Here is a 56648-nt window from a genome sequence, read left to right on the forward strand (position 1 = left end):
ACCCGGTTACATTCCGAACCCGGAAGTTAAGCTTCCCAGCGCCGATGGTACTGCACTCGGGAGGGTGTGGGAGAGTAGGTCACCGCCGCACAAAACATGCAAGAGGAGAAGGGGTCCGACCGGCTGGTCGGGCCCCTTCTTCGCGTTCCGAAGGGGCTGTCCCGCCGTCGTGGGGTGGCCCCTTTTTCTGCGTTCCCCCGGAGGCGCTGGGTTTCCCCGAGGCATCGGCGACGGTTCACCGCCCCCACCCTGCACCGGCGGGCGCGCTTACCGCCTCCCACCCTGCACCGGGAAGGGCTTGCAGCCCCTCCCCGCCCGCCTCGCCTCCCACCCGCCTCCCATCCGCGTCGCCCTCCTCCACGCTTGTCAAGCGCCGGTGCGGCGAGCACCCTCTGCGGACGTGAACGGCGCAACGCGCACGGCGCCCGCCCGCAAGGGCTCGCCACCCTCCCGGCCACCTCGCCCTCCCACCCGCGGCGCCCTCCCCGACGCTTGTCAAGCGCCGGTGCGGCGAGCACCCCGCGCGGGCGTGTTCGACGCAACGCGGACGGTCGTCAACGCTTCTGGGTGCGCCGGGCTCTTCGCGTGCTCGTTGCCGCTTGGCTGGGCGGGGTGGCGGGGGCCCGGGGTGGTTGGCTGGTCAGTGGTCTGGGGGGTGGAGGTGGTCAGTAGGGTTGGGGGGTGGACTATCGTGCGGTTGAACGTGCGATCTTGGAGCGGGGCGTCGAGTGGAAGTTCGAGCCGACCCTGGACCGGATCGCGGCTCTCTTGGATCTGCTCGGCTCGCCCCAGCGGGCGTACCCTGTCGTGCATATTGCCGGCACCAACGGTAAGACCAGTACGGCGAGGATGGTTGAGGCGCTGCTGCGGGAGCGGAATCTTCGGGTGGGGAGGTTCACGAGTCCGCACCTGGTGTCGATGCGTGAGCGGATCTGCGTGGATGGCGAGCCGTTGAGTGAGGAGCGGTTCGCTGAGGTGTATGAGGAGATCGCGCCTTATGTGGAGTTGAATGACACCACGGGGCGGCGGATCCAGTTCTTTGAGTTGTTGACGGCCATGGCGTTCGCGGCGTTCGCGGATACTCCGGTGGATGTGGCGGTTGTCGAGACGGGGATGGGTGGCACATGGGATGCCACCAACGTCGTCGACGGGCAGGTGAACATCATCACGCCCATCTCGCTGGACCATACCGAGCGGCTGGGGCCGGATGTCGCGTCCATCGCGGGGGAGAAGGCGGGCATCATCAAGGCCGGCTCCACCACTGTGCTTGCGCAGCAGGAGCTTGAGGCCGCTGAGGTGTTGATGCGGCGGGCTGCTGACGTTGGAGCGGTTGTCGCGCGGGAGGGGCTCGAGTTCGGGGTGCTCAACCGGGAGATCGCCATGGGCGGGCAGCTGCTCACCCTGCGCGGGCTCAAGGGGGTGTACGAGGATGTGTATCTTCCGCTGTACGGGGCTCATCAGGCTGGGAATGCCGTCACCTCGCTGGCGGCTGTCGAGGCGCTGACGGCGGGGGACGATCCGCTTGGCATCGAGCTGGTACGGCAGGCGTTCGCCCAGGTGACGTCCCCCGGACGGCTCGAAGTGGTGCGGCGGGATCCGACGGTCGTCATCGACGCGGCGCACAATCCTGGTGGCATGCAGGCCACGCTTGACGGGCTGCACGAGGCGTTTGACTTCGCCAAGGTGATCGGGGTCGTCGCGGTCATGCGGGACAAGGACGTCGCCACGATCCTGGACCTCCTGGAGCCCGTGCTGGAGGAGATCATCGTGACCCGCAACTCCTCGCCGCGCTCCATGGCGCCGGAGGAGCTGGGGGCGCTGGCCGAGGGGTACTTCGGTGCGGATCGGGTGCATGTGGTGGACCGTCTCGACGAGGCCATCGACCGCGGCATCGGGATCGCGGACGCGGAGGGCGAGTTCAGCGGGACCGGGGTGCTGATCACCGGTTCGGTGATCACGGCCGGTGACGCGCGATACCTGCTGAAGGTGGACGGTCAGTGACCCGCCCCACCTGTGCCGCCGGGTTGACCGGCGGCGCGAGCCGTACCCTGTGGTGGGGCGGTTGTGCCGGTGAGAGGGGTGTGAGGTGAGTTTCGTCGTCACGCCGGGCATGCGCAGGCTGGGTGCCAGTGTGCTCGGGATGGAAGCGATCATGGCCGGGCTGATTACGCCCGTGGCGATTACGGTGAGTGGTGTCGCGCCGGCGCTGGCCATGGTGGCGGGACTGGGGCTGGCGGTGCTGTGCATCGTGGCGATCGGGCTGCTCAAGCGGCCTGTCGGGTACGTGGTCGGCAGCCTGGTGCAGGTCTTGGCGATCGCCACGGGGTTCCTTGTGTCCATGATGTTCTTCCTCGGCGCGATCTTCGCGGCGCTGTGGATCACCGCGATATTCGTCGCTCGCCGTGTCGAGGGCGTGACTTCCCGCTAAAGTCGGCCTACATGGCCGTCCCCCCAATCCAGCGGTCCCCGAACGCGGCTGCCGCCGGGCCCACCGCAGGCGCGAAGTTCCCGTGGTTGCTCGACCTCGTGCTCGGGCTGCTCATCGTGGCGGCTCTGCCGCTGGCGATCATCGCGATCCCCAACACCGTCTCCGTCGTCGCCGATCTGCTGCCGGCGGAGATCGACCGGGTCGGGCTGATGCGCGCGCACGGGCTCGCCCTTCCGGCGATGATGCTGACCGTCCCGCTGGCCGCCGTGGCGCTGCGCCGCCTGCGGGTCACGTACGTGCTTGTCGCCGGGCTCGCCCTGCTGGCCGTGGCCGACGCGGCCGGCGGCTACGCGGGCACCTCGTTCATGGTGGGCGTGCTGCGCGTGCTCCACGGTGTCGGCGCCGGCGTGCTGATCCCCGCCACGCTGGTGGCCGCCTGGGGACGTCCGCCCGTGGTACGCGCCGTGTGGGCAGGCATGCTGGCCGTCAGCCTCCTGGCCGCCCAGGCGCTCGCGCTGTGGCCGCTTCACCAGGTCGATCGCTGGCAGGTCACGCTCCAGCCGTACCCGCTGCTGACCGGGATCGCGCTGGGTCTCGCGGCGGCGTACCTGCTGGTCTGGTTGCTGCAGGGTGAGGGCGCGTCGCCGACGCCCCGGGCCAGGGAACGTAGCCGGTTGCTGCTGGCGGCCGTTCCCGCCGCGGGCATCGCGGTTCTCGCCATCAGTACGGCCAGCCAGGACTGGAAGGCCGGGCTGGTGGTGCTGGTCGCCGTGTTGTCCATCGCGGCGCTGCTGGCCCTGGCCACGATCGGGACCGGTGAGAGCCGGACGCTGGCCTACACGTTCGTCGCGATCGGGGTCGTACTGCTGCCGACCGTGGCGCAGGTGACGTATGTGGAGATGGGCGGGCTTGGCGGGCCTGGGCTGAAGGGGTTGTGGCTGCCGTTCGTGGTGGCCGCGGTGCTGGCGGTCGCGGCCGGGGCCGGGGTGGCGTTGTTCGGCGGGTCCGCGCTGCGGTGGCTGGCGCCCGCCGGGTTGCTGCTGGTCGTGCTGGGGCTGGCCACGGTGCGGCTCATGGTGCCGGCGCCGGAGGGGACGGTGCTGGTGGTGCCGTTCACCCTCATGGCCGTCGGGGCCGCGGTGGCGCTCACCGCGGCGCTGCGGCAGACGAGTGTGGGCGTGGCGCTGTTCGGGCTGGCGTTGTGCTTTCCCGGGGTGCTGTCCGGGTACCTGCTCGGGACCGGGGTCCAGGTCATGATGCTGCGCGGGCAGCGGTCGGCCCAGGGGATCGTGGACGCGTTCGTCGAGGCGTTGCACACGTGGGCGCTGATCGGCGGGTTCCTGACGGTGGCGGTGATCGTGCTGGGGGCGTTGCTGGCTCGGCGGTCGGGCGGGGCCGTTGAAGAGGGTGACGGGTCTGCTGCGGGCGGTGCCGTACCGGATGGGGCTTCTGACGGCGAGGACTCAAGTCTGGAGGAGCGGCCGGGCGTCAAGGCCTTCGTGGTGGCGGACGCTCGAAATGAGATGGATGCCGTGGAGACGGACTCGGAAGACGCTGGGGCGGAGCGGGACGACGCGGGCGGCGTCGGGGCCGCGCCGGCCGACGAGGTGGCGGAGCTGGATGAGGAGGACCGGCCCACGGGGGAGATTCCTCGTGTCGTGCTGCCCACGCCGGTCAACGGGGACTCGCCGGAGACGGCCGATCCCGCCCGGGTGGCCGATGAGCGCGACGGGCCGTCGCCCGCGGTGCCGCCGCCCGCTCAGTCGCCCGAGGACAATGAGCGGCCCTGAGTGCCGCGAGAGCAGGGGAACCGTCGCGGGACGGTAAGCTGTGCCGCGTCGCCGCTACGCGAGGACGGAGACCGTCTCGTGGTGCGGACTCGCGGAGCGAATGCTGATGCTCGCCCCCACAAATCCGTTCAAAGGAGAACCTCACGTGTCCGAGCGCACTCTTGTCCTGATCAAGCCTGACGGGGTGAAGCGTGGCCTCATCGGTGACGTGATCGCCCGCGTGGAGCGCAAGGGCCTCAAGGTCGTCGCCATGGACCTGCGCACGCTCGACGTCGACACCGCCAAGGCCCACTACGCCGAGCACTCCGAGCGGCCGTTCTTCGGCGAGCTGGTGGAGTTCATCACCTCGGCGCCGCTGGTGGCGCTGGTGCTGGAGGGGCCGCGTGCGGTCGAGGCGTTCCGGGCGCTGGCGGGGCTGACCGACCCGGTCAAGTCCGCTCCTGGCACGATCCGCGGCGACCACGCGCTGGAGATCGGCGAGAACGTCGTCCACGGGTCCGACTCGCCGGAGTCGGCCGCCCGGGAGATCAAGATCTTCTTCCCGGACCGCTTCTAGTCCCCGGCGCCCCGGTCCCGGCCCGGGCGCCCTGCCCGTCTGCGCCCGCACAGCTCCGTCTGTGCGGGCGTTTTCGTCTTCTCTGGGGTTTTTGGGGTTCTTTGGGGTTACGGCAAGCCCCCCATACCGCCGACCGCCGTCGTGGGCCGGCGGCCTCTTCCGTGCGGCTGGCAGTCGGACGGGGTGCTCGCCACTACAAAGCACGTCTGGCCGGACGCCGTGGCCTGGCTGAGCGCCGTAGAGGGGCGCCGGGCTCCACCGCGCCACGTCCCGCCGTGCGGCGCCTGAAAGAGCTCCTGGGGCCGTGGGGGTGGGTAGAGCTGAGCGAGGTGGTCCCGGGGGAGGTGCGGAGCAGGTGTGGAATGCGCATGTGCCGGGCGGAGCGGTGCAGCTGGAGCGGCACGGGTGGGGTGGTGGCGGGCCGGGTGGTGGCGGGCGGCGCGCATGGGGCGGAGGGTGCCGGGTGGGGCTCGTGCAGTGGGGTGCCGGAAGGTGCGCATCGGGCGGCAGATGGCGGGTGGGTTTGGGGCGGTGGGGTGTGTCCGGAGGCGGGATACGGCGTGCGGTGGGTGTTCTTGGGTTTGGCCTTGGAGGGGGTGGGTGTTGGGGCTGGAGTTGGTGGGCGGGGGTGGGTGTCAAAAGGGGGTGATGGCTGGCTATATCGGGCTTGGTGTGGGGGCTATCGAGGGCTGATGGGGTAAAGAGGGCGATACCGGAGGTACGCAAGATTTTTCTGGGACGGTGGTGCTCATTGTGCTCACTGGTGGGTACGTCACGTTACGATTCGAATGCGATCCGTAGTCATCAGTGAAGGACGTTACGGAAGGCTCCGTTCCCCATGGGCAGCAAGCTCGCCTTTCTCGGCCGCGACATGGCGGTCGACCTCGGCACCGCCAACACGTTGGTCTACGTGCGCGGCCGAGGCATCGTGCTCAACGAGCCGTCCGTCGTGGCCATCAACACGGCGACCGGCAAGATCGTCGCGGTGGGCATCGAGGCCAAGCGCATGATCGGGAGGACGCCCGGCAACATCGTCGCCGTGCGCCCGCTCAAGGATGGCGTGATCGCCGACTTCGACGTCACCGAGCGTATGTTGCGGTACTTCATCCAGCGTGTCCACAAGCGCCGCCACTTCGCCAAGCCGCGCATCATCATCGCGGTGCCCAGCGGCATCACCGGGGTTGAGCAGCGGGCGGTGAAAGAGGCGGGGTATCAGGCGGGGGCCAGGAAGGTCTACATCGTCGAGGAGCCCATGGCGGCGGCGATCGGCGCCGGGCTGCCGGTTCACGAGCCGACCGGGAACATGGTCGTCGACATCGGCGGCGGCACGACCGAGGTGGCCATCATCTCGATGGGCGGGGTCGTGACCAGCCAGTCGATCAGGGTGGGCGGTGACGAGCTCGACCAGGCGGTGATCACCTTCGCCAAGAAGGAGTTCTCGCTGATGCTCGGTGAGCGCACCGCCGAGGAGATCAAGATGGCGATCGGGTCGGCGTGCCCGACCTCCGACGAGTGCCACGCCGAGATCCGGGGGCGCGATCTGGTCAGCGGGTTGCCGAAGACGATCGTGGTGTCCGCCGAGGAGATCAGGAAGGCCACCGAGGAGCCGGTCAACGCCATCGTCGACGCGGTGAAGACGACGCTCGACAAGTGCCCGCCGGAGCTGTCCGGCGATCTCATGGATCGTGGCATCGCTCTCACCGGTGGCGGGGCCCTGCTCAAGGGGATGGACGAGCGCATCAAGGCCGAGACCGGCATGCCCGTCCATCTCGTGGAGAACGCGCTCGACTCGGTCGCGCTCGGCTCCGGCAAGTGTGTCGAGGAGTTCGAGGCGCTGCAGCAGGTGCTCGTTCCGGAGTCGCGGCACTGATGAAGGACACGCGCCGCGCCCGGCTCATCCTAGGACTGCTGCTGACGGCGGCGCTCGTGCTCGTGACGGTCGACCACCGCACCGGCGACGGCTCGCCGTTCACGGCGCTCAGGTCGGTGGGCTCCTGGGCCTTCGGCACCGCTGAACAGGGCGCTACCACGCTGGCCAGCCCGGTGACGGGGTTCTTCGGGGCTCTGGCCAACGCCCCGAGTGCCCAGGCGGACATCGAGCGTCTCAAGGCGGACAACGCGCGCCTGCGCGCCCAGATCGCGGCCGGGCGGCTCGACGCCTCGCGCTCGGCGGAGCTCCGGCGGCTGCTCGGGCTGGCCGGGACGGGCGGCTACAAGGTGGTGACGGCCAACGTCGTGGCCAGGCGCGGGCAGCCGGGGTTCGAGGAGGCCGTGGAGATCGACGCCGGCACCGACGACGGCGTACGCGCCGAGATGACCGTGCTCAACGCCGACGGGCTGGTCGGCCGGGTGATCAGGGCGGCGGCGACCACCTCCACGGTGGTGCTGCTCAGCGATCCCGCCTCGGCCACGGGCGCCCGGATGGAAGGCGGCAACGAGATCGGCGTCGTGCACGGTGTGGGGGAGAACGGGCGGCTGGTGCGGTTCCGGCTGCTCGACTCGACCGCGCCGATCAACCGGGGCGCCCGGCTGGTCAGCTTCGGGTCGCAGCGCGGCATGCCGTACGTGCCGGGGGTGCCCGTCGGGGTGATCGAGCGGGTCGAGGCGACACCGGGTGAGCTGACCCGCATCGCGTACGCGCGTCCGTATGCCGATCTGACCGCGCTGGACGTGGTCGGGGTGGTGGTCCAGGCGCCCAAGCGGGATCCGCGCGACGCGGTCCTGCCGGCGAGGGCGAGCGCGCGATGATTCCGGCCCTGGTCGTCGTGGTGGCGGTGCTGTTGCAGCTCATCGTGGTCAACCGGCTGCCGCTGCCCGGCGGCGGGATGCCCGACCTGGTGCTGCTCGCGGTGGTCGGGGTGGCCATGATGCGCGGGCCCGCGATGGGGGCGGCGATCGGGTTCTGCTCGGGGCTGCTGGTGGACGTGGTGCCGCCGACGGCGCACGTGGCGGGGGAGTACGCGTTCGTGCTCACGGTCGTCGGGTTCCTGGCGGGGCGCGGGCTGGGCGGCGTGGTGCCGACGGTGGTGGCCTGCATCCTGGCCGCGCCGCTGCTCGCGGCGGTGGTCGGCGGGCTGGTCGGCGAGCAGGGGGTGACGCTGGCGGCGGTGGCCGTCAAAGCGCCGGTCACGGTGGTCTACACGCTGGTCGCGGCGCCGGTGGTGATCTGGGCGGTGACCCGGGGGAAGCAGCCGAGGTATGCGGTATGAGCAGGATGAGAACCCGGCTGGTCGTGCTGAACGTGCTGGTCGTCACGCTGATCGCGGTGCTGGCCGTGCGCCTGTGGCAGGTCCAGGTGGTACGCGGGATCGAGTACGTCTCGGCGGCGGCCGAGACCAGGACACGCGGCGTGGTGGTGCCGTCGGTGCGAGGGCAGATTCTGGACGCCGCGGGCCGGCCGCTGGTGCGTAACCGGACCGCGCTGGTCGTTTCCGTGGACCGGACCTCGCTGACGCGCATGCCGCGCGGCGGCCAGGAGGTGCTGGAGAAGCTCGCCGCCGTGCTGGGCCGGCCGGTCAAGCTGCTGGAGAAGCGGATCCGGTCGTGCGGGCCGGGGGTGACCAGGCCGTGCTGGCCGGGCTCGCCGTACCAGCCGATTCCGATCGACGAGACGGTCAGCACGCGTGAGGCGCTGCAGATTCTGGAGCGGCAGGAGGAGTTCCCGGGGGTGACCGCGGAGGTGCAGGCGGTCAGGGAGTATCCGCACGGCAAGGCGGCTGCGCAGCTCGTCGGGTATCTGCAGCCGGTCACGCAGGAGGAGCTGGAGAAGCGCGACGGGCTCAAGGCGGCCTTCTCGGGTGTCGACCTGGTGGGGCGGGACGGGCTGGAGTCCGTCTATGACGAGGCGCTGCGGGGCAAGCCGGGGCTGCGCCGGGTCCAGGTGGACAGGCTCGGCAAGGTCATCGGGGTGGAGCAGCAGGTGGCGCCGGTCTCCGGGGACACGTTGATCACCAGCATCGACGGGCGTGTGCAGGCGATCGTGGAGAAGGCGCTCGACGGGGCCATGAAGCGGGCGCCCAAGGCGGACGGCGCGGCCGGGGTGGTGCTCGACGCGCGTACCGGGCGGGTGGTGGCGCTGGCCAGCGCGCCCGGCTACAACCCGGCGATCTGGACCGGCGGGATCTCCGAGAAGGAGTACCAGGATCTGCTGTCGGACAAGGCGGGGCGGCCGCTGGTGTCGCGGGCGATCAAGGGGACGTTCGCGCCCGGCTCGACGTTCAAGGTCTCCTCGGTGGCGGCCATGCTGCGCTCCGGCTACCCGCTGAACGGGACCTACGGCTGCCCGGGGTCGTTCATGGTGGGCGACCGGCCGTTCAACAACTTCCGGGGCATCGGTCTGGGCACGCTGAGCCTGCACACCGCGCTGGTCAAGTCCTGCGACACGATCTTCTACAAGTCCTCCTACGAGCAGTGGATCAAGGACGGCGGGCTGCATCCGAAGAAGCCGCCCCGCCAGCCCTTCGAGAACACCGCCAGGGCCTTCGGCTTCGGCCGGCCCACCGGGATCGACCTGCCGGGCGAGTCGGCCGGGCGCATCCCCGACCGCGACTGGAAGAAGGACCTCTGGGGCCAGACCAGCGCCGACAACTGCAAGCGCTCGCGCACCGGCTACCCCGAGGTGAAGAGCGCCTCGCGGGCCGCCTTCCTCAAGCGCCTGGCCTACGAGAACTGCGTCGAGGGCTACCTGCTGCGTCCCGGCGACGCCGCCAACTTCTCCATCGGGCAGGGCGACGTGCTGGTCACGCCGTTGCAGCTCGCCGCCGCCTACGCCGCGCTGGTCAGCGACGGCAGGCTGCGCAGTCCGCGCGTGGCCTGGGCGAGGGTACGGCCGGACGGCACGCTGGTCCAGCGCATCGACCCGCCGGTCACCGGCAAGCTGCCGATCAGCGAGAAGGAACGCGCGTACATCAAGAACGCGCTCAGCCAGGTCGCCTCCGACGGCACCGCGGCCGGGGCCTTCAGCGGGTTCCCCATGGACCAGGTGCGCATCGGCGGCAAGACCGGCACCGCGGAGGTGTGGGGCAAGGAGGACACCTCCTGGTTCGCCTCGTTCGCGCCCACCGAGAAGCCGCGGTTCGTGGTGGTCGCCATGGTCTCGCAGGGCGGGATGGGCGGGTCCACGGCGGCGCCGGCCGTACGGGAGATCTATGAGGGCATCTACGGGATCAAACAGCCGGCCGCGCTGCCGGACGGAAAACCCGTCTCCAAGCTGCCGATGATCGCGCGGGACGGGACGGTCACCCGATGACGGACCGCACGCTGCTGGCCAGGCGCCGCTCGTTCACCACCCGCGCCGTGGGCGCGCAGTCGACCGTGTGGCGGCTCGACGGCGTGCTGCTGGTCTCGGTCGCGGCGTTGTGCGTGATCGGCACGCTGCTGGTGTGGTCGTCCACGCGTACGTGGGCGCCGGGCTCGACGGGGCTGGTCAAGAAGCACGTGCTGAACCTGGCCATCGGGGCGGCGCTGTGCGGGGCGGTGGCGATGATCGACCACCGGCTGCTGCGCGCGTACGCGCCCGTGGTCTACCTGGTGACGCTCGTCGGGCTGGCCCTCGTGGTCACGCCGCTCGGCACCACGGTCAACGGGTCGCACTCGTGGATCATGCTGGGTGGCGGGTTCGCGGTGCAGCCGTCGGAGTTCGCCAAGCTCGGGCTCGTGCTGATGTTGTCGATGCTGCTGGCCCAACCGGCCGAGGGCACGGATCGGCCGCGCGGGCTGGACATGATGTTCGTGGTGGTCATGGCGGCGATCTCGATGGGGCTCGTCATGCTCCAGCCGGACCTCGGCACCACGCTGGTGCTGGCGGTGATCACCGTGGGCGGGCTGGTGATCGCAGGGGTGCGCAAGCGGTGGATGATCCTGCTCGTGCTCACCTCGGTGGCGGGCGCGGTGGCGGTGTGGATGCTGGATCTGCTGGAGCCGTACCAGGTGGCGCGGTTCACGGCCTTCATCGACCCGAGCGTGGACCCGCGCGGCGTCGGCTACAACTCCACGCAGTCGCTGATCGCGATCGGCTCCGGCCAGTTGTTCGGCAAGGGACTGCTGGACGGCGGGCAGACGACCGGGCGCTTCGTGCCCGAGCAGCACACCGACTTCATCTTCACCGTCGCCGGCGAGGAGTTCGGCTTCCTCGGCTCGGTGACCGTGGTGGCATTGCTCGGCGTGGTGCTGATCCGCGGGCTGAAGATCGCCCGGCAGTGCGAGGACCGATTCGGGACGCTGGTCGCCGGCACGATCGTGTGCTGGCTGGCCTTCCAGACCTTCGTCAACATCGGGATGACCGTCGGCATCATGCCCATCACCGGGCTCCCGCTGCCCTTCGTCTCCTACGGCGGCACCGCGACCTTCGCGAATCTCATCGCAATTGGGCTGCTACAGGCGATAAGGATCAGGGAACAGGCGTTTAATTAGAAGCATGTTCGTGGCCTACTGCGACGAGTGCGGGGACCGCTTCCTGCTTCCCGCCAGCCACGTCGTCGCCGTGCACAATCTCGCCAGCGGCGTCATCGTTGTCGAGCTGACCTGTTACGAGAACCACCGCGTCCTCGTCATGAGCGGAAACGACATCGACATCCAGGGACCTGCCACCGTCTGAGCGCGGATAGGCTTGGACCCATGTCTGTCGAGTCGATTTTCCCACGCCTGGAAGCGCTGCTGCCCAGAGTGCAGAAGCCGATTCAGTATGTCGGCGGTGAGCTCAACTCGACGGTCAAGGACTGGGACGAGGCGGACGTGCGCTGGGCGCTGATGTACCCGGACGCCTACGAGGTGGGGCTGCCCAACCAGGGCGTGGCGATCCTCTACGAGATCCTCAACGAGCTGCCCGAGACCCTGGCCGAGCGCACGTACTCGGTCTGGCCCGACCTCGAGGCGCTGATGCGTGAGCACGGCGTGCCGCAGTTCACCGTCGACGGCCACCGCCCGGTGCGCGCCTTCGACGTGCTCGGCGTCTCCTTCTCCACCGAGCTCGGCTACACCAACATGCTGACCGCGCTCGACCTGGCCGACATCCCGCTGCTGGCGGCCGAGCGTGGCGAGGACGACCCGATCGTGCTGGCCGGCGGGCACGCCGCCTTCAACCCCGAGCCGATCGCCGACTTCCTCGACGCGGCCGTGCTGGGTGACGGCGAGCAGATCGCCATCGCCATCAGCGAGGTCATCCGCGAGTGGAAGCACGAGGGCAGCCCCGGCGGCCGCGACGAGCTGCTGATGCGCCTGGCCGAGTCCGGCGGCGTGTACGTGCCCAGGTTCTACGACGTGGACTACCACCCCGACGGCCGCATCAAGCGCGTGGCGCCCAACCGGCCCGAGGTGCCCTGGCGCGTCCACAAGCACACCGTCATGGACCTCGACGAGTGGCCCTACCCGAAGAAGCCGCTGGTCCCGCTGGCCGAGACGGTCCACGAGCGCTTCAGCGTGGAGATCTTCCGCGGTTGCACGCGCGGCTGCCGCTTCTGCCAGGCCGGCATGATCACCCGTCCGGTCCGCGAGCGCTCGATCACCACGATCGGCGCCATGGTCGACAACGGCATCAAGGAGTCCGGCTTCAACGAGGTCGGCCTGCTGTCGCTGTCGTCGGCCGACCACTCCGAGATCGGCGCGGTCGCCAAGGGCCTGGCCGACCGCTACGAGGGCACCAACACCTCGCTGTCGCTGCCCTCCACCCGCGTCGACGCCTTCAACATCGACCTGGCCAACGAGTTCTCCCGCAACGGCCGCCGCTCCGGGCTGACCTTCGCCCCGGAAGGCGGCTCCGAGCGCATGCGCAAGGTGATCAACAAGATGGTCACCGAGGAAGACCTCATCCGCACCGTCACCACCGCCTACTCCCAGGGCTGGCGGCAGGTCAAGCTCTACTTCATGTGCGGGCTGCCCACCGAGCGCGACGAGGACGTGCTCGGCATCGCCGACCTGGCCAAGAAGGTGATCCAGGCCGGTCGCGAGGCCACCGGCTCGCGCGACATCCGCTGCACCGTCTCCATCGGCGGCTTCGTGCCCAAGCCGCACACGCCGTTCCAGTGGGCCGCCCAGGCCGACCACGAGACCGTCGACCGGCGGCTCAAGGAGCTGCGCGACGTCGTCAGGAACGACCGCCAGTACGGGCGGGCCATCGGCTTCCGCTACCACGACGGCAAGCCGTCCATCGTCGAGGGCCTGCTCTCGCGCGGCGACCGCCGGGTCGGGGCCGTCATCAGGGCCGTCTGGGAGGACGGCGGTCGCTTCGACGGGTGGAGCGAGCACTTCTCCTACGACCGGTGGATGGCCGGCGCCGCGAAGGCGGGCGTGGACGTGAGCTGGTACACCACCCGCGAGCGCGAGGAGAACGAGGTCCTGCCGTGGGACCACCTCGACGCCGGGCTCGACCGCGAGTGGCTGTGGCAGGACTGGCAGGAGGCGGTCAACGAGACCGAGGTCGAGGACTGCCGCTGGACGCCGTGCTACGACTGCGGCGTCTGCCCGACGATGGGAACCGAGATCCAGATCGGGCCGACCGGGAAGAAGCTTCTGCCGCTCACCGTGGTGTGACGCGACACGCGCGGGCGACCGGACGGGCCACGGAATTGGGTCAAGGTTTCGCCGTGACGGCGGGCTGTATGTCCGGCGTGGGAAGCGATCCCCATGATCGGCGCCCGCCCACGTCGGCGGGTGGCGTGGGGATGGCTTCGCCGTAACTCCGGACGAAAGCCATAACGGAGAGCTACCAACATCGGCGCGCATAGAGAACAGCGCGTACAGTCTCCGCGCGAGGCGGCTTATCCTGTGAGGAGGAAACTCTGACACGGGAAGGACGCAACGCTCTGAAACCTGTTCCCGACGGGCCACCGCCCGCGCCCACGGTGCAGCGGCTTCGCGTCCGCTACGCCAAGCGCGGCCGCCTGCGCTTCACCAGCCACCGCGACATCTCGCGGGCCGTCGAGAGGGCGGTCCGCCGTGCCGGTATTCCGGTTGCCTTCAGCGCGGGCTTCTCGCCCCACCCCAAGATCTCCTACGCGGGCGCGGCGCCGACCGGCGTCGCCAGCGAGGCCGAATACCTTGAGATCGGTGTCACGGAGCCGTGTGATCCCGGACGGATCCGCGCCGACCTGGACGCTTCCCTGCCACCCGGTCTCGACGTGCTCGAAGTGGTCGAAGCGCGCTCCGGTGGCCTGGCCGATCGCCTGGAGGTCTCCACGTGGGAGCTGCGGTTGCCCGGCGCGGATCGCGAGCTGGCCGGCGTGGCGGTGGAGAAGTTCCTCGCCGCCGGCACCGTCGAGGTTGAGCGCCTCACGAAGAAAGGCCCCCGCCGCTTCGACGCGCGGGAGGCGGTGCGGATGCTTGAGATCTCCGAGGGAACGGAGAGAACCGCAGCTCAGGTGCCCGGACAGTCGTGTGTCATACTGCGCATGGTTGTTCGGCACGTGACTCCTGCCGTTCGACCCGACGACGTGCTCACAGGATTGCGCCTTGTGGCCGACTTCGCGCCGCCGGTTCCCCCCGAGGTAACCAGGCTGGCGCAGGGGCCGCTGGACGCGTCCGGTGGGCCTGCCGACCCGTTCGACCTTGACCGCGACATCACGCGCGGCGGCGAAGCGGGACCGGCGGGCGAGCACGCCGCCGGATAGGAACCGCCTGGCGGCCCGCCAGGCGTATCCGCTGACAGGACTTGGCGCCAACACCCCATACGGGGCGGGGGCGGACAACGAGACACGAGGGCTCCTGCGCGGCGCGGCGACGCGCCCGGGAGCTGACGGGAGAGCGCCCGCATGCTCGAGAACGAGCCCAACGGCGGGGCCAACGGCCCCGACGGGGAGACAACTGAAGATCAGCCCACAACCAAGCCGCGCCGGGCCGCCCGGCCGGCCGGGCCGCCTCCGGAACTGCCGGAGGAGGCCGCGCCATCCGTGCTGACGGTGCCCGCCGGTCAGGTGACCAGCCCGGCCGAGGAGGCCGTGGCCGAGGCCGTCGAGCCGCCCAAGCGGGCTGCCAGGAGCCGGTCCACGGCGACGACGACGCGCCGCCGTACCAAGAAGGCCGAGGAAGGCGAGGAGCCGGCCGCGGACGAGAAGCCCAAGCGGGTTTCGCGCCGTGCCGCCGGTCCGCCGCCCGAGGTCGAGGATCTTCCCGCGAGTACGGCTGCCGCCCTCGGGAGCGCTCCCGCGGAGGAGGCGCCGGTCAAGCGGACGCGGCGCACTGCCAAGGCCAAGGCCGAGCCGGTCGAGGAGGAGGCCGCCGCACCGGTCAAGCGGACGCGGCGTACGCGCAAGAAGGCCGAGGAGGAGCCGGAGAGCCCGGTCGAGACCGCGGTCGAGACGGTCGTGGCAGAGGCCGCGCCCGTCGTCGAGACCGCGGCCGAGGTGCTGGACGAGCTGCCCGAGGTCGAGCCGCTCGACGACGAGCCCGCCGGCGAGGACCTCGACGAGGACCAGCCCAACCTGCTGGCCGACCCGTTCGGGCTGACCGCGCGGCGCATGGAGCAGGGCGGCGCGTCCTTCGAACGGCCGGCGGCGATCTTCGCCCCGCTGTTCCAGGCGCCCGACCCGAGTCAGGCGCAGCCGGTGGCGCCCCGCCGTCCCGAGCCTGAGCCCGTCGTGGCCGAGGTGGTCGAGGAGAGCGCCGACACCGACACCGACGCGGAGCTCGACACCGACACCGACGGCGATGCCGACAACGAGGACGAGAGCGGCGGGCGCCGCCGCCGGCGCCGTCGTGGCGGCCGCGGACGGGGCAAGTCCCGCGAGCGTGACGACGCCGACGACTCCGACGACGAGCAGGACGACGACGAGGAGCAGGGCGAGGACGACTCCCAGGAAGAGGAGGCCTCCAGCTCGCGCCGCCGTCGCCGGCGCCGCCGCCGCGGCTCCGACGAGCAGCCCGAGGCGGCCAGCGACGACCCGCCGAACACCGTGGTGCGCATCCGCGCGCCGCGCTCCGGACGGGCCGCCGCGCTCGACACCTCCAGCGACGGCGTGCAGAGCGTGCGCGGCTCCACCCGCCTCGAGGCCAAGAAGCAGCGCCGCCGCGAGGGCCGCGAGCTCGGCCGCCGGCGCCCGCCGATCATCACCGAGTCCGAGTTCCTCGCCAGGCGCGAGTCCGTCGACCGGATGATGGTGGTGCGCCGCCAGGGCGACCGCACCCAGATCGCCGTGCTGGAAGACGGCATCCTGGTCGAGCACTACGTCAACCGCGAGGCCAGCCAGTCCTACGTCGGCAACGTCTACCTGGGCAAGGTCCAGAACGTGCTGCCGTCGATGGAGGCGGCCTTCGTCGACATCGGCAAGGGCCGCAACGCCGTCCTGTACGCCGGCGAGGTCAACTTCGACACCGCCGGGCTGGAGGGCCAGCCCAAGCGCATCGAGGCGGCGCTGAAGTCCGGCCAGTCGGTGCTGGTGCAGGTCACCAAGGACCCGATCGGTCACAAGGGCGCCCGGCTGACGTCGCAGATCAGCCTTCCCGGCCGTTACCTCGTGTACGTCCCGGACGGTTCGATGACCGGCATCAGCCGCAAGCTGCCCGACAAGGAGCGCACGCGGCTCAAGAGCATCCTCAAGAAGGTCATGCCGGAGAACGCCGGCGTCATCGTGCGCACGGCCGCCGAAGGCGCCTCGGAGGACGAGCTCGCCCGCGACGTGTCCCGGCTGTCGGCGCAGTGGGAGGCCATCCAGAAGAAGGCCAAGTCCGCGAGCCCGCCGGAGCTGCTGTCGGCCGAGCCCGACCTGACGATCCGCGTCGTGCGCGACGTCTTCAACGAGGACTTCACCTCGCTCGTGGTCCAGGGCGAGGAGGCGTGGGAGACGGTCGACGAGTACGTCAAGTACGTCGCTCCGCACCTGGCCGACCGCCTGAACCGGTGGGAGGAGGAGACCGACGTCTTCGAGTCCTACCGGATCGACGAGCAGCTCGGCAAGGCGCTGGAGCGCAAGGTGTGGCTGCCCAGCGGCGGCTCCCTGGTCATCGACCGCACCGAGGCGATGACCGTCGTCGACGTCAACACCGGCAAGTTCACCGGCCAGGGCGGCAACCTGGAGGAGACGGTCACCAGGAACAACCTGGAGGCGGCCGAGGAGATCGTGCGCCAGCTACGGCTGCGCGACATCGGCGGCATCATCGTGATCGACTTCATCGACATGGTGCTGGAGTCCAACCGCGACCTGGTGCTGCGCCGGCTGCTGGAGTGCCTGGCCCGCGACCGTACCAAGCACCAGGTGGCCGAGGTCACCTCGCTGGGTCTGGTCCAGATGACGCGTAAGCGGGTCGGCCAGGGGCTGCTGGAGGCGTTCTCGACGCCGTGTGACTGCTGCAACGGCCGCGGCCTGATCGTCTCCACGGAGCCGGTCGAGTCCAAGCCGGAGCCGCGGGGCACGCAGGGCAAGATGGCGGTCGAGAAGGCCGTCGCGGACAAGGTCTCCGCGGCTTCCGGAGCCGGGAACCGTGATACTGTGACCGGTGCGCTTGACGACGTCCCATCCGAGGATGACCAGGCGAACCAGACTTCTGGCAGGGGGCGGCGACGCTCCCGCCGAGCCAAGTCGGCCGAGTAGCCAGGCGCTCCCGCCAGGGAGCGCTCCTCGGTTGACAGTCCGTCGATCCGTCCGGTTCGACCAGGGCACCGCTCATCCGGTACCCTAGTCAATCGGTGCGTCCAGCGGCGCGCCCTGTTCGCGCGCCTCTCGGATCGTCGGTTTTCCCGACAGGTTCCGAGTGCTGGGCGCAGCATTCGGTGGTGGCCGATGTGATCGGTGACCACAAGCAGACAGTAGAAGGGTTCCGCGGTGTACGCGATCGTTCGTTGCGGCGGCAGGCAGCAGAAGGTCTCCGTCGGTGACGTCCTCGAGGTGGACAAGGTCGCCGGCGAGGTCGGCTCTTCGGTTTCGCTGCCGACGGTGCTCGTCGTCAACGACGGCGATGTGACCACGGAGGCGGGCAAGTTCCTGGTGAGCGCCGAGATTCTCGGCGAGACCAAGGGTCCCAAGATCCGCATCCTCAAGTACAAGAACAAGACCGGTTACAAGAAGCGCCAGGGTCACCGTCAGCGGTACACCCAGGTGAAGATCACCGGCATCAACCAGGCCTGAGTCACGGGAGTTTTGCGAGATGGCACACAAGAAGGGCGCGTCGTCCACCCGGAACGGCCGTGACTCCAACGCACAGCGGCTCGGCGTCAAGCGGTTCGGCGGCCAGCTGGTCAACGCGGGCGAGATCATCGTCCGCCAGCGCGGCACCCACTTCCACCCTGGCGACAACGTCGGGCGTGGGGGCGATGACACGCTGTTCGCGCTGGCTGCGGGGCATGTGCAGTTCGGGCGCAAGCGCGGGCGTCGCGCGGTGAGCATCGTTCCGGTCGCGGAGTAAATCAACGCCGACTGACGTTCCTAAGGGGTGGGTCACTTGACCCGCCCCTTTAGGCGTTCCAGGGGGTTTTGTTCCTCTGGAGCTGTTGGGTGTTTGGGTTTTTTTGGCTGCGGTGCTGTTGGTTTGGGTGCTTTGGTCTTCGGGCTTTTGGTCTTCGGGCTTTGGGGTTACGGCAGGCCAGCCCTCCGCCACCCGCCGTCGTGGGCTCGCGCCGATCGTGGGGATCGCTTCTCACGTCGGACGTGGTGCCCGCCGTAACGGCGGTGTGTTGGGCGGGTACCGTGGCTCGGCTGAGCGCCGTACCTGCGGCGCCGGGTTCCGCCGCACGGCCCCTCGCCGCGCGGCGCCGGACAAGCACCCGCAGCCACGGCACCGGATGCCAAGGCGCTCGCAGTCACGGACCCAATGGCACGGCGCTGGATGCCGCGGCACCGGGTGCCACGGCGTCTGGTGCGACCGGTCCCTAAGGGGCTGTTGGCCCTTGCGTCTCAAGTGCCGGGGTGGGGGTTTCGCGTCGTAAGGGTGTGGCTGGGCGTTGTGGGTTTTGGGTTGGGCCTCTCGGGTTGTGCCGCTTTCAGGGTGATGAGGGGTTGGTCTGTCTGGTGCTGGGCGGGCTGGGTGTGGGATTGAGCTGGGAAGATGGACTTGTGTTCCGTTCGGGAGCACGTGGGAGTAAGGGGCGGTAATGCCGGACTTCGTGGACCAGGTGGTTCTGCATGTCAGGGCCGGTGACGGAGGGAACGGCTGCGCCTCCATCCACCGGGAGAAGTTCAAGCCGCTCGGCGGCCCCGACGGGGGCAACGGCGGGCGGGGTGGGGATGTGATCCTGGAGGTCGATCCCAACACCGCCACCCTGCTCGAATATCACCGTCGGCCGCATCGCAAGGCGGACAACGGCAAGCAGGGGCAGGGGTCCAACCGGGACGGGGCCAACGGCGGTGACGTGGTGCTCACGGTGCCCAACGGGACCGTGGTCAAGGACGCCGACACCGGTGAGGTGCTGGTCGACCTGGTGGGGGCCGGGACCCGGTACGTGATCGCCGAGGGCGGGCATGGCGGGCTTGGGAACGCGGCGCTGGCCAGCACCAAGCGGAAGGCGCCCGGGTTCGCGCTGCTCGGGGAGCCCGGTGACGGGCTGGACGTGATGCTGGAGCTCAAGAGTGTCGCGGATGTGGCGCTTGTCGGGTTCCCCAGCGCGGGGAAGTCGTCGCTGATCGCGGCGTTGTCCGCCGCCCGGCCCAAGATCGCGGACTATCCGTTCACGACGCTGATCCCCAACCTCGGCGTGGTCACGGCGGGGGAGAACATCTTCACCGTCGCCGACGTACCTGGGCTCATTCCTGGGGCCTCGCAGGGCAAGGGGCTTGGGCACGAGTTCTTGCGGCACGTGGAGCGGTGCGACATGCTCGTCCACGTCATCGACTGCGCCACCCTTGAGCCGGGACGCGACCCGATCACCGACTACGAGGTCATCGAGGCCGAACTGGCTGCCTACGGCAAGCTGGAGGACCGGCCCCGCATGGTCGTCCTCAACAAGGCCGACGTGCCTGACGCGCGCGAACTGGCCGAGATGGTACGCGCCGAGTTCGAAGCCAAGGGCTTGCGCGTCTTCGTCATCTCGGCGGCCACACATGACGGCCTGCGCGAGCTGACGTTCGCGATGGGCGAGTGGGTCGCCGCGGCCCGCGCCCAGAAGCCGGTCGAGGAGCCCACCCGGCTGGTCATCCGGCCCAAGCAGCTCGGCGAGACCGGGTTCAGCGTGCGTAAGGTCAGCGAGAACCAGTTCCAGGTCACCGGCGAGAAGCCGGAGCGCTGGATCCGCCAGACCGACTTCACCAACGACGAGGCCGTCGGCTACCTGGCCGACCGCCTGGAGCGGCTCGGCGTCGAGGAAGCCCTGGCCAAGGCGGGAGCGGTCACGGGCGCCGAGGTGATCATCGGCTCCATGGAGGGCGGCTACATCTTCGACTGGCAGCCGACCCTTTCCGCGGAATCCGCCCGCCAGGGGCCCCGTGGGTCAGATTCCCGCTTCGCCTGAGTGATCCTTCTGTCCGGCTCTTTCCGTCCGTTGCGGGCGCTTTCTATCCGTTGCGGGCGCTTTCTATCCGTTACGGGCTCTTTCTATCCGTTACGGCAAGCCGCCCCCACCCCCGCCCGCCGACGCGGGCCGGGGTGTCGGGGCGGCGCCCGACAGCCGGACGTGGCACCCACCGCAACAAGCCCCGGTAACCCGGCCGACGGGGGCTGCCGCCCGCGCGACGAGCCCGGTTGCCCGTAGGGCTACCACCCGCAGAGCCGGCCCGCTTGCCGGGCGGCTGTCGCCCGTCGGAGGCGATGCTTGGCCAGCGGCCAGCGGCCAGCGGCCAGTGGCCAGTGGCAAGGGGCCAGCGGCCAGTGGCAAGGGGCCAGCGGCCAGTGGCCAGTGGCCAGTGGCCAGTGGCCAGTGGCCAGTGGCAAGGGGCAAGGGGCCGATGGGCGGGCCAGTGGGTCATTTGACCGGTGGGTCGGTAGACCGTGTGGCGTCGGGGTGTTCCATGCCAGGACTTGCCAGGACAAGCCGGGTAGGCCTGGGGCGACCAGGCCGGTGGGTGGCCGGGCGGGTGGTCTGCCGGGTGGCAGGGGGTTGGGGGCTGTTGGTCGGGCTGCCTGTTCTGTTGCTGGGGTGGTTGGTACTGGCGGGCGGCGAGTTGGGTGGCTCGGATAGGGTCGTTGGGTGCGAGATCGGATCAGTTCCGCGTCCAAAGTCGTCGTCAAGGTCGGCTCTTCGTCGCTGACCACCCCCCAAGGCACCATCGACGTCGACCGGGTCGACGCGCTCGTTGACGTCCTGGCCGCGCGGCGTGGGGTCGGGGCGCAGATCGTGCTGGTGTCGTCGGGGGCCATCGCCGCCGGGCTCGGGCCGCTCGGGCTGGCCGTACGACCGCGGGATCTCGCCACCCAGCAGGCCGCCGCGTCCGTGGGGCAAGGAGTGCTGGTGGCTCGCTACACCTCGTCTTTCGCGCGTTATGGGTTGCGGGTGGGGCAGGTGCTGCTGACCGCCGATGACATGATGCGGCGCTCTCACCACGTCAACGCCCAGCGCACCCTGAACCGCCTGCTGGAGCTGGGCATCATGCCGGTGGTCAACGAGAACGACACCGTGGCCACCGACGAGATCCGGTTCGGGGACAACGACCGGCTGGCCGCCCTCGTGGCCCATCTGACCAGGGCGGACGCGCTGGTGCTGCTGTCCGATGTGGACGCGCTCTATGACGGGCCGCCGAGCCGGGCGGGTTCGCGGCGGCTGGCGGAGGTCCGCGGGCCGGAGGATCTGGTGGGCGTCGAACTGGGCAGGAACGGCGCGGCCGTCGGGACCGGCGGGATGATCACCAAGGTTCAGGCCGCCAAGATCGCGACCGGGGCGGGGATTCCCGTCGTGCTGACCGCCGCCGCCCACGCCGCGCAGGCGCTGGCCGGGGCCGACGTGGGCACGTACTTTCACCCGGGCGGACGGCATCCCGGCACCCGGCTGCTGTGGCTGGCCCACGCCACGACCGGTCGCGGGCGGCTGCACCTGGACGACGGCGCCGTCGAGGCGATCGTCACGCGGCGCAAGTCGCTGCTGCCCGCGGGCGTGACCTCCGTGGAGGGCGACTTCTCCGCGGGTGATCCGGTCGACCTGTGCGGGCCGCGCGGGCGGGTGGTGGCCCGGGGGCTGGTGAACTTCGACGCCGTGGAGATTCCCGGGCTGCTGGGGCGTTCGACGCGGGAGCTGGGCAGCGAGCTCGGTCCGGAATATGAACGCGAGCTGATTCACCGCGACGACATCGTCATACTGGAGGCTCACCAGTAGCGAATGGAGCGTGCGATGTCCGATGAGTTCCTGAAGGTGGCCCATGCGGCACGAGAGGCCGCCGCCGAGCTGGCCCCGCTGCCGCGGGCGCCGAAGGACCGGGCGTTGCGCGCGATCGCCGACGCGCTGGCCGAGCAGGCCGCGCAGATCGTCGAGGCCAATGCCAAGGACGTGGAGCGGGCCCGCGAGCAGGGCACCTCCGAGGCGATGATCGACCGGCTGCGGCTGGACGTGAAGCGGGTGGAGGCCATCGCCGAGGCCGTCCGGCAGGTGGCCGACCTGCCCGATCCGGTCGGCGAGGTGCTGCGCGGCAGCACGCTGCCCAACGGACTCGAACTGCGCCAGGTCCGGGTGCCGCTGGGCGTGATCGGCATCATCTACGAGGGCCGTCCCAACGTGACCGTGGACGCCGCCGCGCTCTGCCTCAAGAGCGGCAACGCCGTACTGCTGCGCGGCTCGTCGAGCGCTTATGACTCCAACACGGCGCTGGTGCGGATCATGCAGGAGGCGCTGGAGGCCACCGAGGTGCCGTCGGGCGCGGTGCAGCTGGTCCCGGGCCAGACACGCGAGTCGGTCAAGGAGCTCATGCGGGCGCGCGGGCTGGTCGACGTGCTGATCCCGCGGGGCGGCGCGTCCCTGATCAACTCGGTGGTCGAGGAGTCGACGGTGCCGGTGATCGAGACCGGGGTCGGCAACTGCCACGTGTATGTCGACGCCGAGGCCGATCTGGACCTGGCGCTCGACATCCTGGTCAACTCCAAGGCGCAGCGGCCGTCGGTCTGCAACGCGGCCGAGACGTTCCTCGTGCACGCCGACGTGGCGGCGGAGTTCCTGCCCAAGGCGCTGGCACGGCTGGCGGAGGAGGGCGTGACCGTCCACGGAGACGAGCGGGTGGCCGCCCATCCCGGCGTGGTGGCCGCGACCGAGGACGACTTCTACGCCGAGTACCTCTCGCTGGACATCGCCGCCGCCGTCGTCGGCTCGCTGGAGGACGCGGTGGCGCACATCAGGAAGTACGGCTCCGGCCACACCGACGCGATCGTCACCCGGTCGCAGCGGGCGGCCCGCCGGTTCGTGGCGCTCGTCGACTCGGCGGCCGTGGCGGTCAACGCCTCGACCAGGTTCACCGACGGGGGCGAGTTCGGGTTCGGCGCCGAGATCGGGATCTCCACCCAGAAGCTGCACGCGCGCGGCCCGATGGGGCTGCCGGAATTGACGTCAACTAAGTGGATTTACACGGGCGAAGGACATCTGCGCACGTCAGAAGGCACGGTTATCTCAGCGTGTCAAGGTGGCAACTGAGAGTGACGTTGACTTGACTGGGGCGCATGGAGATTGTGATCGCCCTGGTCTTCGCCGGTGCCGTGCTGTTCGGCGCCGACCGGCTGCTGCTGTGGCTGGAGAGCCGCGGGCACGTCAACTGGCGCCGCAAGGGGCGCAGGGACCTGTCGAAGGAGCAACGGACGGAACTCGACGACATCTTCGGTGACGAGAGCTTCCGCGACGAGAGCTTCCGCGGCAGGAGCTTCCGCGGCAGGAGCTTCCGCGACAAGACCAAGCGATAAACGTACGGCGCGCCTCGGGCGCTATCGGGGCACACCCCGCTAGGGTTGTGCCCCTTATGGGTGCGCCGAGCGGGGAGGGACGGTGAGCAAGCTCGGCAAGGTCGGGCCGTACACCCTTCTCGAACGGCTCGGCAGGGGCGGCATGGGTGAGGTGTACCTCGCCGGCACCCGCCGTGGCGAACGGGTCGCGATCAAGGTTCTCCGGGATCTGGTCGAGGATGAGTCCGCCCGCATTCGCCTGGAACGTGAGGTGCGTGCGCTGCGCCGGGTCGAGAGCCCCTATGTGGCCAAGGTGTTCGACGCCGATCTCGACTGCGCGCGGCCGTACCTCGTGATGGAGCACATCGAGGGCGCGACCCTCCTTGAGCTGGTACGGCGGAGCGGCCCCCTCGACGTGGGCGGCCTGGTCGAGCTGGCGCACGGCATAGCCACCGCGCTGGCGATCACGCACGCGGCCGGGGTGATCCACCGCGATCTCAAGCCGGCCAACATCCTCATGAGCGAGCGCGGGCCGGTGCTCATCGACTTCGGCATCGCGCAGGTGCTCGACGCGACGCGGCTGACCATGACCGGCACCTTCCTCGGTACGCCCGGCTACACCGCGCCCGAGATCTTCGCCGACGAGCAGGTCGAGTCGCCTGCGGACGTGCACGCGTGGGCGGCGACGGTGGCGTTCGCGGCGACCGGGCGGCCGACGTTCGGGCGGGGGACGGCCGAGGCGCAGATGTACGCGGTGCTGAACGGGCAGGCCGATCTCAAGGGCGTGCCGGTGGAGTTGCTGCCGCTGGTGCGGGCGGCGTTGCATCGCGAGCCCGCCAAGCGGCCGACCGCCGCGCTGCTGACCGACCGGCTCTCCCGCCTGGCGCGGGCGACCGCCGCGGACGCGCCGCCGGTCGAGCGGGAGGACGGGCGCAAGATCACGCCGGAGGTGCCGCCGCCCAGGGGACGGGTGCGGGCCAAGGCCAAGGAGGAGGCCGCGCGCGGGCGGGTGGGCGAGGACGTCGCGACGCCGCCACCGCGTACGCGGCAGCCGCGGGGCAGGGGCAAGGACGAGCCGAACACGCCGGTGCCCAGGGGGCGCGGCAAGGACGACCCCGGCACACCGGTGCCGCGCGGCCGCGCCGCCAAGGACGAGGCGGCGCGGGCACGGGCGGCCAAGGACGAGCCGGCGCGGGGCCGGGCGGTCAAGGACGAGGCCGTGCGGAGCCGGGCGCCGAAGGAGGATCGGGGCCGCACCTCCAAGGAGGATCTCGCGCGCGGGCGGGCCAAGGAGGAGCTGGTCCGGGCGCGGTCCAAGGAGGAGGCGCCGCCGCGTACCCGGGCCAAGACCGGTGACAACCCCAAGACGCCGGTGCCGCGGGTCCGGGCGAAGACCGGCGAGCGGCGCACGCGCGGCCGGGAGGCGACCACGCTGCCCGCCGGCAACACCGCGCTGCTGCTGCTCGCGGTGCTGGCGGTGCCGTGCGTGGTGGTGTCGGTGGTCTATCCGATCGCCTCGATCGGGATCACGACGGCGCTCGTGGTGCTGACCAGGACGTTGTGGATGAGCCACTGGATGGTACGGAACCGGGCCGGCAAGCGGATCCGGGTACTGCTGCGGACGGTGCTGTTCCCGTTCGCGCTGGCCGGGTCGGCCGTCACCGCGGTGGTGTGGCCGGGCGCCCCGGTCGCCGTCGCGGCCGGGGGCGCGCTCTGGGTGACCGGCGGTGGCGAGATCGCCTCCGACTGGTGGCAGCAGGCGGCGCCGGTGACGGTCGCGGCCGTGGTGTTCGGGGTGTTGTGCGGCGGGATCACCGGGCGCGAGATCGAGCGGATCGGCGCCCGGCTGCCGAACCTGCGCAGGGAAGGCCTACGCGCCCTGGCGGTGCTGGGCGGGTTCGTGGCGTTGTGCGCGGCCGCGGTCAAAGCGATCGAACTGCTGCTTTGAGATGCGGCGGGGTACCTCTGTCACGGTGCACGAATCGCCGTGACGGCGGGTACCCCGTCCGACGTGAGAAGCGACCCCCACGATCGGCGCCCGCCGGCGGCGGCGGGTGGCGTGAGGGTGGCTGCGCCGTAAGGGAGGAAAAGCCCTTTGATTCAGTTGTCCCTGCGGGAGAAGCGGTTGAAGATGCGCTCTCCGGCGTTGACGGCGCCCTCGGCGACGTCGCGCAGGACGCCGATGAACGGGTCCTGGGACTCTGACCAGGAACGGCGGTAGGACTCCGCCGCGGCCTTGATCTCGTCGGTGACGCGGGCGTCGGCGTCGTCCTCGCGGCGCGGGTAGTCGCCGCCGATGATGCGGTCGTACTCGCCGCTGCGCTGCCACTTGTCCAGTTCGGCCACGCGCACCACGGCGAACGGGTGGGTGGTGCCGAGCAGGTTGAGCACCTTCAGGAAGCCGTCGCGCAGGTCGCCCGCGGTGTCGTACTCCTGGTACTGGGCGAGGAAGGCCTCGATGTTCATCTCGTGGGTGTAGTCGCCGCCGGCGAGCTTCATCAGCGCGCGCTTGGCGGCGTCGGGGTTCTGGCCGGTGAGCAGGCCGCCGCGGTCGGAGGACAGCTCCGACTTGCGGTACCACTCCTCGAGCCCCGCGACGATCGCGCGCAGGCCGATGTAGCCGAGCGGGATCCAGGCCACGCGCGTGGCGAGCGTGGTGAGGATGTCGAGCATGGTGCGGTAGACCGCGTGGCCCGACAGGATGTGCGAGGTCTCGTGGCCGATGACGAAGCGCTGCTCCTCCTCGTTCATGAGGTTGAGCAGGCCGGTCGTCACGACGATGAACGGGTCGTCGAAGCCGATGGCCTTGGCGTTGACGGCGGGGTCCTGCTGCACGTAGATCTCGGGGATGCGGTGCAGATCCAGGATGTACGCCGCGTCGCGCCCCATGTCGTGCAGGGAGCGGAACTGGGTCTCGCTCACCCGAACGGCCGAGGCGAGGTACATGAGGCGGAGCCGCCGCTCGCTTACGAGGCCGGACATCTGCTTGAGAACGGTGTCGAACCCACTCAGCTTACGCAGAGCGACCAGAGCGGACCGGTCTGCGGGGTGTTCGTAGGCACGAGACGAGATGCCGGGTAGTTGGATGCGGTTGCGATCCGGGGTGGTCGTCATGCCCGGCATGCTACGTCGGCTGCGGGAGTGATGCGCGGTTCCTTGGTAAGGGGGTGGCTATGAGGCGGTGTACGGCTGGCGCGTAAGGTCCCAATCATGATGAATGCGCCCATGGTGCAGGGGAAGCGCCGTGTGGGGGTGATGGGCGGGACGTTCGATCCCATCCACCACGGCCACCTGGTCGCCGCGAGCGAGGTGGCCCACCATTTCGACCTCGACGAGGTGGTGTTCGTGCCTACGGGCCGGCCGTACCAGAAGTCCACGCGCGAGGTGAGCGCGCCCGAGGACCGCTATCTCATGACGGTCATCGCGACGGCGTCGAACCCCCGCTTTTCGGTCTCGCGGGTGGACGTGGATCGGCCGGGGCCGACCTACACTATCGACACCCTGCGTGACATCTCGGAGATCTACGGGCCGGACTCCGACCTGTTCTTCATCACCGGCGCCGACGCGCTTGAGGCGATCCTCGGCTGGCAGGACGCCGACGAGCTGTTCGACCTCGCGCACTTCGTCGGCTGTACGCGGCCGGGGCACACGCTGCACGACCCGGGGCTGCCCGCGGGCAAGGTGACGTTGCTGGAGATCCCGGCGCTGGCGATCTCCTCCTCGGAGTGCAGGCAGCGCGTGGAGAAGGGCGAGCCGATCTGGTACCTGGTGCCGGACGGGATCGTGCAGTACATCGGCAAGCGAAACCTCTATAGCGCGGGATAGCTCCATTTATGGCGATCATGGGGTTATGGCTGACGATTCCCTCGACGGACTGGAGCTGAAAGAGGAAGCCTGGTGGGCGCACGACGCGGAGGTCACCGCGTCAGGGCTGTTCACCATGCTGCGGCGGCTGCCCGCGCTGATCCGCGACGTGCTGGTGCTCAGCTGGCGTACCAGCCGGGCGGACACCGTCGTCATGATGGGCTCCACGCTCGTGTCGGAGGTCTTCACCGCGATCGGCCTGCTGGCCACGACGGACGTGCTCATGCAGTTGTTCTCCGCCGTGCCCACGCCGGAGCGGCTGGTCGCCGCGGTGCCGGGCATCGTGGCGGTGGTCGGCGCGGCGGTGCTGCGCGCCGCCTTCCGTGAGGCCGGTCAGTGGGCGCGGGACCGGCTCGATCCGCTGCTCATGCAGACCGTCCACAACCGGATGGTCAGGCTGACCACCGGCGTGGAGCTGGTCGCCTTCGACGACCCGGTCTTCCATGACCAGGTGCAGCGCACCTCGATGACGGCGGTGCGCGGGCCGTCGATGTTGTTGTGGGCGGTGATGTCCACGCTTTCGGGCTTCATCGGCCTCGCGGCGGTCTCGGGCGCCTTGGGAGTCCTCCATCCGGTACTGCTGCCGCTCATCCTGCTCTCGGCGGTGCCAAGCACGTGGGCATCGGTCCGCGTCGCCCGGGTCAACTACCAGGTCACCGCCGGGATCGCCGCCGCCAGGCGCAGGCAGGGCACGCTGCAGGACCTCATGACCGAGCGGCCCGCCGCCGCCGAGATCCGCTCCTACACGATGCGCTCGTACCTGCTGGCCGAGTTCGCCCGCATCTACCGGTGGGTCACCCGCTACGAGCTGCGCGCCGTACGCCGCCAGCAGGTCGCCGGGATCTGGGGCAGCCTGTTCGGCGGGTTGGCCACCGGGCTCGTGTACGGGGCGCTCGGCCTGCTGTTGTGGACCGGGCAGGTGCACCTGGCCGTGGCGGCGACCGCCGTACTGGCCATCCAGCGCGCGGGCAGCGCCACCTCGCAGGCGCTCCACGGCGTCAACCGGGCCTACGAGGCGGGCCTGTTCTACGAGGACTACGTCCACTTCTGCGCCGACGCCGAAGCCCGCGCGGAGGTCTGCGGCAGTACGGCCCCGCCCGCCGACCCCGACCGCGTTCGCGTCGAGGGCATCGACTTCACCTACCCGGCCGCCGACACGCCCGCGCTGGCCGGGGTCTCCATCAGGATCGAGCCCGGTGAGATCGTCGCGCTGGTCGGGGAGAACGGCTCGGGCAAGACCACGCTGGCCAAGATCATCGGCGGGCTCTACCTGCCCGACGCGGGAACCGTCACCTGGGGCGGCGTCGACGAGCGCCGGATCGACCGGTCCGCGCTACGCGAGCGGATCGCGGTCATCGCCCAGGATTTCACCCACTGGCCGCTGACCGCCGGGCAGAACATCGCGATCGGGCGGCACGACTCGCGCGAGTCGCTGGACGCCGCGCTGACCGCCTCGGGGGCGGACGCGGTCGTGGAGCGCCTGCCGTACGGGCTGGAGACCATGCTCGACCCCAGCTACAAGGGCGGGACCGAGCTGTCGGGCGGGCAGTGGCAGCGCATCGCGGTCGCGCGCGGACTGTACCGCGACGCGCCGCTGCTCATCTGCGACGAGCCCACCGCCTCCCTCGACGCGCGGTCGGAGCACGCGATCTTCGAGAGCATCCGGCGCCACGCCGTGCAGCGGACCGTGCTGATGATCACCCACCGGCTGGCGAGCGTGCGCTGGGCGGACCGCATCTATGTGCTCGAGCACGGGAAAGTGGTGGAGGAGGGGACCCACGTCTCACTCATGGAACGTTCTGGCATCTACGCCGAGATGTTCACTCTGCAGTCGAGGGCCTACACCGAGGAAGGGTAATCTCATAGGTAACCGATAGAGGAGGACTGACCCGCATCGTGACCGCATCCGACAGAGCCGTCCAGCTCGTCAAGATCGCCGCGGAGGCCGCGGCCGACAAGCTGGCCGATGACATCCTCGCCTACGACGTGAGCGAGCAGCTCGTCATCACCGACGCCTTCCTGCTCTGCTCCGCCACCAACGACCGCCAGGTCCGCGCCATCGTCGACGAGATCGAAGACAGGCTGCGCATCGAGGCCGACATCAAGCCGGTACGCCGCGAAGGTGAGCGCGAGGGGCGCTGGGTGCTCCTCGACTACATCGACCTCGTCGTGCACGTCCAGCACGAGGAGGACCGCACCTTCTACGCGCTGGAGCGCCTGTGGAAGGACTGCCCGGCGATCGGCCTGCCGGAGAGCGTGACCCACGCCAACATCCAGCGGGCCCGCTCTTGAGTAGACGCATCGTCTGCCTGAGGCACGGCCAGACCCTCTGGAACGTCGAGCACCGCTTCCAGGGCCACACCGACATCGCACTCGACGAGACCGGCCAGGCCCAGGCCGCGAGGGCGGCGTCGCTGCTGGCCTCGCTGAAGCCCAGCCTCATCGTCTCCTCCGACCTGAGCCGTGCCCACGACACCGCGTTGGCGCTCGCGCGGATCGTCAAGCTCGACGTCGCCGTCGACAAGGATCTGCGCGAACGCGGCGGCGGCGCCTGGGAAGGGCTGACCAGGGAGGAGATCCGGGCCCGCTGGCCCGAGGAGTACATCGCCTGGGAGGCCCCGGACGGCGAGCCGGTCACCGAGGTCGCGGCCCGGGTGGTCGCCGCGATGCGCCGGTGGGCGGCTCAGCTCGACGACGACGGCCTGCTCGTCATCGCCTCCCACGGCGCGGCGCTGCGCCTCGGCATCTGCGAGCTGCTGGGCCTGCCGGAGGAGCTCTGGCACACGCTCGGCGGCCTCGGCAACTGCAGCTGGTCGGTGCTGGAGGAGGGCCGCAAGGGCTGGCGCCTGCTGGAGCACAACGCCGGAACGCTGCCGGAGCCGATCAACAGTGACGACATCGAGACCTAGAGACTGATCGCCTCGGCCGCCTTGCTCGTGTTCAGGAGTCTGGGCGGCACGAGGCGGAAGACCTGGTTGCGCATCCAGATGTGGGTGCGTTTCGCGGGAACCAGGAATCTGTCGGCGCCTCTCGCCTGCTTCTGGCAGATTTCCACGTAGGGGCGCATTCTGGCTTCGTAGGCCGCCAAGGCTCTTTCCGGGGGGTTCTTCCTCAGCTCACCTGCCAGGATGTACGCGCCCACCACCGCCAGGCCGGTGCCCATGCCGCCTGGGCCGGGGGCGTGGGCGGCGTCGCCCAGCAGGACCGTGCGGCCCTGGCTGTAGGTGGGCGCCTGGATCTGGACGGCCTGGCTGAAGTAGAAGTCCTTCGCCCGGCCCATGGCCTTCAGGAGTTCCGGGACCCTCCAGCCCACCGATTGGAAGGCCGACTCGATCGCGGCGCGTTCGTCGGTGACGTCGATCTCGGGGGAGGCGAAGTCCATGGCCGCTCTGGTGCCGTTGAGGGTGACGCAGCGGCCCGGGACCGTGTACATGACCGGCTCCGGGCAGGTTTGCTCCATTCCGAAGATCGCGCCGTACATGCCCAGGTGCCGGGTCGGAACCTCGCCCCACAGCAGGCGGCGGACCATCGAGTTCTGGCCGTCGGCGCCCACCACCAGGCCGTAGCTTCTCGGGGCGGTTCTGGCGAACGTGACGTCGGTGCCGTGCAGGGCTGTGATGGTGTCGTCCCAGATGTATTCGGCCGGGGCGGCCTCGCGGAGGATTCTGGACAGGTCGCCGCGCAGGATCTCCACGTCGCCGCTGAAGGCTTCCGAGGGGAGGCGGGAGACCGGGTTGCCCGCCCTGTTCAGGATGGTGATGGGTTTGGGGGTTTCTGCCGCTGCCCTGATGCGGCGCAGGAGGCCCATTTCCTCCAGGACCTTCAGCTGGGGGCGGCCGCGGAAGTCCACCGCCTGGCCGCCCGGGCGTGGGGCCGGCGCTCGCTCGACCACGGTGACGCGGTGGCCGTCTCCGGTGAGCCAGTAGGCGAGGGCGGGGCCGGCGATGCCCGCCCCTGAGATGAGCACGTCCATGGGGATTCCTTCGCTTCGGGGGTACGCCGTAGTCTCCGGTTGACCGGGAGAGTGCGCGAAGGGTGCCCTAGTGCAGTGATTTTTCGCGACATTGTGGAGCAGTTGCGGGTTCGGATTATTTCGGGGGAGTTGAGCGAAGGGGAGCTTGTTCCGTCCACGCGGCAGATCACCCGTGAGTGGGGGGTGGCCATGGCCACCGCATCCAAGGTGCTGGCCGCTTTGCGGGAGGAGGGGCTGGTACGGATGGTTCCCGGGGTGGGGACCGTGGTGGCCTGGTCGGCTCCCGGTTCGCCTGGGCGGGGTGGCCCGGCCGTTGCGCGGGCGGGCTCGACAGCCGCCGGTGGGCCGGGTCGCTCCCGGGAGCTGACCGTGGCGCGGGTCCTGCTGGCCGCCATAGAGCTCGCCGACGAGGAGGGGCTGGCGGCCGTGTCGATGCGCCGCGTGGCGACGGCGCTGGGGGTGCCCACGATGGCCCTGCACCGGTACGTGCGGGGGAGGGGCGAGCTCGTGCAGGAGATGGTCGATCAGGTGTACGGCGAGGCCCGGCTACCCGGCCGTGTACCGGACGGCTGGCGGAAGCAGGTCGAACTGTCGCTCAGGCTGCAGTGGGGCATACACCGGAGGCATCCGTGGCTGGCCAGCGCCTACCCGCTGACCAGGCCTTACCTGGGGGCCAACGGGCTGGCTCACACCGAGTGGATCATGCGGGCCGTGTCGGGGCTGGGGCTGGACCCGAACACCATGTTGCACGTGACGGTGTCCCTGGCGGCGTTCATCAGAGGCTTGGCGGCCAATCTGGAGCCGGAGGCGCGGGCCGTACAGGACACCGGAATGAGCGACGACGAGTGGATGGCCACGAGAGAGGCAGCCCTGAGGAGGCTGATGCCCGCCCACCCGACCTTGGCCGCAGTCCTCCGCGACCAGCACTTGGACCTGGACCTGGACACCCTGTTCGAGTTCGGCCTGAAGCGGCAGCTGGACGCCCTGGAGGCGCTGGCGAGGGCCGATTAGGCGAAACGACGGGATGCCGATATGCTCTCCGAGCGCCGCAACGAGCAGACTCGAAGCGGTGACCAGGGGCTATGGCGCAGTTGGTAGCGCGCTTCCATGGCATGGAAGAGGTCTGGGGTTCGAATCCCCATAGCTCCACAGGCAAGGTCTTTCACCTTGGCGCGCTTCGCGCGTCTGGGTTCCAGGCGTTTCTCCAGTCGAGCTGACGCTCGTCCCCTGAAGGTCCTCCCTCCGGCCGGGTGTTCTTCTGGCGCCCCACCCGTTGCCGGGCTGGGCAGTTGGATCCCACCCTGGTCAATGAATCCTTGCTGCGCTCGGGCGTCTTGACAGGGCGCGCCTTCGGCGCGCGGCTTGCGTGTTCAGTCAGCGTGTTCAGTCAGCGTGTTCAGTCGTCCGAGGTGCTGAACACGGGCGAAACGGCGCTGAACTCCTGGCCCGTTGCGGGCTGGAATAGTGGGGACGGATGTGCTGGGGCAACGGCACCGCGTGCGCGTCGGACTCCAAGAAGTTCGGCTCGTGGCCGTCGAACCTGATGACCGAGTACCACGCCCGCTACGGCGGCCCCCGGCGTCATGATCTACTGGCGTGTGGACCGCAAGTCGGTGTGCGTCTCCTCCCAGCTGCGGGCCTGCAGCGCCTCCGAGGTCGCCGCGATGATGGAGGGCGTGCTGCGACACTGCGCTCTGGTGTGGGTCAGTTGGCGCGCGTGGGCCTGATGGCCCGCATGACGAGCGTGATAAGCCTGGTCAGGTAGGCGTCATCGGGCAATGGGTAGTGCAGCGCCTGCCTTCGGTAGATGGGTGAGTGGAGGATGTCCAGTGCCACTTCGAGATCGGCGTCGGGGGCGAGCTCGCCGTTCTTTCGCGCCTTGGTCACGCGTTCCTCGAGCTGAGCGACTCGGTGGTTGATCAGCCGTTCGCGTAGCTGGTGGGCGAGGTTCGCATCCAGCTGGCTTTCGGCGAGCACGCCGGTGTAGGCCGGGCCGAGGCGCGGGTCGTGGAAGACGCCGAGGATGCCGCTGAGCCAGGCGTGCAGGTCGGCGGCCAGGTCGCCGGTGTCGGGGAACGTCTCCGGGATGGGCGCGGCCTCATCGACCGCTTCCAGGACGATCGCGCTTTTGGCCGGCCACCAGCGGTAGATGGTGGCCTTGCTGACGCCGGCGCGGGTGGCGATGGCGTCGACGGTCACCGCGGCGTATCCCCGCTCCACGCACAACTCCAGGGCCGCGGCCAGGGTCGCTTTGCGGCTTGCGTCCCGGCGGCGGTCTGGGTTCGGGGGTCTCGTCATGCCCACACCCTAAACGAAACGATTCGTTTTGACACTTCTCGGTAGCCGATGCCATCCTGCAAAACGAAACGATTCGTTTAGAAGCTTGACGTGTGGAGTGATCACGATGGACGCAACCCGGTACCAAGCGGCCGAGCGCCTGCTCCGGCACAACCGAGCGGCCCTGGTACGCGGCGACAAGATCAACCCGCAGTGGGACGGCGCCCGCTTCTGGTACACCGTGGACGCCCGCGAGGGCAGGCGCTTCATTCTCGTCGATCCCGTCGCCGGATCCCGCGAGCCCGCCTTCGACCATGACCGCCTGGCAGTCGCGCTGGCGGCCGCCACCGGGCAGGAGGTGAACCCGGGCGCGCTGCCGTTCTCCGCCATCGCGTTGAGCCAGGACGCGGTCGGATTCTTCGCCTTCGGCTCCTTCTGGAGCTGCCGCCTGGACACCTACACCTGTACGCCCGCGGCCCCGGCCACCGTCCACGGCCCCGGTTTCCTCGAAGTGCCCTCGCCGGACGGCAAGCTGGTGGCGTTCCTGCGTGGTCACGACCTGTGGGCGCGCTCGGTGGCCGACGGCCGGGAGTGGCCCCTGACGACCGACGGCCGGGAGGATGAGGAGTACGGCGCCACGCCGTTCGCGCCCTCGGTGCTGCCGAACAAGCTGGGGTTGCGCGGCTACCTGCCGCCTGCCCTCGCCTGGTCGCCCGACTCGACGCGCGTGCTGACGCACCGCACCGACCAGCGCGCGGTCCGCCGTACCCAGATCATGGAGGAACTGCCGGCCGACGGCGGCGTCCCGCGGCCGATCACCCAGCGCTACGCCTACCCCGGTGACGCCCACATGTCGCAGGGGGAGCTGGTGGTGATCGACGCGGCGACCTGCCACGTCGTCAAGGCCCGCACCGCCCCGGAACCCATGCCGCTGCAGTCGCCGATCGCCTCCGGCTGGGCCTGGTGGGCCGAAGACGGCTCGGCCGTGTACTACCTGAGCCAGCCCCGCGACCTGCGTTCCCTGCACCTGAACCGGCTCGACCCGGCGACCGGGGAAGTACGCAGGGTGCTGAGCGAGAGCGGCTCGACCCGCGTCGAACCGACCCAGACGGGGACGGAGCCGATCATCGCTGTCCTGTCCGGCGGATCACAGGTGTTGTGGTACTCCCAGCGCGACGGCTGGGGCCACCTTTACCTGTACGACGCGCGTACCGGCACACCCATCAGGCAGGTCACCTCGGGCGCCTGGGCGGTGCAGCGCATCCTGCACATCGACGAACCGGCAGGCGTGCTCTACTTCACCGCGGCCGGCCTGGTCGCCGAGGACCCCTACCGCCATTCCGTGTGCCGGATCAACCTCGACGGCACCGGCTTCGCCCGCATCACCGACGACGGCCTGCACCACGTCGTCACCCTCGCCCCTGGCAAGGACTGCTTCATCGACTCGGCCTCCACGGTCGAGCTGCCCGCGGTGACCACCGTGCGCGGATGGGACGGCCGGGTGCTGGTCGAACTGGAGCGGGCCGACATCACCCCGCTGCTCGCGACCGGCTGGACCCCTCCGCAACGCTTCCGGGCCACCGCCGCCGACGGCGTCACCGACGTCTACGGGGTCATCTACCGGCCGCACGACTTCGACCCCGGCCGCCGATACCCGGTCATCGACCACGTCTACCCCGGCCCGCAGACCACCCGCGTCTCGCCCGCCTTCCACCCGGGGATCCTCGGTCAGGAAGCCGAGGTTCTGGCCGCGCTCGGCTTCGTCGTGGTCGCCGTCGACGGGCGGGGAACCCCCGGCCGGGACAAGGCCTTCCACGATGCCTCCTACGGCAACCAGGCGGCCGCGGGCGGGATCGACGACCACGTGGCCGCCCTCCGGCAACTGGCCACTACCCGCCCATGGATGGACCTCGACCGCGTGGGCGTCACCGGCCACTCCGGCGGCGGATTCGCCACCGTCCGCGCCATGCTCGCCTTCCCCGACGTCTACAAGGTCGGCGTCGCCGAGTCGGGCAACCACGACACCCGCCTGTTCCACCTGCAGTTCGCGGAAGCCTACGACGGCCTGGACCCGGCCGCCTGGGCCCGTTCATCGAACGTGGAGCTGGCCGACCGGCTCGACGGCAAGCTCCTGCTCATCCACGGCGGCGTGGACGACGTCGTCCACGCCCACCACTCGCTCCGGCTCGCCGAACGCCTCATCGCCGCCGACAAGGACGTCGAACTCCTCATCGTCCCCGGCGCCGAGCATTTCTTCATCGGCTACGAACACCACGTCAACCGGCGTAAGTGGGACTTCCTCCTCCGCAACCTCATGGGAGTCGAACCGCCGCGGCACCGCCTCACACCGGTCGCGCCCAGCATGGACCTGATCGTCAGCCTGTTCAGCTGAACCCGCTCGCCTCCTCCGGCCACACCACGGTCGTGTCCCTCGCTCGCTACACGCCGACGGCGGCCGGCGCGCGTCAGTGGAACCGTGCCAGGTGCCTGTTTCTCATCCTGGATGGCGATCTACGACCACCGCAAAGACCTCCATTGCCGGGTCAGGAAACCGCCAGTGAGACGAGGATGGCCAGCGAGCCCGCCGTCGTGAGGAGAAAGCGGGTCGTGACCAGGGGCCGGAACCAGTCGGGGAAGGTTTCCTTGGCTGCCCCCATCAGGGCCTTGGTGTCGATGGTTGTGGTGCCGGACTTGCGGAGGGCACGCTCCACGTAGCGGTCGACGAAAACCTGGGTGGTGGTGACGAAGCCGCCGGCGATCAGCAGGATGGGCTGCAGGATCCAGGTGAACAGTGGCCGGCCGCCGAGGTTCAGCACGGCGAGCGCCGCCAGGCCCGTGGCGATCAGCACCGAGACCACCACGCCGGCGGTGCCGGCGGTGAAGTCGAGGCCGTGCTTGACCAGGAGGGCGGGGGCGTGGCCCTGGCGCCGGATCTCGGTTTCGGCTGCTTGCTGGGCGGCGGTGCCGTACCGGTGGCCGACAATCGGAACGATCACGTACGTCAGGGCCGTCAGGAATTGAAGGGCGACAACGACGAACACGAGGGGATCTCCTCACACCAAGGTTTGAACTTAGTTCAACGACGGTAACGTCGATTTGATCAAAGTTCAACTCGGGCTGGGGCGGGCGCGTGCTGACCAAGGAGCGCCGCGTTCACGTGACGATCTGGCGGGGCCAGGACGCCACCCGGCTCTGACCCGGATGGCGTCCAGCAGGTGCGGCCGGCCAGGGTTTCTCTAGAAGGTGACCGGTAGTTCGCGTACGCCGTAGATATGGGAGTCGGTGCGCATCGGCACCTGTTCCGGCGCCACGGCCAGGCGTAGATCGGGGAAGCGGGTGACCAGCGCGGGAAGGGCGACGCGCAGTTCGACGCGGGCCAGTTGCTGGCCGATGCACTGGTGGATGCCGTGGGCGAAGCCCAGGTGCCCGGTGGCGTTGCGGTTCAGGTCAAGGGTGTCGGGGTCGGGGAACCTGGACGGGTCGCGGTTGGCGGCGTTGGCCGACAGGACCACCGTCTCGCCGGCCTTGATCAGGTGGCCGTCCACCTCGACGTCCTCCAGCGCCGTGCGGATCCCGGTGTGGGCGATGGTCAGGTAGCGCATCAGCTCCTCCACCGCCGGGCCGGCCAGGTCCGGCTTCTCGCGCAACGCGGCGAGCTGGCCGGGATGCCGCAGCAGGGCGAAGGTGCCGAGGGCGATCATGTTGGCGGTGGTGTCCAGACCTGCGCCCAGCAGCAGCGTTCCGACGCCGGCGAGCTCCTCATCTGATAGGTCGGTGCCGGTCAGGTCGCTGAGCACGTCGTCGGTCGGATGGGCCCGCTTGGCCGTCACGAGGTCGCCGATGTACTCGGCGAGCGCGGCGAACGCGGTGAACTGGACCTCTGGGGTTGAGGCGGCGATGCCGTCGGCCGCGTGCCTGCGGAAGTTCTCGCGATCCTCGTACGGCACGCCGAGCAGTTCGCAGATCATGACCGCGGGGATCGGCTGCGCGTAGGCCTTGAGCAGGTCGAGTGGCGGGCCCTGCCGTTGCATGGCGTCCAGGTGCTCCGCGGTGACCTCCTCGACGCGTCCGGTGAGCTGCCGCATCCGGCGTACGGTGAACTGACCGGTCAGCAGCTTGCGCAGCCGGGTGTGCCCGGGGGCGTCCATCCCGGACAGGTCCCCGACCGGCGCGGGCGGCATCGGGCCGGTCCCGGCGGGGACCAGCGGGTGATGCTGCAGCTCATACCGGGAGGAGAAGCGCGGGTCGGCGAGCACCTGCCGGACCAGGGCGTAGCTGGTGACCAGCCAGCCCTGGTGACCGTCGGCGAAGGCCAGCCGGGTGATCGGCCGCTGCTCACGCAGCTCGGCCAGCTCCACGGGGGGATCGAACGGGCATCCCGCGGGACGCTCGTGGGGAAACTCCGTCATGTCATGCTCCTTGTCGCAGGGGTGATGGGTCGCCAGGCGGCGCGCAGGGTGCGGAGCTCGCGCGGGCTGTTCCAGCCGAGCAGCCCGACCGTGTGGCCGTGGCGGCGGTAGGCGACGACGAACCGGTCGCCGGTGAGTTCTCCGTGTTCGAGGGTGATCTCGGCGTCGGCCGGGAGGATCCCGTACGCCTGGATCTTGGTCGTGAACTGATCGCTCCAGAAGTAGGGGATCGGAGCGTAGGGGCGGTCGGCGCCGAGCAGGTTGCGGGCGACGGCGGCCGCGTGTTCGGCGGCGTTGAGGCGGTGTTCGAGCCGCATCCGGGTGCCGAACGCCGGGTTGTGCCAGCTGGCGACGTCGCCGGCGGCGTATACGGCGGGTGCGGCGCGGCCGCGGTCGTCGCACTCGATGCCGTCGCCGAGCGGGAGCCCGGAGCCGGCCAGCCACGCGGTCGCGGGAGTGCAGCCGATGGCCGCGACGACGAGGTCGGCCTGGACGAACCCGCCGTCGTGTGTTTCCACGCCGTCCGGTGCCACGCGCCGCACGTTCGTGGTGGTGCGCACGATGACACCGTGTTCCCGGTGCAGGCGGGCGACGCGGGCGCCGAGCCGGGAACCGAGCTGGCGGGCCATCGGCTGGGGAGCCGGGTCGATCAACGTGACGTCGCAGCCGAGGGTACGGGCGGTGGCGGCGACCTCCGCGCCGAGGAAGCCGGCGCCGATCACTGCCAGGCGGGGCAGGTGCCGCAGGGCGGTGCGCAGCCGTACCGCGTCGTCCACGGTGCGCAGCACGTGCACGTGGGGCCAGGGCGGGCGGCGGGGACAGACACCGGTGGCGATGATCAGGCCGTCGTAGCCGAGGCGCTCGTCGTCCAGGACGACGGCCTTGCCGGGCAGGTCCACGGCGGTGGCCGCTCGTCCCAGCCGCAGGTGTACGCCGAGGTCGGCGTAGTGGCCGGTGTCGAAAGGCTGGATCCGCTCTGGTTCCCAGGTGCCCGCGAGTACCTGTTTGGACAGCGGCGGCCGGTCGTAGGGCAGGTGCGGTTCGGCGCCCACCAGGGTCAGGTGCCCCTCGAACCCCTCGCGCCGCAGTGTCTGGGCGGCGGTGAGCCCGGCGATGGAGGCGCCGACGATCACGATCCGGTTCATTCGGTGATCCTGATCGCCATGGCCGGGCAGACCTGGGCCGCCTCGCGGGTCGCCGCCTGGAACTCGGGTGCGGGCTGTGGCCGCAGGAGTACGACGAGGCCGTCGTCGTCGCGCTGGTCGAAGACGTCAGGCGCGAGCAGGACGCACTGGCCGGCGCCGATGCAGGCGGGAGTGTCCACGTCAACATGCATGACTGGGTTTCCTTTGGCTTCAGTGACGGGTGCCGGCGACGATGTCCGGCGCGGCCCGCAGGCCCTTGCGGTCGCGGATGAGCAGGAAGGCCAGGGCGGCTCCGGCCACCGCGAGGACGCCTCCGGCGATGGAGGTGATGGACATCGCGGTGGTGAACGCGGTTCTGGCGGTCTCGGCCAGGGCGGCGTCGGTGGCGCGGGCGGCCACGCCGAGTGCGTCGCTGATCGAGCGCCGCGCGTGCTCGGTGGCGGTGGCGGGCATGGCCGCGGTGAACGCCGAGGCCAGCACGCTCCCCAGCACGGCCACGCCGAGTGCGCCGCCGGCCTGCTGCATGGTGTCGTTGAGCGCCGATCCGACGCCGGCGTGCTCGTGCGGTACCGCGCCCATCAGCGCCGCCACGGCCGCCGGCTGAGCCAGCCCGGTTCCCACGCCGAACAGGACCAGGGCCGTGACCACGCTCCCGTAGCCGTCGCCGGGCGAGGTGATGGCCAGGAAGGCGAAGCCGGCGGCCAGCACCGCGATCCCGATGACGGCCAGGGGCCGGTTGCCGATCCGGTTGCCGAGCGCGCCGCCGACGGCGTTGGCGGCGATGGTGGCCAGCGCCATGGGAGCGATCGCCAGGCCGGCCTGGGCCGGTGTGTAGCCGAGGACGAACTGCAGGTACTGCGGTAGCGCCAGCAGCAGTCCCGAGGTGCCCACCTGGACCAGGACCAGGGCCAGGCTGCCGCCGGTGAAGTTGCGGTCGCGAAAGAGCGCGAGAGGCACCATCGGGTACGGCGCGCGTGCCTGCCAGAGCACGAACGCGGCCATGGCCACCGTGCCCGCCCCGAACGCGGTGAGGACGAGCGGATGGGCGAAGCCGTACCGGGGAAGCTCGATGATCGCCCAGACGAGCGCGCTCATCCCGAGCGCCGACAGGACCACGCCGGGCGGGTCGGCCTTGCGCGCGGGGGCCTTGGACTCCGGCATCCACGCCAGCGCCGCGATGATCGCCACGACGGCGATCGGGACGTTGATCAGGAACACCGACCCCCACCAGAACGTGGAGATCAGCACACCGCCCAGCACCGGTCCGCCGATCACGCCGAGCATCAGGGCCGAGCTCCAGAGGGAGGTCGCCCTGCGCCGCTCGTCGTCGTCGAAGACGGTGATGAGGATCGACAGCGTGCTGGGCATGACCAGCGCGCCGCCGAGGCCCATCAGGATCCGGCCGATGATCAGCTGGCCGGGACTCGCCGCGTAGGTGGCCAGCGCCGAGGCGGCTCCGAAGACCACCAGTCCGATGATCATGACGCGGCGCCGGCCGTAGCGGTCGGACAGGCTGCCGGCGGTCAGCAGCAGTCCGGCGAAGACCAGGATGTAGGACGCGGTGATCCATTGGATGTCCTGAGCGGTGGCGCCGAGGTCGCGGGTGAGTGACGGGATCGCCACCGTCAGCACCCCATTGTCGACGACCAGGACCAGCGTGCACAGGCATAGCACCGTCAAGATCAGCCAGCGTCGGGGATGGCGTTCCATTCCCTCCACCTCCTTTTGAACGTCGTATGAAGCTTTTAACGCTGTTAAAATCGGTAACAACGTACACGAGATCTGACGTTGTTCAAACAGGGGGCTATGCTGAGCCGTGACGAAGGAGGTCGTATGTCAGGCGATGAGCAGGCGCTCGCCTCGGTGTGGACCCGCCCGGCCCGCACGAAGCGGGCACGGCCCGAGCTGAGCCGCGAGCAGATCGTGTCCGAGGCGATCCGGCTGCTCGACGAGGAGGGCATCGACGCGCTGACGATGCGGCGGCTCGGCAGCCGGCTCGGCGCGGTCGCCCCGGCGCTCTACTACCACGTGAGCAGCAAGGACGAACTCCTCGAGCTGATCGTGGACCAGATCTACGGCGAGATCGAGGTAGCCGGGGAGTCGGCCGATTGGCGGGGCGGCGCCGTCCGCACCGCGCGCAGCCTGCGCTCGGTGATCTTGCGGCATCCGTGGTTCGGCTCGGTGATCGGCGAGGCGGGCCTGGTCTTCCTTGGCCCGAACATGATGCGCGCCTCGGAGGACATCCTCACCCTGTTCGAACGCGGCGGCTTCACCCTGGAGCAGGCCGACCACGCGCTCAACACGCTGATCGCCTACGTGCTCGGGTCGGCGATCAGCGAAGCCGCGTACCTGACGATGCTGGCCCGCAGCGGGCAGTCCGAGCGCGACCTGGTCGAGCAGGTATGGCCGGCGGCCGAGAAGGCGGCGCAGCCGTACCCGCGCCTTTCCAAGCTGTACGCCATCCAGCACGGAAGGAACCCGCACGGCACCAGCGAGGCGGACTTCGACCGCCGGCTCGACCTGTTCCTGGACGGCCTGCAGACCTGGCTCAGCCCCGCGAACAGCGCGTCGTTCGAGTCCGCCCAAATGACAGCAGAATCATGAGGTCCTGACGTGGAGCGAGACTGAATCGGGCGCTGATCTGGTGAGGAATTCGTTCGCCCGGGGCCGGGACTTTCGCACTCGGCGGTGATCGGGTTATCTGAAGCCGTGTCTTGCCTGTCAGGTTCGTCGCCCCTCGGGGGTGTCCGAGCTGACTGCGATCCCGGCGCCATCCGTGGCGGGGGACATCGAAGAGGTGGACGGTGACGCGATGATGGTGACTGCGGAACATGCCGCGTCGGCCCGGGTGTGCCGGTCGCGGATTAGGTCTGCGCCGAGGCGAGCTTCGCATCCGTCGTGGCCGAGCTGGGTGACACTACGCATAGATGGGTGATAACTTTCATCTATGCGTAGTGAGTCGCCTCCTCTACTGCCGATCTTCCGGTCGCGGCATCAGGCGGAGCTGCTCACCCTGCTCTACCTTCACCCCGACCGCGAGTTCACGGTCACCGAGCTCGCCGAGAAGGTCGGGGTTCCGCTGACCACGATGCAGCGGGAAGTGGGGCGGCTGCTGGAGGCCGAACTGCTCCGTGGCCGCAAGGTCGGGCGCGCGCATCTCATTCGGGCCATGGTGCCGGGCCGCTATGCCCGGCCGCTCACCGAGCTCCTGACGCTGGCGTTCGGGCCGCACCTTCTCGTCGAGCGGGAATTCGCCGGGCTTCCGGGCGTGGACGCGGTGGCCATCTTCGGGTCCTGGGCGAGCCGGTATCTCGGTGAGCCGGGTCCGCCGCCGAACGACATCGATGTCCTGGTCGTGGGCGGGCCTTCCCGGGCTGATGTTTATGAGGCCGCCGAGCGGGTGGAGGGCGGGCTGGGGATTGCGGTCAATCCGGTTCTCATGACCCGTGAACGCTGGGCGAAGGCCGCTGATCCGCTGGTCGACCAGGTACGGGCTTCGCCGCTGGTCTGGGTTCGGGAGCCGGAGTGATGCGCTGGAGCCAAGGGGAGGCGGTGGTGGAGCGGCTTCTCGCGGAGGGGCGGCTTCAGAAGGTCACGGGTTCGGCCGCGGACGGCACCGAATGGGTGGAACGCGCCCGGCGCACCCTGAGAACGGCCCACGGGATCGGCGACGACCCCGACAGCGCCTTCATCCTCTCCTATGACGCGGCCCGGCACGCCTGCACGGCCGTGCTGGCGCACCAGGGCCTCCGGCCCACCACCGCGGGCGGGCACTACGTGGTGGAGGAAGTGCTGCGGGCCCAGTTCGGCCACGCCTTCAGGGACTTCGGCGCGCTGCGGCGCCGCCGCAACGAGATCGAATATCCGGTACGGCCCGGCGACGACGTAGGACAGGACGAGGCCGAGGCGGCGACCGCCGCGGCGGAACGGCTGATCGACGCGGCGCGCAAGCTTCTGCCCAACCTGTCCCTCTTCTGATTCGATGCGGGGTTCGATGCGGGCTTCGATGCCGGGAGGAGAGGCGAAAGCGCTGCTGATCGTGTTGTGCGGGCTGCCGGGTTCGGGAAAGACGACGCTCGCCAGGCGGCTGGCCGCCGAACTGCCCGCGGTTCGCCTGTGTCCGGATGAATGGCTGGCGAAGCTGGGCGTCGATCTTTATGACGAGGGCGCCCGGGAGCGTCTTGAGGGCCTTTTCCGGGAGCACGCGTATGACCTGCTGAGCTTGGGCCAGACGGTGATCCTGGAGTTCGGGTTCTGGGCTCGCGAGGAAAGGGACGAGGTGCGGCTTCGGGCCCGCGCGATCGGGGCCGCGGTCGAACTGCGGTATCTGGACGTGCCGCTCGACGAGCTGTGGCGGCGCCTGGAGGTTCGCAACGGCGCGGGAACGCCGGGCACCGTCGTGATCACCCGGGCCATGATCGGGCAGTGGGCCGGCCAGTTCGAGGTACCCTATCCAGGCGAACGCGCTCTGTTCGACGCGCCGCGGAGCCCGTAGGCGTTTGATTACCCATTGTGATGGCTATGTCACGGTGGGGGGTAGTCGAATGAGCTCTGTCGATGTTCCGGGGGATTCGGGAGCGGTGCCGAAGGCGGCGGTAGCGGCCAAGCCCGCCACCGCGTGGATCTCGTGGGTCGCGCTGGCGTTCATGATCACGAGCTCGGTCGCCAGCCTGCGCTCCGCGCCCAGCATGGCCGTGTACGGCCTGGCGGCGATCTTTCTCTACGTGGTCCCTGCGATCGTGTTCCTGCTGCCCACGGCCATGGTCTCGGCCGAGCTCGCCTCCGGCTGGACCGGCGGGGTCTACAACTGGGTCAGCCAGGGACTGTCGAAGCCCCTGGGGTTCCTGGCCGTGTGGTGCCAGTTCGCGATGACGATCTTCTACTATCCGACGCTGCTCGCCTTCGTGGCCAGCACCTTCGCGTACGTCATCAACCCCGAACTGGCCGGTAGCGGGCTCTACACGGCGATCGTGATCGTGGTCGTCTACTGGGCGGGCGTCTGGGTCTCCAGCCAGGGGACGAAGACCGTGGCCGGGTTGTCCAGCGCGGGGCTGGTGATCGGCACGCTCGTCCCCGGGACGGTGCTGATCCTGCTCGGGATGGTCTTCCTCGGCCAGGGCAACCCGTCGGCCGCGCCCATGGACGCGGCGCACATCCTGCCGCCGTGGGCGGGGATCGCCAGCCTGGTGCTGATCGTCAACAACTTCCTGTCGTACTCGGGCATGGAGATGAACGCGGTCCACGTCTCCAGCCTCAAGAACCCGGCCAGGGACTTCCCGCGGTCGATGTTCCTCGCGGCCGGGCTGGTGCTGGTGATCTTCATTCTGCCCGCGCTGGCGATCAGTTGGGTGGTCCCGGCAGGCAGCACCAGCCTCACCGCCGGGGTGATGCAGGCGTTCGACACCATGTTCGCCCACTTCAGCGTGCAGTGGCTGACGCCGGTCTTCGGGCTGATGATCATCGCGGCGTCGCTGGGCGGCATGCTCACCTGGCTGGCCGGGCCGTCCAAGGGCGTGCTGATGATCAGCCGTGAGGAGGGCTGGCTGCCGCCGTCGCTGCAGAAGCTCAACAAGCACGGCATCCAGCAGAACATCCTCGTCGCCCAGGGCGTCGTCACGACGGTCATCGCGCTGCTGTATGCCTTCATCCCGGACGTCTCCAGCGCCTACTGGATCCTGTCGGTGATCACCACGCAGATCTACCTGATCGTCTATCTGCTGATGTTCGTGGCGGCGGTACGGCTGCGCAAAACCCAGCCCGACCACCCGCGCGGCTTCCGCGCCCCGGCCCTGGGCCTGCTCTGCGTGGTCGGCTTCCTGGCCTCGGCCGCCGCGATGATCATCGGCTTCGTGCCGCCGTCGCAGTTCGGCTCCGGGAACCCGCTGGTCTACGTCCTGATCGTCGGCGGTGGGCTGATCCTGGTCGGGCTGGCGGTGCCGTACCTGCTCATCAAGCTCAGCAGGCCGTCCTGGCGTGACCCCGAGCGGGCCGCCGCAGAGGGCGAGTGAGGGGAACGTCATGGGGGCACACGCGCGCGTCACCGACGGGCAGCGGCGCAGCCGGTGGATCACCTACACCGCGACCGGTCTGCTCGTGGTGGTGGTGCTGATCATCATGGCCATCATGTGGGGCACCCGCACGGCCAACGCCACGGCCACCGCGCAGAGCAAGGCCAAGCAGCTCAACGAGCAGCTCGTCGCGGCGGGGCTGAGCCCGGTCGATCCCGACGTCCTGACCAAGGCGCTGGGCACCAAGGGCGGTCAGCTGTGCGCCGACCCCGCCGGTACGGTCGCCAAGGTCGCCGCGCTCACCAACGGCGCCGCCGGGCCGGGGCAGCGGCCGATCATCGCCGAGCGGCGCCTGATCGAGGGGGCGGGGCTGGCGGTGAAGGTGTACTGCCCGGACAAGCGGGAACAGTTCGCCCAGGCGCTGGCCGGGCTCCACCTCGAAAGGTGATCCGATGGAGTTGCGTGAGCGCGTCGCCGCGCTGATGCCGCGGGCGAAGAAGGATCTGGCCGAGCTGGTGGCGTTCCGGTCGGTGGCCGACGCGCGGCAGTTCCCGCCCGAGGAGTGCGAGAAGGCCGCCCAGTGGGTGCTGGACGCCTTCGCCCAGGTCGGGTTCGGCGGCCTGCGCCTGGTCGAGACCGCCGACGGCAGCAAGGCCGTGTACGGCGAGCGCCCCGGCCCGCCCGGCGCCAAGACCGTGCTGCTGTACGCCCACTACGACGTCCAGCCGCCCCTGGACGAGGACGCCTGGAACAGCCCGGTCTGGGAGCTGACCGAGCGCGACGGCCGCTGGTACGGCAGGGGCGCAGCCGACTGCAAGGGCAACATCCTCATGCACCTGACCGCGCTGCGCGCCCTCGGCGACGACGTGCCGGTCGGCCTGAAGCTCATCGTCGAGGGCTCGGAGGAGCAGGGGACCGGCGGGCTGGAGGACTTCGTCCCCAAGAACGCCGACCTGCTGCGCGCCGACGCCATCCTGGTCTGCGACACCGGCGGCGCCGCCGTCGGCCGGCCCGCGCTCACCGTCAGCCTGCGCGGCCTGGCCAACGTGGTCGTCTCGGTCGAGGCGCTCAGCAGCGAGATGCACTCCGGCATGTTCGGCGGCGCCGCCCCCGACGCGCTGGCGGCGCTCATCCACATGCTCTCGTCGCTGCGCGACGCCCGTGGCAACACGACCGTCGACGGCCTGGACAACACGCAGACGTGGAGCGGCGCGCCGTACCCCGCAGGTCAGTTCGCCGCCGACGCGCACGTCCTGAACGGCGAGACGCCGCTCGGCGACGGGACCGTCTCGGACATGCTGTGGGCGCGGCCCGCGCTGACCGTGCTCGGCATCGACTGCCCGCCCGTGGTCGGCTCGGCCTCGGCCATCCAGCCGCACGCCAGGGCCCGGCTCAACCTGCGGGTGCCGCCCGGTATGGACGCGGTGCGGGCCCAGGACGCGCTGATCGCGCACCTGGAGGCGGCCGCTCCGTGGGGCGTGCACGTGACGGTGGAGCGGGAGGCGTCCGGCCAGCCGTTCCTGGCCGAGACCGGCGGGCCCGCCTACACCGCGCTGCGCGGCGCGATGAAGGACGCCTACGGGGTCGAGTCCGTCAGCCTCGGCCAGGGCGGATCCATCCCGCTGTGCAACGTCTTCCGCGACACCTACCCGGACGCGGAGATCATCCTCATGGGCGTGGAAGAGCCGCTCACGCTCATGCACGCGCCCAACGAGAGCGTGGACCCGGACGAGATCGCCAGCATGGCTCTCACCGAGGCGCTGTTCCTGCAGAGGTACTAGGCGCGTGCCAGCAACTGGACCAGCGCCACGGTGCCGACCGCCGCGACCAGGGTCCGCAGCACCGCGGGGCTGAGCCGGCGGCCCAGCGCCGACCCCGCCCGGCCGCCGATCGCGGAACCCGCCGCCAGCAGCCCCACCGCGGTCCAGTCGAAGTCGGCGGCGACGAGGAAGAAGAGCGCGGCCACGGTGTTGACGACGGCGACCAGGACGTTCCTGAGGGCGTTGAGCCGCCGCATGTCCTCGTCGAGGAGCATGCCCATCAGGGCCATGTAGATGATCCCCTGGGCGGCGGCGAAGTAGCCGCCGTACACGCTGGCCAGCGTCAGTCCCGTCAGCAGCACCGGGCCGCCGTCGGGGTCGGCGCTTCGCCCGCGGCGGCGCCGTACCGCCTTGGCGATCCAGGGCTGCAGGACGATCAGTACGAGCGCGAGGCCCACCAGAACGGGCACGATCGTCTCGAACGCGGCGGCCGGCAGCACCAGCAGGAGCGCCGCCCCGGTGACGCCGCCCACCAGCGCGCCCACGCTCATCCGCAGGATGCGCCGCCGTTGCCCGCGCAACTCCGCGCGGTAGCCGATGGCGCCGCTGATCGAGCCGGGGATCAGGCCGAGCGCGTTGGAGACCGTGGCGGTGACCGGGGGCAGACCGGTGGCCAGCAGGACCGGAAACGTGATCAGTGTCCCGGAGCCGACGACGGTGTTGATGGCTCCCGCCCCGGCACCGGCACTGAACACGGCCAGCATTTCCCCAAATGTCACATGAGCAGCTTAGGAACCGGACACTTCCCCCGCGGTCGAACGATGGAGGCAGATGCAGTTGCGGTCGTTCTGGGGCGGGTCGATGACCTGGGCGGACAGCGGGACGAGGAGCTCTTCCATGGCGCGGGCGGCGGTCACCGCCGACTCGGTGACCGAATAGATGTCGGTGGCGTCGTGGACGCTGATCGTGAGGGTGGTGGCCGTCGCCCAGACGTGGGCCGGGTGGCCGGCCAAGGTGACCCAGCCGGGCTGGTCCAGGCCGGGGTGGCCGGGGATCGGGCTGGGGAACCTGGCGTACTCCTGGACGGTGTAGCCCTGGCCGGGTACGGCCTGCGGGGCGCCGGGCGGGATGTGCTTGACCGGCAGGCCCAGCGCGGTCAGGATCCCGGCCGGGTCTTCGGTGCGCAAAGCGGCCAGCAGGCGGTCGCCGTCGTTGGAGTGGCCGCCGTAGGCGCGGCAGAAGTGGAAGTACGCCAGGCTGTTCGCCCACGCGTGCAGCTGCTCGGGAGTGTGGGTCTCGTAGAGGTACTCGTCCCAGGTCATGATGGTAGTTTGCCGGGCATGGTCGAGGCATCCAAGGTCGCCGTCGTCACCGGGGCGGGGTCCGGGATCGGGCGGGCCGTCGCCAGAGGACTGCGCGGGGCCGGTTACGCGGTCGCGGTCGCGGGGCGGCGGGAGGAGACGCTGCGGGAGACCGCGGGCCCACCGGACGCGGGCGGGTGGCTGGTCGTTCCCGCCGACGTGCGGGACGAGGGGTCGGTGGCGGCGCTGTTCGGAGCCGTGCGTGAGCGGTTCGGGCGGGTCGACCTGCTGTTCAACAACGCCGGCACGGGTACGCCTCCGGTGCCCGTGGACGAGCTCGACGTCGAGCAGTGGCGTACCGCGGTGGACACCAACCTCACCGGCTCCTTCCTGTGTGCCAGGGAGGCGTTCGGGATCATGCGGCGGCAGGACCCGCGGGGCGGGCGGATCATCAACAACGGGTCGATCTCGGCCCACGCGCCGCGGCCGTTCAGCGCGCCCTACACCGCCACCAAGCATGCGATCACCGGGCTGACCAAGGCGTTGTCGCTGGACGGCCGGCCGTACGACATCGTGTGCTCGCAGATCGACATCGGCAACGCCGCCACCGAGATGACGGAGAGGATGGCGCAGGGCGTGCTGCAGGCGGACGGGACGACGGCGCCCGAGCCGCGCATGGACGTGGAGCACGTGGTGAGCGCCGTCCTCTACATGGCGGGGCTGCCGTTGGCGGCGAACGTGCAGTTCATGACCGTGATGGCGACCACGATGCCGTTCGTCGGCCGGGGCTGAGGTCACGCGCTCTCGAGAGCCCTTCTGAGCGCCGGTTCGAAGTGGATGAGCGGCAGGTCGTGACCGGGCTGGCCGATGAGGATGGTGGCGATCTTCCCTTCGGCGAAGGCGAGCGCATGCTCGTAGGCGCCCGCGGCCGACACGATCGCGCGGGCGCGCGACGGGCCGCGCGCCTCGGCGAAGAAGACGAGGACGCCGTCGTCGACGCCCGACTGCTCCCCGCGCAGATAGGCGACGCCGGCCAGCTTCTTGGTGAGCTTCTCACGGTCGTCCACCCAGACGGCGGGCAGGTCGCTGCCGACCGTGACCTCGCCGACCAGGTATCCGGCGTTCTCCAGCTCGACGGCCATGGCGATGCCGGCCGCGGCCAGGTCGGCGTCGGGCGAGTACGGCTCGTGCTCGGTGCCGAGCAGGACGAGGCCGCCGGGCGTCTGCCAGGGCACGTAACCCCAGTCGGCGCTGATGTCTACGCGCTGGCTCGTGGAGCGCACCAGCACCTCGCCGGTCTCGGGGTTGGCGTGCTCGGCGGCGGCCGCGGCCAGGGCGGGGGCGTCCAGGCCGAGGCGCTGGGCGGCCCAGGTGACGAGGTTGGCGGCCCAGGTTCCGTCGCGCCAGTCGACGCGTTTCAGGTCGAGGGTGGCCAGGGCGGCGTAGGCGTACCGCACGTGGGTGGGGTCGGCGGTTCTGGCCGCGGCGAGGGTGCAGCGGCGGGCGAAGGTGATGAGGACGTAGAAGTCGTCCAGGCTGAGCCGGGCGGAGGTGAGGCCGGTGTCGAGTGCGGCGCGGATCGCGGCGTCGCACGGGGAGTCGGTCCAGCGCCAGAGCTGGTGGGCGCGGAAGTCGTAGCCGGGGGTTCCCAGGATGTCAGGTTCGTCTGGGTCCATACACCTGACGCTAGACGCCTCGGCACCGCGTATGTCGGTTGTCATGCCTAATCAGTCGGGCAACGTTCCATACTTACCGGAGGCGAAGGAAAGTTTCTAGAGGTTCGGGCACAGAGAAAATTTCTTCCCGAACTTATTGACCAGAGCGCTTACCAGTCGGAAAGCTCTTGTTCATGACGGTCACAGTCCGCGCGTTCGTCGCGGGGGATGAGCCCTCACTGATCGACTGCTGGAACCAGAGCCTGCCCGCCGACCCGACGACCGCGACGTGGTTTCGCGACTGCGTCCTGCTCGACCCCAACTTCGACCCCGACGGGCTGCGCGTCGCCGTCGCGGACGGCCGGGTGGTGGGCTGCGCCTATGCGGTAGGCCGCCGGACGCCCCTCGCGCCCGGCACCGACCTGGAGCCGGAGACCGGGTGGATCCCGTTCTTCTTCGTGGCCCCCGGTCACCGGGGCTCCGGGCTCGGCCGGCGGTTGCTCGGCGAGGCGCTCGCGTTCCTGCGCGATCAGGGGCGCACCCGCGTCGACTTCGCCTCCTACACCCCCAACTACGTCCTGCCCGGCGTCGACGCCGAGCTCTATCCGCGGGCGTTCGCGCTGCTCGGCGCGATGGGCTTCACCACGCTGTACTCGCCGGTCGCGATGGACCGCACGCTCGTCGGCTACGCGACCCCGCCCGAGGTGCACGCCCTGCGCGAGAAGCGCGAGAGCGAGGGGTACGGCTTCCGCCACCCCACCGCCGGCGAACTGCCCGAGCTGATCCGCTTCGCGGCCGACGTCTTCAACCCCGACTGGGGCGAGGCGATCCGCCACCACAGATCCGTCGAACGCATGATTATCGCGAAATATCGGGAAAAGGTGGTGGGCTTCGCGCTCTATGCGGCGTATCGCGGCATCCCCGAGCGCTTCGGGCCCTTCGGCGTCGACCCGGGCGAACGCGGCACCGGCCTCGGCAAGATCCTGCTCCACCTCACGATGACCGCCAAGCGCGCCGAGGGCCTGCACTCCTCGTGGTTCCTGTGGACCGGCGAGGCCAGCCCGGCCGGCGTGCTCTACACCAAGGCGGGCTACGAGGTGACCAGGCGTTTCCACGTCATGAGGTGGAGCGCGTGAACATCCTGGCCATCGGCGCGCATGCCGGCGACATGGATCTGACGGCGGGAGCCGTACTCGCGCAGCATGTCCTTGAGGGGCACGAGGCGACGCTCCTGCACCTCACGCTCGGCGAGCGCGGTCACCCGCGGATGTCCGTGCCCGACTACGCCGCGCAGAAGCGCGAGGAGGCGCAGGCGTTCGCGGCCGCGATCGGCGCGCGGGCCAGGTTCCTCGACTACGAGGACGGGCTGCTGCCCGAGGACGAGGACGTCAAGATGCGCGTCGGCGACCTGATCAGGGAGCTGAAGCCGGACGTGCTCCTCACCCACTGGAGCGCCTCGATCCACAAGGACCACGCCCGCACCCACCGCGTGGTCGAGGACGCCCGCTTCTACGGCGGGCTGAAGACGCTGGAGCGCGACCTGCCCGCGCACTGGGCCGGGCAGCTCTACTACGCCGACAACTGGGAGGACGCCGAGGGCTTCCGCCCCGACGTGTTCGTCGAGATCGCCGAGGAGGCCTACGAGATCTGGTCGCGGGCGATCACCGGCTACGCCTACGCCCGCGGGGAGACCTACGGCTTCCCGTACGTCGACTACTACCGGGCGCTCACGATCGTGCGGGGCGCGCCGGCCGGATTTCGCCGGGCGCAGGCGTTCGCCGCCCCGGTGGGATCCCGCGATCTGCGGGTGAGAGGAACCTTCTGATGAAACGTTTAACGATCATCGCCGTCGTATTGGTTCTCGCCGGTTGTTCGGGCGGGGGAGGGCAGAAGGGGCCGGGCGCGGCGGCGCCGCCGCTGGTCGTGCACGCGATCGACTCGGGCACCTTCCAGGAGAACTTCAACCCGTTCCACCTGGAGGGCGTCAACTTCGGCACCACCGGGATGATCTACGAGACGCTCGAGTACTTCAACAAGCTCAAACCGGGCGAGACCAAGCCGTGGCTGGCGCTGAGCCACGCGTGGAGCAACGACGGCAAGACGCTCACCTTCACCCTCCGCCAGGGCGTGAAGTGGACCGACGGCAAGCCGTTCACCGCCGACGACGTGGTCTTCACCTTCGAGACGATGATCAAGCACCCGGAGCTCAACAAGAGCGCCGTGGAGCTGGCCGGCGCCAAGGCGCTCGCCCCGGACAAGGTTCAGCTCGACTTCAAGTCGACCTCCTACGCCAAGCTCTTCAACATCTCGGGCAGCACGGCGATCGTGCCGAAGCACCTGTTCGAGAAGGAGAACGCGGTCACCTTCACCAACCCCAAGCCGGTGGGCACCGGGCCGTACAAGCTGGCGAAGTTCTCCGCTCAGCTCTACGAAATGACGAAAAATCCGGACTACTGGCAGCCGGGCAAGCCCGTCGTCCCCACCGTCAGGTTCCCCGCCTACACCGCCAACGCCGTCCAGACCGGGCTGCAGCAGGGCGAGATCGACTGGGCCGGGGCGTTCGTCCCCGACATCGACAAGATCTACGTCCAGGGCAAGCCCGAGATCAACAAGTACTACTTCCCGCCCGAGGGCGTGGTCGCCCTCCTGCCGAACCTGACCCACCCCGTCCTGTCCAAGCCCGAGGTACGGCAGGCCATCAGCCTGGCCATCGACCGCGACAAGATCGTCAAGGTGGCCGAGCGCGGCTACACCAAGGTCGCCCACCCCACCGGCATCCCCATCCCCGGCGGCGAGGCGTTCCTGCCGCCCGCCTACAAGGACGCCGCCTACAAGGTCGACATCGCGAAGGCCAAGGAACTGCTCAAGGGCGTCGACCCGGCCCAGCTGAAGTTCCAGCTGCTGGTGCCCTCGCCGTTCACCGATTGGGTCAACGCCGCCCAGCTCATCCGCGAGGACCTGGCCAAGGTCGGCATCACCGTCGAGACCCGCGGCGTCGCCTTCCAGGACTGGGTCTCCAAGGTGGGCAAGGGCAGCTACGACCTGTCGATCCGAGCCACGCCGGCCGGGGCCTCGCCGTACTTCCAGATGCGCTCGCTGCTGTTCAGCGAGCTGGCCAAGCCCGTCGGCACCTCCGCCACCGGCAACTACCAGCGCTGGAAGGACGCGGCCAGCGACAAGCTCATCCACGACTACGCCGCCACCGACGACCTGGCCGCGCAGCAGAAGGCGGCCCAGGGACTCGGCACGATCATGGTGGAGAAGCAGCCGGTGCTGCCGCTGTTCTACAGCCCGGCCTGGGCGCAGTTCCGCACCAGCAAGTACGTCGGCTGGCCCTCCGAGCAGGACCCGTACGCGATGCCCTCGCCGTACACCTCGCCCGACGCCGCCGTGGTGCTGCTCAACCTGAGGCCAGCGGGCACGTGAGGTTCCTGGCCAGGCGGCTCGGGTTCTACCTGCTCACGGCCTGGGCCGCCGTCACGCTCAACTTCCTGATCCCCCGGCTGATGCCGGGGGACCCGGTCGACCTGCTGGTGGCCAGGCTCAAGGGCAACGTGGACCCGGCCGCCGTCGAGGCGATGAAGAAGGCGTTCGGGATCAGCGACGCGGGGCTCTGGACGCAGTACGTGGACTACCTGGGCAACCTCTTCCGCGGGGAACTCGGGCGCTCGATCACGTTCTTTCCCACCGAGGTCTCCACCGTCATCGCCGACAGCCTGCCCTGGACGATCGGCCTGGTCGGCGTGGCCACGCTGATCAGCTACGTCGTCGGCACCTCGCTCGGCGTGCTCATGGCGTGGAAGCGCGGCACCTGGCTGGACGGGGTGCTGCCCGCCGCGACCTTCCTGCACGCGGTGCCGTACTTCTGGGTCGCGCTCGTGCTGGTCTTCGTCTTCGGCTCGACGCTGCAGTGGTTCCCGGGCTCGCGCGCCTACGGGCTGGAGGTGACGCCCGGCTTCACCGGCGACTTCCTGGCCAGCGTGGCCTACCACGCGACGCTGCCGGCGGTCACGATCGTCGTCGCCTCGATGGCCGACCGCATCCTGGGCATGCGCAACGTCATGGTCACCACGCTCGGCGAGGACTACGTCGTGATGGCCGAGGCCAAGGGGCTGACCAGCCGCCGCGTCATGTGGGCCTACGCCGCGCGCAACGCGATCCTGCCCAACATCACCAGCTTCGCCCTCTCGCTCGGCTTCGTGGTGGGCGGATCCGTCCTGACGGAGATCGTCTTCTCCTATCCGGGCATCGGCTCCATGCTGCTGAAGGGCGTGGAGAACGAGGACTTCCCGCTCATGCAGGGCATCTTTCTCGTGATCTCGCTGGCCGTACTGGTCGCGAACCTCCTGGCCGACCTGGCCTACGTCCTCCTCGACCCAAGGACGCGCCAATGAAGATCCGCATAGGCGCCGGCATCCTCGTCTTCTTCGCGCTGATGGCGCTCGCCGGGCCGCTGCTGATCTCGGCCGACCCGGCCGCGACCAGCGACGCGGGCCTGCAGGGCCCCTCGTCAGCGCACTGGCTCGGGACGACCCAGACCGGTCAGGACATCCTCACGCAGATCGTGTACGGCTCGCGCGTCTCGCTCGGCGTCGGCGTGCTGTCGGCGGTCATCGCCACCGCCTTCGCCATCGCCGTGGGCCTGGTCGGCGGCTACTTCGGCGGCGCCGTCGACGAGGTGCTGTCGGTGCTGACCAACATCTTCCTCGTGCTCCCGGCGCTGCCGCTGATCATCGTGCTCGCCGGGTACCTGCCCCAGCGCGGGGTCACCTCGGTCGCGGTGGTCATCGCCGTGACCGGATGGGCCTGGGGCGCGCGGGTCCTGCGCGCCCAGACCCTGTCGGTACGGCGGCGCGACTTCGTCGAGGCGGCACGGGCCGGCGGCGAGGGCCCGATCCGGGTCATCTTCTTCGAGATCCTGCCGGTGCTGCTGCCGGTGATCGCCACGAGCTTCCTGGCGACGGTCGTGGGCGCGATCCTGGCCGAGGCCGGGCTGTCGTTCCTCGGCCTGGCGGACCTGTCCACGGTGAGCTGGGGCAGCATGCTCTACTTCGCGCAGAACGGGCAGGCGCTGCTCATCGGGGCGTGGTGGTGGTTCGTGCCACCGGGGCTCTGCATCGCGCTCATCGGGACCGGGCTGGCGCTGGTCAACTTCGGCCTGGACGAGATAGCCAACCCCCGGCTGCGTACGATCAAGGTTCGGAAGGCGCGCGCATGAACGTCCTGGAGATCCGCGACCTGGGCGTCGACTACCAGTCGAACAGCGGCGCCGTGCACGCCGTCGCCGGCGTCTCGCTCGACCTGCGGCGGGGCGAGATCCTCGGGCTGGCGGGGGAGAGCGGCAGCGGCAAGTCCACGCTCGCCCACGCGATCGGCCGCCTGCTGCGCCCGCCCGCGGCGATCACCGGCGGCACGGTGACCTACCACCGCGCCGACGGCGACGCCGTGGACGTCCTGGGCCTGCGCGGCGAGGAACTGCGCGCCTTCCGCTGGGCGGAGCTGGCCGTCGTCTTCCAGTCGGCCATGAACTCGCTCAACCCGGTCAGCACCGTGGGCGCGCAGATCGAGGACGTGCTCCGCATCCACCGGCCCACCATGAACCGGAAAGCGCGCACAGAGCGGTCGGTTGAGCTGCTCCAGCGTGTCGGGATCAGCGCCGACCGGCGGCGCGGCTACCCGCACGAGCTGTCCGGCGGCATGCGCCAGCGGGCCGCGATCGCCATCGCGCTCGCGCTCAACCCCGAGATCATCATCATGGACGAGCCGACCACCGCCCTCGACGTGGTGGTGCAGCGCGACATCCTGCACGAGATCAGCGCCCTGCGCGAGGAGTACGGCTTCGCCGTCGTCTTCATCACCCACGACCTGTCGCTGCTCATGGAGATCTCCGACCGGATCGCCATCATGTACGCCGGCCGGGTCGTCGAGACCGGCACCGCCCGCGCCCTGCACGACACGCCCCGCCACCCGTACACGCTGGGCCTGCTGCGCTCCTTCCCCCGCCTGCACGGTCCGCGCGAGGAACTGCTCGGCATCCCCGGCACCCCGCCCGACCTGCGGGCGCTGCCGCCCGGCTGCGCCTTCCACCCGCGCTGCCGCCACGCCCTGCCGGACTGCCGGGAGATCACCCCGTCCCTGCGCGACGGGGTCTCCTGCCTGCTCAACGAGGGAAAGGGGGTCCGATGAGCGAGATCGTGCTCGAAGGCCGCAACCTCACCAAACACTTCAAGGCCGCCCGCGGCCGCGGCACCGTGCACGCCGTGGACGACGTCTCCCTCACCCTCCGATCCGGTACGGCCACCGCGCTCGTCGGCGAGAGCGGCTGCGGCAAGAGCACCGTGGCCCGCCTGCTGGCCCAGGTGTACCCGCCGACGTCGGGCGAGGTGCTGCTGCACGGGCGGAAGGTGACCGGCTTCCGCGAGTACCGGCGGCAGGTGCAGCTCATCTTCCAGGACCCCTTCGCCTCCCTCAATCCCTTCCACCGGGTCCGCTACCACCTGGCCAGGCCGCTGCGCCTGCACGGCCACGCGCGCTCGGCGGCGCACGAGAAGGAGCTCGTCGCCGAGCTGCTGGAACGGGTCAGCCTGACGCCGGTCGAGCAGTTCATGGACAAGCTGCCGCACGAACTGTCCGGCGGCCAGCGCCAGCGCGTCGCCATCGCCCGCGCGCTGGCCGTGCGGCCGATCGCGCTGATCGCCGACGAGCCGGTGTCCATGCTGGACGTGTCGATCAGGCTCGGGGTGCTGCGGCTGCTGGAGACGCTGGCGGCCGACAGCG

Annotated in this window: 52 protein-coding genes, 1 tRNA gene, 1 rRNA gene and 1 pseudogene (1 of these 55 running past the window's edge); 44 read left to right on the top strand and 11 right to left on the bottom strand. The window is 70.1% G+C overall.

Features of this window, described 5'->3' with window-relative positions; genetic code table 11:
* The 21 genes from rrf to ACFWYW_RS30760 form a co-directional block, all read left to right on the top strand.
* Window positions 1–91: ribosomal RNA gene (gene rrf / locus ACFWYW_RS30660) — 5S ribosomal RNA — on the top strand; the annotation flags it as partial.
* A 590-nt stretch (window positions 92–681) separates the two neighbouring features.
* Window positions 682–2001, top strand: coding sequence for a bifunctional folylpolyglutamate synthase/dihydrofolate synthase (locus tag ACFWYW_RS30665; protein ID WP_379628004.1), 1320 nt, complete (start codon window positions 682–684; stop codon window positions 1999–2001).
* 85 nt (window positions 2002–2086) lie between these two features.
* Complete coding sequence (locus ACFWYW_RS30670) at window positions 2087–2428, top strand: DUF4233 domain-containing protein (protein ID WP_379628006.1); 342 nt, start codon at window positions 2087–2089, stop codon at window positions 2426–2428.
* An 11-nt stretch (window positions 2429–2439) separates the two neighbouring features.
* Window positions 2440–4218, top strand: coding sequence for a hypothetical protein (locus ACFWYW_RS30675; RefSeq protein WP_379628008.1), 1779 nt, complete (start codon window positions 2440–2442; stop codon window positions 4216–4218).
* A gap of 106 nt (window positions 4219–4324) precedes the next feature.
* Complete coding sequence (gene ndk / locus ACFWYW_RS30680) at window positions 4325–4774, top strand: nucleoside-diphosphate kinase (protein ID WP_379628010.1); 450 nt, start codon at window positions 4325–4327, stop codon at window positions 4772–4774.
* 838 nt (window positions 4775–5612) lie between these two features.
* Window positions 5613–6644 (top strand): rod shape-determining protein, encoded by a 1032-nt coding sequence (locus ACFWYW_RS30685; RefSeq protein ID WP_184973123.1) that lies wholly within the window; start codon window positions 5613–5615, stop codon window positions 6642–6644.
* Entirely contained in the window at window positions 6644–7522 is an 879-nt protein-coding gene (mreC, locus tag ACFWYW_RS30690) for a rod shape-determining protein MreC (protein ID WP_379619164.1), read from the top strand. Before ACFWYW_RS30685 ends, mreC begins: the two co-directional genes overlap by 1 nt.
* Window positions 7519–7983: a rod shape-determining protein MreD gene (gene mreD / locus ACFWYW_RS30695; RefSeq protein WP_379619166.1), complete on the top strand. Its 465-nt coding sequence runs from the start codon at window positions 7519–7521 to the stop codon at window positions 7981–7983. The genes mreC and mreD overlap by 4 nt, the downstream gene beginning before the upstream one ends.
* Complete coding sequence (gene mrdA, locus ACFWYW_RS30700; protein WP_379619168.1) at window positions 7980–10022, top strand: penicillin-binding protein 2; 2043 nt, start codon at window positions 7980–7982, stop codon at window positions 10020–10022. Before mreD ends, mrdA begins: the two co-directional genes overlap by 4 nt.
* Entirely contained in the window at window positions 10019–11185 is a 1167-nt protein-coding gene (gene rodA, locus ACFWYW_RS30705; protein ID WP_379619170.1) for a rod shape-determining protein RodA, read from the top strand. The genes mrdA and rodA overlap by 4 nt, the downstream gene beginning before the upstream one ends.
* 4 nt (window positions 11186–11189) lie before the next feature.
* The gene (locus ACFWYW_RS30710; RefSeq protein WP_379619172.1) at window positions 11190–11369 is read left to right on the top strand and encodes a hypothetical protein; all 180 of its coding nucleotides are present in this window, start codon (window positions 11190–11192) and stop codon (window positions 11367–11369) included.
* Window positions 11370–11389: 20 nt separating this feature from the next.
* The gene (locus tag ACFWYW_RS30715) at window positions 11390–13300 is read left to right on the top strand and encodes a TIGR03960 family B12-binding radical SAM protein (protein WP_379619174.1); all 1911 of its coding nucleotides are present in this window, start codon (window positions 11390–11392) and stop codon (window positions 13298–13300) included.
* Between the two features lie 311 nt (window positions 13301–13611).
* A complete protein-coding gene (locus ACFWYW_RS30720; RefSeq protein ID WP_379619176.1) occupies window positions 13612–14376 on the top strand; it encodes a TIGR03936 family radical SAM-associated protein in 765 nt (254 codons plus the stop codon).
* A 141-nt stretch (window positions 14377–14517) separates the two neighbouring features.
* Window positions 14518–17292, top strand: a complete 2775-nt coding sequence (locus ACFWYW_RS30725; protein WP_379619178.1) for an Rne/Rng family ribonuclease — start codon at window positions 14518–14520, stop codon at window positions 17290–17292.
* A gap of 231 nt (window positions 17293–17523) precedes the next feature.
* Window positions 17524–17826: a 50S ribosomal protein L21 gene (rplU, locus tag ACFWYW_RS30730; RefSeq protein ID WP_183647442.1), complete on the top strand. Its 303-nt coding sequence runs from the start codon at window positions 17524–17526 to the stop codon at window positions 17824–17826.
* A 19-nt stretch (window positions 17827–17845) separates the two neighbouring features.
* Entirely contained in the window at window positions 17846–18103 is a 258-nt protein-coding gene (gene rpmA / locus ACFWYW_RS30735; protein ID WP_184973142.1) for a 50S ribosomal protein L27, read from the top strand.
* A 685-nt stretch (window positions 18104–18788) separates the two neighbouring features.
* A complete protein-coding gene (gene obgE / locus ACFWYW_RS30740) occupies window positions 18789–20141 on the top strand; it encodes a GTPase ObgE (protein ID WP_379619181.1) in 1353 nt (450 codons plus the stop codon).
* Window positions 20142–20816: 675 nt separating this feature from the next.
* Window positions 20817–21935 carry a glutamate 5-kinase gene (proB, locus tag ACFWYW_RS30745; protein WP_379619183.1) on the top strand — a complete coding sequence of 373 codons (1119 nt, stop codon included), beginning with the start codon at window positions 20817–20819 and terminating at the stop codon, window positions 21933–21935.
* Window positions 21936–21950: 15 nt separating this feature from the next.
* Complete coding sequence (locus ACFWYW_RS30750; protein ID WP_379619185.1) at window positions 21951–23237, top strand: glutamate-5-semialdehyde dehydrogenase; 1287 nt, start codon at window positions 21951–21953, stop codon at window positions 23235–23237.
* A gap of 26 nt (window positions 23238–23263) precedes the next feature.
* Complete coding sequence (locus ACFWYW_RS30755; RefSeq protein ID WP_379619187.1) at window positions 23264–23500, top strand: hypothetical protein; 237 nt, start codon at window positions 23264–23266, stop codon at window positions 23498–23500.
* Window positions 23501–23582: 82 nt separating this feature from the next.
* On the top strand, window positions 23583–25427 hold the full coding sequence (locus tag ACFWYW_RS30760; RefSeq protein WP_379619189.1) for a protein kinase: 1845 nt from the start codon (window positions 23583–23585) through the stop codon (window positions 25425–25427).
* 152 nt (window positions 25428–25579) lie between these two features.
* Here the strand turns inward: ACFWYW_RS30760 and ACFWYW_RS30765 are convergent, their stop codons facing one another.
* Window positions 25580–26602 carry a M48 family metallopeptidase gene (locus tag ACFWYW_RS30765; RefSeq protein WP_379619191.1) on the bottom strand — a complete coding sequence of 341 codons (1023 nt, stop codon included), beginning with the start codon at window positions 26600–26602 and terminating at the stop codon, window positions 25580–25582.
* A gap of 87 nt (window positions 26603–26689) precedes the next feature.
* On the opposite strand from ACFWYW_RS30765, the gene nadD reads away from it, so the two are divergent.
* The 4 genes from nadD to ACFWYW_RS30785 are packed head-to-tail and all read left to right on the top strand — an operon-like array spanning window position 26690 to window position 30252.
* A complete protein-coding gene (gene nadD, locus ACFWYW_RS30770) occupies window positions 26690–27304 on the top strand; it encodes a nicotinate-nucleotide adenylyltransferase (protein WP_379619193.1) in 615 nt (204 codons plus the stop codon).
* Window positions 27305–27329: 25 nt separating this feature from the next.
* Window positions 27330–29201: an ABC transporter ATP-binding protein gene (locus ACFWYW_RS30775; protein ID WP_379619195.1), complete on the top strand. Its 1872-nt coding sequence runs from the start codon at window positions 27330–27332 to the stop codon at window positions 29199–29201.
* Window positions 29202–29239: 38 nt separating this feature from the next.
* Window positions 29240–29635 carry a ribosome silencing factor gene (gene rsfS / locus ACFWYW_RS30780; protein WP_184973159.1) on the top strand — a complete coding sequence of 132 codons (396 nt, stop codon included), beginning with the start codon at window positions 29240–29242 and terminating at the stop codon, window positions 29633–29635.
* Window positions 29632–30252 carry a histidine phosphatase family protein gene (locus ACFWYW_RS30785; protein ID WP_379619198.1) on the top strand — a complete coding sequence of 207 codons (621 nt, stop codon included), beginning with the start codon at window positions 29632–29634 and terminating at the stop codon, window positions 30250–30252. Before rsfS ends, ACFWYW_RS30785 begins: the two co-directional genes overlap by 4 nt.
* Here ACFWYW_RS30785 and ACFWYW_RS30790 read toward each other — a convergent pair.
* Window positions 30249–31316: an FAD-dependent monooxygenase gene (locus ACFWYW_RS30790; protein ID WP_379619200.1), complete on the bottom strand. Its 1068-nt coding sequence runs from the start codon at window positions 31314–31316 to the stop codon at window positions 30249–30251. The two genes, ACFWYW_RS30785 and ACFWYW_RS30790, sit on opposite strands and share 4 nt — an antisense overlap.
* Window positions 31317–31409: 93 nt before the next feature.
* Here ACFWYW_RS30790 and ACFWYW_RS30795 point away from each other — a divergent pair, with 93 nt between their 5' ends.
* The 3 genes and pseudogenes from ACFWYW_RS30795 to ACFWYW_RS30805 form a co-directional block, all read left to right on the top strand.
* A complete protein-coding gene (locus tag ACFWYW_RS30795; RefSeq protein WP_379619400.1) occupies window positions 31410–32327 on the top strand; it encodes a TetR/AcrR family transcriptional regulator C-terminal domain-containing protein in 918 nt (305 codons plus the stop codon).
* 65 nt (window positions 32328–32392) lie between these two features.
* Window positions 32393–32465: transfer RNA gene (locus tag ACFWYW_RS30800), tRNA-Ala, on the top strand.
* Between the two features lie 331 nt (window positions 32466–32796).
* A pseudogene (locus ACFWYW_RS30805) lies at window positions 32797–33007 on the top strand (Tn3 family transposase); the annotation flags it as partial.
* Window positions 33008–33020: 13 nt separating this feature from the next.
* On the opposite strand, the gene ACFWYW_RS30810 reads toward ACFWYW_RS30805, so the two are convergent.
* Entirely contained in the window at window positions 33021–33614 is a 594-nt protein-coding gene (locus ACFWYW_RS30810) for a TetR/AcrR family transcriptional regulator (RefSeq protein WP_379619202.1), read from the bottom strand.
* A 106-nt stretch (window positions 33615–33720) separates the two neighbouring features.
* Here ACFWYW_RS30810 and ACFWYW_RS30815 point away from each other — a divergent pair, with 106 nt between their 5' ends.
* Complete coding sequence (locus ACFWYW_RS30815; protein WP_379641119.1) at window positions 33721–35985, top strand: DPP IV N-terminal domain-containing protein; 2265 nt, start codon at window positions 33721–33723, stop codon at window positions 35983–35985.
* Window positions 35986–36136: 151 nt separating this feature from the next.
* Here the strand turns inward: ACFWYW_RS30815 and ACFWYW_RS30820 are convergent, their stop codons facing one another.
* From ACFWYW_RS30820 to ACFWYW_RS30840, 5 genes are all read right to left on the bottom strand, one after another.
* Complete coding sequence (locus ACFWYW_RS30820) at window positions 36137–36634, bottom strand: hypothetical protein (protein ID WP_379619206.1); 498 nt, start codon at window positions 36632–36634, stop codon at window positions 36137–36139.
* A 195-nt stretch (window positions 36635–36829) separates the two neighbouring features.
* Window positions 36830–38002, bottom strand: a complete 1173-nt coding sequence (locus ACFWYW_RS30825; RefSeq protein ID WP_379619208.1) for a cytochrome P450 — start codon at window positions 38000–38002, stop codon at window positions 36830–36832.
* The gene (locus ACFWYW_RS30830; protein ID WP_379619210.1) at window positions 37999–39147 is read right to left on the bottom strand and encodes an NAD(P)/FAD-dependent oxidoreductase; all 1149 of its coding nucleotides are present in this window, start codon (window positions 39145–39147) and stop codon (window positions 37999–38001) included. Before ACFWYW_RS30830 ends, ACFWYW_RS30825 begins: the two co-directional genes overlap by 4 nt.
* Entirely contained in the window at window positions 39144–39338 is a 195-nt protein-coding gene (locus tag ACFWYW_RS30835; RefSeq protein ID WP_379619213.1) for a ferredoxin, read from the bottom strand. The genes ACFWYW_RS30830 and ACFWYW_RS30835 overlap by 4 nt, the downstream gene beginning before the upstream one ends.
* A 19-nt stretch (window positions 39339–39357) precedes the next feature.
* Window positions 39358–40857 (bottom strand): MFS transporter, encoded by a 1500-nt coding sequence (locus tag ACFWYW_RS30840; RefSeq protein WP_379619215.1) that lies wholly within the window; start codon window positions 40855–40857, stop codon window positions 39358–39360.
* A gap of 123 nt (window positions 40858–40980) precedes the next feature.
* Between ACFWYW_RS30840 and ACFWYW_RS30845 the strand changes: the two genes are divergently transcribed.
* The 7 genes from ACFWYW_RS30845 (at window position 40981) to ACFWYW_RS30875 (ending at window position 46936) form a co-directional block, all read left to right on the top strand.
* Window positions 40981–41751 carry a TetR/AcrR family transcriptional regulator C-terminal domain-containing protein gene (locus ACFWYW_RS30845; RefSeq protein ID WP_379619217.1) on the top strand — a complete coding sequence of 257 codons (771 nt, stop codon included), beginning with the start codon at window positions 40981–40983 and terminating at the stop codon, window positions 41749–41751.
* 343 nt (window positions 41752–42094) lie between these two features.
* A complete protein-coding gene (locus ACFWYW_RS30850) occupies window positions 42095–42676 on the top strand; it encodes a helix-turn-helix domain-containing protein (RefSeq protein ID WP_379619219.1) in 582 nt (193 codons plus the stop codon).
* On the top strand, window positions 42676–43125 hold the full coding sequence (locus ACFWYW_RS30855; protein ID WP_379619221.1) for a HEPN domain-containing protein: 450 nt from the start codon (window positions 42676–42678) through the stop codon (window positions 43123–43125). The genes ACFWYW_RS30850 and ACFWYW_RS30855 overlap by 1 nt, the downstream gene beginning before the upstream one ends.
* A gap of 28 nt (window positions 43126–43153) precedes the next feature.
* Window positions 43154–43642, top strand: a complete 489-nt coding sequence (locus tag ACFWYW_RS30860) for an AAA family ATPase (RefSeq protein WP_379619223.1) — start codon at window positions 43154–43156, stop codon at window positions 43640–43642.
* Between the two features lie 49 nt (window positions 43643–43691).
* Window positions 43692–45155: an APC family permease gene (locus tag ACFWYW_RS30865; protein ID WP_379619225.1), complete on the top strand. Its 1464-nt coding sequence runs from the start codon at window positions 43692–43694 to the stop codon at window positions 45153–45155.
* 10 nt (window positions 45156–45165) lie between these two features.
* Complete coding sequence (locus ACFWYW_RS30870; RefSeq protein WP_379619227.1) at window positions 45166–45603, top strand: hypothetical protein; 438 nt, start codon at window positions 45166–45168, stop codon at window positions 45601–45603.
* Window positions 45604–45607: 4 nt separating this feature from the next.
* Window positions 45608–46936 carry a dipeptidase gene (locus ACFWYW_RS30875; protein WP_379619229.1) on the top strand — a complete coding sequence of 443 codons (1329 nt, stop codon included), beginning with the start codon at window positions 45608–45610 and terminating at the stop codon, window positions 46934–46936.
* Here the strand turns inward: ACFWYW_RS30875 and ACFWYW_RS30880 are convergent.
* Together ACFWYW_RS30880 and ACFWYW_RS30885 are read right to left on the bottom strand one after the other, a co-directional pair.
* Window positions 46933–47694, bottom strand: a complete 762-nt coding sequence (locus tag ACFWYW_RS30880; RefSeq protein WP_379619231.1) for a sulfite exporter TauE/SafE family protein — start codon at window positions 47692–47694, stop codon at window positions 46933–46935. The genes ACFWYW_RS30875 and ACFWYW_RS30880 overlap by 4 nt on opposite strands.
* Before the next feature lie 9 nt (window positions 47695–47703).
* Complete coding sequence (locus ACFWYW_RS30885; RefSeq protein ID WP_379619233.1) at window positions 47704–48237, bottom strand: hypothetical protein; 534 nt, start codon at window positions 48235–48237, stop codon at window positions 47704–47706.
* 18 nt (window positions 48238–48255) lie between these two features.
* Here ACFWYW_RS30885 and ACFWYW_RS30890 point away from each other — a divergent pair, with 18 nt between their 5' ends.
* Window positions 48256–49008: an SDR family oxidoreductase gene (locus ACFWYW_RS30890; RefSeq protein ID WP_379619235.1), complete on the top strand. Its 753-nt coding sequence runs from the start codon at window positions 48256–48258 to the stop codon at window positions 49006–49008.
* Between the two features lie 2 nt (window positions 49009–49010).
* Here ACFWYW_RS30890 and ACFWYW_RS30895 read toward each other — a convergent pair whose 3' ends face one another.
* Window positions 49011–49892, bottom strand: a complete 882-nt coding sequence (locus ACFWYW_RS30895; protein WP_379619237.1) for a hypothetical protein — start codon at window positions 49890–49892, stop codon at window positions 49011–49013.
* 173 nt (window positions 49893–50065) lie between these two features.
* On the opposite strand from ACFWYW_RS30895, the gene ACFWYW_RS30900 reads away from it, so the two are divergent.
* The 7 genes in view from ACFWYW_RS30900 to ACFWYW_RS30930 are tightly spaced (each overlapping or abutting the next) and all read left to right on the top strand, a layout consistent with a single transcriptional unit that may run on beyond the window.
* Window positions 50066–51007: a GNAT family N-acetyltransferase gene (locus tag ACFWYW_RS30900; protein ID WP_379619239.1), complete on the top strand. Its 942-nt coding sequence runs from the start codon at window positions 50066–50068 to the stop codon at window positions 51005–51007.
* Window positions 51004–51696, top strand: a complete 693-nt coding sequence (locus tag ACFWYW_RS30905) for a PIG-L deacetylase family protein (protein ID WP_379619241.1) — start codon at window positions 51004–51006, stop codon at window positions 51694–51696. The genes ACFWYW_RS30900 and ACFWYW_RS30905 overlap by 4 nt, the downstream gene beginning before the upstream one ends.
* Complete coding sequence (locus tag ACFWYW_RS30910) at window positions 51696–53297, top strand: ABC transporter substrate-binding protein (RefSeq protein WP_379619243.1); 1602 nt, start codon at window positions 51696–51698, stop codon at window positions 53295–53297. Before ACFWYW_RS30905 ends, ACFWYW_RS30910 begins: the two co-directional genes overlap by 1 nt.
* Window positions 53294–54265, top strand: a complete 972-nt coding sequence (locus tag ACFWYW_RS30915; RefSeq protein ID WP_379619245.1) for an ABC transporter permease — start codon at window positions 53294–53296, stop codon at window positions 54263–54265. Before ACFWYW_RS30910 ends, ACFWYW_RS30915 begins: the two co-directional genes overlap by 4 nt.
* Entirely contained in the window at window positions 54262–55089 is an 828-nt protein-coding gene (locus tag ACFWYW_RS30920) for an ABC transporter permease (protein ID WP_379619247.1), read from the top strand. Before ACFWYW_RS30915 ends, ACFWYW_RS30920 begins: the two co-directional genes overlap by 4 nt.
* Window positions 55086–56057 carry an ABC transporter ATP-binding protein gene (locus ACFWYW_RS30925; protein WP_379619249.1) on the top strand — a complete coding sequence of 324 codons (972 nt, stop codon included), beginning with the start codon at window positions 55086–55088 and terminating at the stop codon, window positions 56055–56057. The genes ACFWYW_RS30920 and ACFWYW_RS30925 overlap by 4 nt, the downstream gene beginning before the upstream one ends.
* Window positions 56054–56648, top strand: the 5' portion of a protein-coding gene (locus tag ACFWYW_RS30930) for an ABC transporter ATP-binding protein (protein WP_379619251.1). It continues 383 nt past the right edge of the window; only the first 595 of its 978 coding nucleotides appear in the window; the start codon lies at window positions 56054–56056; the stop codon falls past the right edge of the window. Before ACFWYW_RS30925 ends, ACFWYW_RS30930 begins: the two co-directional genes overlap by 4 nt.

It is taken from the genome of Nonomuraea sp. NPDC059023 (assembly GCF_042740095.1).
GTDB lineage: Bacteria > Actinomycetota > Actinomycetes > Streptosporangiales > Streptosporangiaceae > Nonomuraea.

Excerpts from the sequence above, each read along its gene's own strand:
- ACFWYW_RS30675 (WP_379628008.1), top strand. The coding sequence starts at position 2,440 with ATGGCCGTCCCCCCAATCCAGCGGTCCCCGAACGCGGCTGCCGCCGGG.
- ndk (WP_379628010.1), top strand. The coding sequence starts at position 4,325 with ATGCTCGCCCCCACAAATCCGTTCAAAGGAGAACCTCACGTGTCCGAG.
- ACFWYW_RS30685 (WP_184973123.1), top strand. The coding sequence starts at position 5,613 with ATGGGCAGCAAGCTCGCCTTTCTCGGCCGCGACATGGCGGTCGACCTC.
- mreC (WP_379619164.1), top strand. The coding sequence starts at position 6,644 with ATGAAGGACACGCGCCGCGCCCGGCTCATCCTAGGACTGCTGCTGACG.
- mreD (WP_379619166.1), top strand. The coding sequence starts at position 7,519 with ATGATTCCGGCCCTGGTCGTCGTGGTGGCGGTGCTGTTGCAGCTCATC.
- mrdA (WP_379619168.1), top strand. The coding sequence starts at position 7,980 with ATGAGCAGGATGAGAACCCGGCTGGTCGTGCTGAACGTGCTGGTCGTC.
- rodA (WP_379619170.1), top strand. The coding sequence starts at position 10,019 with ATGACGGACCGCACGCTGCTGGCCAGGCGCCGCTCGTTCACCACCCGC.
- ACFWYW_RS30710 (WP_379619172.1), top strand. The coding sequence starts at position 11,190 with ATGTTCGTGGCCTACTGCGACGAGTGCGGGGACCGCTTCCTGCTTCCC.
- ACFWYW_RS30715 (WP_379619174.1), top strand. The coding sequence starts at position 11,390 with ATGTCTGTCGAGTCGATTTTCCCACGCCTGGAAGCGCTGCTGCCCAGA.
- ACFWYW_RS30725 (WP_379619178.1), top strand. The coding sequence starts at position 14,518 with ATGCTCGAGAACGAGCCCAACGGCGGGGCCAACGGCCCCGACGGGGAG.
- rpmA (WP_184973142.1), top strand. The coding sequence starts at position 17,846 with ATGGCACACAAGAAGGGCGCGTCGTCCACCCGGAACGGCCGTGACTCC.
- obgE (WP_379619181.1), top strand. The coding sequence starts at position 18,789 with ATGCCGGACTTCGTGGACCAGGTGGTTCTGCATGTCAGGGCCGGTGAC.
- ACFWYW_RS30750 (WP_379619185.1), top strand. The coding sequence starts at position 21,951 with ATGTCCGATGAGTTCCTGAAGGTGGCCCATGCGGCACGAGAGGCCGCC.
- ACFWYW_RS30755 (WP_379619187.1), top strand. The coding sequence starts at position 23,264 with ATGGAGATTGTGATCGCCCTGGTCTTCGCCGGTGCCGTGCTGTTCGGC.
- ACFWYW_RS30765 (WP_379619191.1), bottom strand. The coding sequence starts at position 26,602 with ATGCCGGGCATGACGACCACCCCGGATCGCAACCGCATCCAACTACCC.
- nadD (WP_379619193.1), top strand. The coding sequence starts at position 26,690 with ATGATGAATGCGCCCATGGTGCAGGGGAAGCGCCGTGTGGGGGTGATG.
- ACFWYW_RS30775 (WP_379619195.1), top strand. The coding sequence starts at position 27,330 with ATGGCTGACGATTCCCTCGACGGACTGGAGCTGAAAGAGGAAGCCTGG.
- ACFWYW_RS30790 (WP_379619200.1), bottom strand. The coding sequence starts at position 31,316 with ATGGACGTGCTCATCTCAGGGGCGGGCATCGCCGGCCCCGCCCTCGCC.
- ACFWYW_RS30810 (WP_379619202.1), bottom strand. The coding sequence starts at position 33,614 with ATGACGAGACCCCCGAACCCAGACCGCCGCCGGGACGCAAGCCGCAAA.
- ACFWYW_RS30815 (WP_379641119.1), top strand. The coding sequence starts at position 33,721 with ATGGACGCAACCCGGTACCAAGCGGCCGAGCGCCTGCTCCGGCACAAC.
- ACFWYW_RS30825 (WP_379619208.1), bottom strand. The coding sequence starts at position 38,002 with ATGACGGAGTTTCCCCACGAGCGTCCCGCGGGATGCCCGTTCGATCCC.
- ACFWYW_RS30830 (WP_379619210.1), bottom strand. The coding sequence starts at position 39,147 with ATGAACCGGATCGTGATCGTCGGCGCCTCCATCGCCGGGCTCACCGCC.
- ACFWYW_RS30835 (WP_379619213.1), bottom strand. The coding sequence starts at position 39,338 with ATGCATGTTGACGTGGACACTCCCGCCTGCATCGGCGCCGGCCAGTGC.
- ACFWYW_RS30840 (WP_379619215.1), bottom strand. The coding sequence starts at position 40,857 with ATGGAACGCCATCCCCGACGCTGGCTGATCTTGACGGTGCTATGCCTG.
- ACFWYW_RS30845 (WP_379619217.1), top strand. The coding sequence starts at position 40,981 with ATGTCAGGCGATGAGCAGGCGCTCGCCTCGGTGTGGACCCGCCCGGCC.
- ACFWYW_RS30850 (WP_379619219.1), top strand. The coding sequence starts at position 42,095 with ATGCGTAGTGAGTCGCCTCCTCTACTGCCGATCTTCCGGTCGCGGCAT.
- ACFWYW_RS30855 (WP_379619221.1), top strand. The coding sequence starts at position 42,676 with ATGCGCTGGAGCCAAGGGGAGGCGGTGGTGGAGCGGCTTCTCGCGGAG.
- ACFWYW_RS30860 (WP_379619223.1), top strand. The coding sequence starts at position 43,154 with ATGCCGGGAGGAGAGGCGAAAGCGCTGCTGATCGTGTTGTGCGGGCTG.
- ACFWYW_RS30865 (WP_379619225.1), top strand. The coding sequence starts at position 43,692 with ATGAGCTCTGTCGATGTTCCGGGGGATTCGGGAGCGGTGCCGAAGGCG.
- ACFWYW_RS30870 (WP_379619227.1), top strand. The coding sequence starts at position 45,166 with ATGGGGGCACACGCGCGCGTCACCGACGGGCAGCGGCGCAGCCGGTGG.
- ACFWYW_RS30875 (WP_379619229.1), top strand. The coding sequence starts at position 45,608 with ATGGAGTTGCGTGAGCGCGTCGCCGCGCTGATGCCGCGGGCGAAGAAG.
- ACFWYW_RS30885 (WP_379619233.1), bottom strand. The coding sequence starts at position 48,237 with ATGACCTGGGACGAGTACCTCTACGAGACCCACACTCCCGAGCAGCTG.
- ACFWYW_RS30890 (WP_379619235.1), top strand. The coding sequence starts at position 48,256 with ATGGTCGAGGCATCCAAGGTCGCCGTCGTCACCGGGGCGGGGTCCGGG.
- ACFWYW_RS30895 (WP_379619237.1), bottom strand. The coding sequence starts at position 49,892 with ATGGACCCAGACGAACCTGACATCCTGGGAACCCCCGGCTACGACTTC.
- ACFWYW_RS30900 (WP_379619239.1), top strand. The coding sequence starts at position 50,066 with ATGACGGTCACAGTCCGCGCGTTCGTCGCGGGGGATGAGCCCTCACTG.
- ACFWYW_RS30910 (WP_379619243.1), top strand. The coding sequence starts at position 51,696 with ATGAAACGTTTAACGATCATCGCCGTCGTATTGGTTCTCGCCGGTTGT.
- ACFWYW_RS30920 (WP_379619247.1), top strand. The coding sequence starts at position 54,262 with ATGAAGATCCGCATAGGCGCCGGCATCCTCGTCTTCTTCGCGCTGATG.
- ACFWYW_RS30925 (WP_379619249.1), top strand. The coding sequence starts at position 55,086 with ATGAACGTCCTGGAGATCCGCGACCTGGGCGTCGACTACCAGTCGAAC.